Genomic DNA, 57,671 nt, shown 5'->3' on the forward strand with positions numbered 1-57,671 from the left:
GATGGCATCTTCAACCCGATGAGTTGCCGGTGGCTTGCCACTAAAGAATGAACCAACTCGGTCACGGATGCGCCCCACTACGCCTTCAATGCCCCGCAGTAATTCTCCGGCCCCGACAAAGTCTTGCCACCGCGCTAAAATCTCACCGCGCAATAGCGATCCGTCTTTCAACGCTTCGGTGGTCTTTCCTAAGGTAAATTCAAAGCGTTCGGTGGCAATCTTGGCTAGGGATTGAAGTTGAAGATCTTGGTCTTCCGCCTGCTCGCCAAGGGAACGCACATCGTCTTGCAAACGCTTAATGGCGCCTTCAAGAGTCTGTTCGGCAATGCGTTGACGCTCGGCCGCGTTGGCAGCTAAAGAATTCAGCCATGCTGAAATCGGTTCGAGTCGCTCCCCCGGAATCATTTGTTGTTCATCAAGCGGAACCTCGTTGATGACGTGCAGTAATTTAGGATCCAAGTTTTTTGCTGCGAGCAGTCTTTGCAGATCCGGAACAATGTCTGTCTCAGCTCCGGCGGGGACGCGGTTAAGTATCACGCAGACAGTAATTTCCCGCCCGCCCGCTTCGGTGAGCACTTCCCAAGGGATCGCGTCGGCGTACCTATTGGCAGTAGTGACAAAAATCCAGAGGTCTGCAGCGTTCAGTAGCTGTCCGGCCAGAGCCCGGTTGTCATCTGATACAGAGTCAATGTCGGGTGCGTCAAGAATGGCGAGTCCCCGGGGCACATTGTTGTGCGGTACCACCAGTAAAGCGTCATGACGTTCCATACCGTGCCCCTCACTGTAACCGGCACCTTTGAGACGGGTCAGTTCAGGAAGGATCCGTTCATTGGCAAACCACGGCTCGTCTGCGGGGTTTACCGCGAGTACCGGAGTGCGTGTGGTGGGCCGTACCGCTCCGGAGCGGCTAATACGATCACCGAGAAGTGAATTGACTAACGTTGATTTTCCGGCACCGGTAGAACCGCCGACCACTGCAAGAAGAGGTGCATTTAAATTTTTGATGCGTGGTTCGAGATAGTCATTAATCTGGTGCAAGGCTTTAATGCGCAGTGATTCACCATTCGCATCATGAGCGAGAATGAACTGCAGATTATTCAGTGAGCCTTCAAGCCTGGCTACTCGCTCCAGCAGTTCAATGGCGTGCGTATCCGGCTCGGCGTTGTCCGGGTTTGTCGATTCCGGCGGTAATGACGTGGACTCCATGAGTCCTATCATGCCTTATGACAAGTTGAACGCCACAAGCAACAAAGGTGTCAGGAAAAGTTAAAAAGAAAAACCACGACACTGTCGTGGATTTTGTGACCCCAACGGGATTCGAACCCGTGTTGCCGCCGTGAGAGGGCGGAGTACTAGGCCGCTATACGATGGGGCCGTACGCTAAAGATTTCTCTTCAACTCACCAGATAACTCCGGTGAAGCGCTGGGATACCAGGACTCGAACCTAGAATGACGGAACCAGAAACCGTTGTGTTGCCAATTACACCATATCCCAAGGTGACTTGGACATTCAGCGAATAAACCTCATTGAGATTTTCGCGTGATGCCGTAGCACGAGAATTAACTATACCCAGCTAATTAGGCGCTGACAAATTGAGAGCTAGGGATTAGTCTCACTCTAGCGAATTGATGCTTTGACCAATTAGCGCAGTGAGCTGTTCGAGGTTCGATACGGTGAGAGCCGATTGCGCTGCATGCTTGGACTCGCGGTCCACGAAGATTGCGATAAGTCCGGCATTCTCTGCGCCCTGTACATCATTTATTGGATTGTCACCCACATACAAGGTTCTACCCGGCGCAGTTTGCAGCTGACTACACCCGGCCAAGAAAGGTGCAGGATCAGGTTTAGGTGCCCCTGCCGTGTCCGAGCCAATAACTACCGCAAATCCGGACAGTCCGGAACGTACCAGCTTCATTCGCTGATAGGCCTCAACGTTATTGCTCACTGCACCATAAGGTATCCCCCAGCTGCTGAGCGCAGCAAGATGCGGCAAGACGTCATCAAATGGTTTCCAAGAATCCTTGACCAGAGTTTCATAGCCTTCAGCCCAGCGAAGGTAGGACTGCTCAGAAAGTGGTTTGTGCTCTACCAGCTCAAAGGCGCGATTCAAACGCAACTGACGTTGACCGAGGAACGTGACTTCGCCTGCCATATAGCGTTCATAAGCGCCCGCACCATCATCTGCAAAGTCTTCGGCAATGAGTCGTAACCGCTCGCTAGTAACTCCTTCTAGCAGGTCATCAACCATGGCATGAAATGCATCGATTGCTGCGGACCGCAGATCAACGAGTGTGTCATCTATGTCAAAAAGAACACCTTCGATTCCGCCACCCAATCGGGTGCTGAAATCGAAGGTGTTACCTAATTCGCGCAAGGTGTGATCTACGGTTTAGCGTGATTCGCCGAAAGCACGCAGGCGCTTCAAGCTGGACTCGCGTCCCAGAATTTCCATTGATTCAAACAATGGAGGCGAAACTCGCTTCCCTGAAACTGCAACACGTGCTGGGCCGAAGGCCTGGCGCGGCTTAAGTTCAAGCTCCTCAATTAGTTTTACTCGCAGTGCATTCTGAATGTTCTCAGCATTCCATTCCTGGACACCGTCAAGTGCAGCAATGCTCGCGTCTACAACCTCAACCAGGTTGGCAGGCATTCCCTTCAGAGCCTTCTCTTCAATCTCAATTTCTTCATCAGACTTGAAAAGGAACTCCATCATTTCGGCTGCTTCTCCAAGCAAGCCGATACGCTCCTGAACCAGAGGTGCAGCCGCGTCTAGTATTTCGTTCTCTCGTGCACTCAATTCGCTACCCACAAGCTGCGCAACCTGCAGATAAGGAACTAGACGGTCACGGAAGTCCTGTGGCTCAAGCAGACGTACGTGAGTACCGTTGATCGCTTCTGCCTTCTTGATATCGAAGCGTGCTGGGTTTGAGAGCACGTCTTTAACATCAAATGCTTCGATGAGTTGATCACGGGTGAAGATATCTTCATCCGCGCTCAGCGACCACCCTAGTAACGACAGGTAGTTCAGCAGGCCCTCGGGGATGAATCCGCGGTCACGGTGCAGGAACAGGCTCGACTCAGGGTCACGCTTGGACAGCTTCTTGTTGCCTTGACCCATCACGTACGGCAGGTGACCAAACAGTGGCATGTACTGTGCGACCTTGATATCAATCAACGCACGGTAGAGCACAATCTGGCGTGGAGTGGAGGAGAGTAGATCTTCACCACGAAGTACGTGGGTGATACCCATCAGGGCGTCATCTACCGGGTTCACCAGAGTGTACAGGGGCTGACCGTTGGCACGGACAACCACAAAGTCAGGAATGGTACCTGGTTTGAAGGTAATGTCTCCACGGACTAGGTCGGTAAAGGTGATGTCATCTTCTGGCATACGAATACGCAGCACCGGTTCGCGACCCTCGGCCTTGAACGCGACAATCTGCTCTTCGCTTAGTTCACGGTCAAAATTGTCATAACCCAGTTTTGGATCACGGCCGGCAGCCTTGTGGCGCGCTTCGACTTCCTCAGGGGTGGAGTACGACTCATAGACGTGTCCTGCAGCGCGTAGCTTGGCAATAACGTCCTGGTAAATGTCACCACGCTGGGACTGGCGGTATGGCTCGTGTGGGCCACCGACGTTTACGCCTTCGTCCCAGTCGATGCCCAGCCACGCCAAGGCGTCCAGCAGCTGGTTGTAGCTCTCTTCGGAGTCGCGCTTCGCATCCGTATCTTCGATACGGAAAATCATCTTGCCCCCGGTGTGCCGTGCGTAGGCCCAGTTGAACAGGGCGGTACGGATTAGGCCAACGTGTGGGGTGCCCGTAGGCGATGGGCAGAAACGAACCCGAACCGGGGTTTCTTCGGTCACGGTAGGAATCAGCGATAGATCAGTCATGGTGATTTCATTCTAGTCCTGTTGACCTGTCGGAAGCACAATAGCGCGCTGGTCTTCGCATCACAATGGATGCGAAGACCAGCGCGCTATTGTAAAAACGATCTAGGCTGAGGTCTTCGAGTTATCGGCGGAAGACGCTGCGCAGGGTTCCGATTCCTTCAACTTCAATTTCAACGTTGTCACCTTCAGCTACCAAACCAACACCTGCTGGGGTACCGGTAAGAATGACGTCTCCTGGCAACAAAGTGAATGCCTCGGAAGCGCGAGCAACCAGGTCATTGACTGACCAGATCATTTCGTTGGTTGATCCATCCTGGCGAACTTCGCCGTTCACGCGGGTAACGATTCCCACGTCATCTGGATCTGCTAGCTGCGTTTCAATCCATGGACCTAGAGGACATGCCCCGTCAAAACCTTTGGCTCGCGCCCACTGTGGATCTTTACGCTGTGCATCACGAGCGGTGAGGTCATTGGCCACGGTGTATCCAAAGATCACATCCGCAGCTTTTTCTGCGGGGACATCCTTGCAGATACGTCCAATGACCACGGCAAGTTCGCCTTCAAAGGAAACTTCTTCAGAGAATGCTGGAAGAGTCACAGGATCGCCGTGGCCGACCACTGAAGTGTTTGGCTTCAAGAACATCAACGGCTCGTTAGGAACTTCGTTACCAAGTTCTTTGGCGTGTTCGCGGTAGGTGCGGCCGAAACCGATCACCTTTGACCGCGGAATGATTGGGGCGACTAGTCGTACGTCGTCGAGCTGGTGGGTGACACCGGTGGTCTTAATCCCTTGGAAGAAAGGGTCTCCTGCTAGAACGTGGATGTCGTTTCCGTCTACGACTCCGTACATTGGGTCGCTATCAACTACAAATCTGGCAATGCGCATACTTATAAGCCTAGGGCATGTAAATGGCGCTGAATCCTGACTTCTGCTTACTTTTTGATTGAGTGTCGTGGAATTGATTACCTAAGCAGGTTTTATGCCACTCGTTTATCAGGCTCACGCGCTGGTGAAGTATTCCTATATGGTTGCAGTTGCCGTGGGCGCAGCTTTCGTGGCGCTAGGTCTCGCCGTCTTTGACTGGGAAGCGATGGGTTGCAAATCCAATTCGGCAATCGCAGTTTTCTCAGCGTTGGCAAAGACCTGTCCGGAGCTTGAAACTGTCAGGCGAGTTCCGAATTGACTCTTCAGCTGTGGGCTACCGATTAATGCACGAGTTGTCGCAGCAAAGTCGACGACTGTAGTCGTCCCAGCTGCAGTATGCACGGCTTTACCCACACTCTCTAAGACAACCAGGTCAGCGTTCTTCCACCCCGGTCGATAGCTTGTATTGCGAGCGTTGGTTAGTTGATGTTTTTTGATGAGCTTGCCATTCCTCGGATCCAGCACAGCTACTCCTTCTAAGTCAGCAACTAGGAGCCATCCCGCCATCAGCTTGGGGGCATAGACTGCACCACATTTGGCAATAGGCGACACGCTCCACAAGATCGTTCTTGTTGCAATGTCGACTTTGAAGACTTTGGCATTACCTTCGGTATCAGCCAGCCCATATCCGTTGCGTACCGATGTGGTGCCATAGATGAATTTCTCATCAGCCACGAGTCCAGTGATCGAATGCTTAGGAATAAATCCTTGATCTCCCCCATCCAAAACCCAGCTAATCTCATCAAGCTGCGGATTAATTGCCCCTAGAACGCCACCAGAACGACCGTATTCTGGGACAGTTCCGAAGAAGACCGTTTTTGAATTCTTAGCCCAGGCGAAAATTCTCGATTGTTCGTAGTCAGTCGCTAACCTAGCGATGCGTGAATATCCCTCGGGCTTATCTTTTGCCTTGCTTGTAAGCCGCACTATATCGGCCGAACCGTATGATCCTATGTACGTCTTTTGAGCATCAAATTCGATCATGCCCTCGATCTGGTTGACCGCGTTTTGCTCTACAGGCGAAGTCCAGTGTTTCCCAGTTTTGGGGTTAATCGAGGTGACACCGTGGCCCATATAGCCACCAACGTAAATATTTCCGTCTGAATGCGACATAAGAGATTGAACAACAAACTCACCGCGGGCCAATGCCACGGTGCTGACAAGTTGAACTGATCTACTGGACAAACGCACCACTTCAATCTGAAGTCCCGTTTTATTCGCAGAGACAACTACCACCTGAGCGTCCGTGGCATAAATGGATAGTGGCGATCCTCCGGAAAGCTTACTAATAGCTTGCTCGTCCCAAGTTGAACTGCTGGTCGCATAGAGCTGGTTGTCGCTCACGTTGTAGAACTGATTTGAATCGGAAATTACTGCAGACGCTTTCCGCCCAGACCACACCCGGTCTACCGTTCCCACCCACAAGTTATTTTGCGGGTTCAGCAATAGTTGGCCCGAAACGTCGTCCACAGAAACCACGATCCTGCCTTCTATGGCTTGCAAGGAACTGATAAATCCAGTGCTTTTAGGCTCCCGAAGCGGAATTTCTAGGACCTTTTGGGGGCTCTTGGCTGAGAATCTAAATACTCGTGGGTTCCGTGACCCTGTACCTAGCCATACGTTGTCATTTGCATCAACGGCCACACGTCGCACGTAGTCCGTATCGGCAGAAACACGTTCGAATACCCTGATTTTTTTGATATCCGGTGTGTATCTAAAAGCTGCTCCCAGCGGATAAGTTCCACCCCACACGGTGCCGAGGGAGTCAATCTGCAGATCATAGATAGTTGAAGCGCCAGCCACTTGGCCTAGCTGCGTTACTTTTGAAGGACGAGATGGCACCCAAACCAATAGGTAATTGCGTGTTCCAAGGTAGAGCTTTTTATTCTTTTTGTCCCAAGCCATCGTTTGGACGCCGCCGTTATGACTGTGGGGAATCTCCACAACATGGGCTGGCGAATTCTGGATCGGATTAATAATCTGGAGTTGGTGAGTTGGACCAACAATGCTGACGGCAAGCCAGGGAATCTCAGACTTCTTCAGACCTGGCAGAGGCACCACTCGGCGAATTTTTGTCGCAGGGAACGCACCCGCATAAAGTCGACGCGCGCCGGAGGTATTTCTAGTTCGTTGCAGTGATTTCGTTACCGATGGATCACGATTCACCAGAACAGACTTAGGTTCTGGACGAGGAGTTGGTGTGGTCGATGGTTCAGGTGCAGGCTCTGATGAAGAATCTGTAAACTGTCCATAAATGACTGCGCCTGCAGTTAGTCCCCCGAGTGTGAGAACCACGCGTCGGCTCACATTTTTCACCGTTCGCTTCTCATCTTCCGCCACTAATTTTCTCCCCATCCATCACACTCTTGAACAGCGTTAAGACTAGCCGTCCAAGATGAACGGACACTGGGGAATACTCACGGGTGAACCTACTCTCGAGAGCTAAAGGCAGCTTGCTCTGTCTCGCGCAAGCTGCCTTTAGCCGAAGAATGTTGACTTACGCCAAGCGCTCCAACCAACCGTGACGGTCCTCTACGGTTCCGCGTTGGATGCCTAGAAGTTCTTCACGGATAGACATAGTTACCTCCCCGGCAGGTGCGTTCTCGTCACCAATAAGTTCGTCGCCGTTCTTGAGCACACCGATTGGAGTGATCACTGCAGCCGTACCGCAGGCGAACACCTCGGTGATCTCGCCACTGGCAATCGAGTCGCGCCATTCGTCCAACGTAATCTTGCGCTCTTCAACCTTCATGCCGCGGTCTTTGGCCAACTGAATAACCGAAGAACGAGTGACACCTTCTAAGATGGTCCCAGTCAACGCTGGGGTCACCAATGAACCATCCTTTGTGACGAAGAATACGTTCATTCCACCAAGTTCTTCAACGGCATTGTCATTGAAAGAATCAAGGAAGAGTACCTGCTTGCAGCCGTTCTCTTCTGCTTCTAGCTGTGCCACAAGCGAGGCAGCGTAGTTGCCGCCGCACTTAGCCGAACCGGTTCCGCCGCGGCCTGCGCGGGCGTAATTCTTTGACACCCAAATACCTACTGGCTTTAGTTCTCCGCCGAAGTAGTTTCCTGCTGGTGAGGCAATCACGCGGTAGGAAACCTCGCGAGCTGCACGAACACCTAAGAAGGCTTCGGTAGCGATCATGAAAGGACGAAGGTAGAGCGCTTCGCCGTCGCCGCTTGGTACCCAGTCAATATCGGTGGCAACAATCTTACGCAGTGAATCAACAAATACGTCTTCATCTAGCTGTGGAAGCGCTAGACGTGCGGCTGACTTATTGAGGCGTGCCGCGTTAGCGTGTGGGCGGAAGGTCCATACGGATCCGTCTTCGTGACGGTAGGCCTTGAGTCCTTCAAAGATTTCCTGGCCATAGTGCAGGACTGAGGCAGCAGGATCCATGGCGATGGGGCCGTATGGCTCAACGCGGGCATCATGCCACTGGCCTTCGCCACCCTCGGCACCAGCGGTCCAGTCAACAACCACTGTATGGTCGGTGAAGAAGTCCCCGAACCCAGGGTCTGCTAGAACGGCAGCTCGTTCCTCTGCACTCTTACGATTTGATGACAGGTTTTCGGTGAATTCCATCTAACTCTGGACTTCCTTGCTCAGTTAACGAAAAACGGGTGCCCCACGCCATTGGCGGAACACCCGTCCGTGGATTTGCTACTCGATTAGCAACTAACCGAGCTACATCACTTTTAGCTTATGCCAGTAGCGCCACAATTGCATCGCCGATTTCGCTCGTGGTGCGGTGATCAGTCAATTCTTGGCGTGAAGTGATCTCTTTTTCGACCGCTTGCTCAACAGAGGCGGCCGCAGCTGACAATCCCAGGTGCTCAAGCATCAAGGCCACCGAAAGGATTGCCGCGGTAGGGTCAGCTTTCTGTTGACCGGCAATATCTGGTGCCGAGCCATGGACCGGCTCAAACATGGATGGGTATGTACGATCCATGTTGATGTTGCCGCTGGCTGCCAAACCGATCCCGCCAGTGATTGCGCCAGCTTGATCAGTAAGGATGTCTCCAAAGAGATTATCCGTCACAATGACATCAAAACGCGATGGATTGGTAGTCAGGAAGATAGTAGCCGCGTCTACGTGCAGGTAGTCGTGAGTGACCTCTGGGAATTCTGGGGCCACCATTTCTACAGTGCGGCGCCATAGGTGTCCAGCGTGGACCAGCACGTTGTGCTTGTGCACCAGGGTCACGTGCTTTCGTGGACGTGCTGCTGCACGGGCAAAAGCATCACGAACTACGCGCTCTACACCGTAGGCGGTATTCACGGATACTTCAGTAGCAATTTCATGTGGGGTGCCGGTACGTACCGAGCCGCCGTTGCCTACGTATGGACCCTCAGTGCCCTCACGAACAACGACAAAGTCAATTTCTCCCGGGTTGGCCAACGGGCTTTCAATACCTGCATACAGCTTGGCTGGACGAAGATTGACGAAGTGATCTAAGGAGAAGCGAAGCTTGAGCAGCAGTTCACGCTCAATGATTCCCGAAGGGATGCGTGTATCGCCAGGAGCGGCGCCCACCGCACCAAACAAGATGGCATCATGCTTCTTGAGGGCTTCGAGAGTTTCAGTGGGCAGGGTCTCCCCTGTTTTGAGCCAGTGTTCGGCACCCAAGGTGTACTCGGTGAGATCTACCTGTTGGTCTCCACCGTTAGTTACGAACTTCAGGACCTTCACGGCTTCGGCAACCACTTCTGGGCCGATACCATCGCCTGGAATGACAGCAATATTAATGACGTTTCCCATGCACTCATCATAACCAAGTGAATCCACCATTTGAGAACCTATCTCAAATTATGAGATTGATTTCTTTATTGCGTCAAAGAATCTCCAACCGTGGCATGAGGACGCGGATCAAGACGCTAGATAGACTTGAGGTAGAACAGAGCTTTTAAGTACGCGTGAGGGAAACTTGATTTTCACTAATCCACACCGGCGGTTAGACCGGTGGATTCGGTCCAACCCGGGCCGGATCGATATGTTTGTCGGCGCGGTTTATACACTCGTATGCGTTATCTTTTCAGTGGGCATCGGTTTCGGAGTGGGCATAGGCTTTGGGATCAGCATCGCAGCCATAGCCCTACTGCAGTCGGCACCTCTCATGGTTCGCCGTCGCTGCCCATGGGCAGCAACCATCACCATTGCTGGTGCGCACATTCTGCAGCTCTTCTTCCACGGTGTATTCCTCCCTTCTCAGTTCTCAGTCCCCATCATGATTTACACCATGGCTGTTTATGGGAAACGCTGGCAATCCTTCGCCACGTTGGGTCTCGGATTTCTCGGAGCCATCCTGGCAACTTTCAATATTTTTGGTCCCGGGGTTTCGAGTAATAATCACCTGTCTTTCGATATGGTCATTTCATTTGTTGGTTTGGCGTTGGTGGTCACCGTCGCGTGGACCTTTGGCGACCTAGCTCGGAGCAGACGACAAACTTTGAACGCCCTGCAGGCTCATGCACAGCGTCTGGAAAATGAGCGATTAATTGAACGTGAATTGGCTGCCTCTGACGAACGCAATCACATTGCCCGCGAAATGCATGACATCGTGGCACATTCCCTGTCGGTGATTATTACGCAGGCGGACGGTGCACGGTACGCAGCGGCCCAGGATCCAAAGATTGCTATCGAAACGTTGAAAACGGTCTCAGATGCCGGCCGGTCTTCGTTGCGTGAAATGCGACGCTTGTTAGGCGTACTGCGCACCGATGAGGAAGTGGAACACCGACCACTTCCTAGCTTGAATAATGTTCCTGAACTCGTTGAGATGTCAGTCAAGTCTGGCCTGCAAGTCTCATTTGAGGTTCAAGGATCTCCCCGCCGAGCTCTGCCGGCTGGCGCAGAACTCACTGCCTACCGGTGCGTTCAAGAAGCAATCACCAATGTACTGAAGCATGCTGGGCCACAGGCCAAGGCAACAGTTACTTTGGACTGGACCAGCCGTGGCGTAGAAATCAATGTCACGGATGACGGAACTTGCACCGGCAAACTTGCCATCGACGGCGCTGGCCAAGGATTACGCGGATTACATGAACGAGTTGCCCTCTACGATGGAACCAGCACAGCTGGTCCACTTTCCGGCGGAGGCTTCTGTGTCTCCGCCTTCATCCCCTACTCCGAGGACTAAAAACGAATGACCACCACTGAGCCAATCAAAGTTGCCTTGGTAGATGACCAACTTCTGGTACGAAGCGGCTTCCGTATGCTCATCAATTCTCAAGATGATATGACTGTAGTTGCTGAGGCGTCTAACGGACGCGAAGCCTTAGCTTCACCTGCCTTGGCTACAGCAGATGTCATCTTGATGGATGTTCGCATGCCGGAAATGGACGGTATTGAAGCCACTGAGCGTTTACTTGTTTCTCGTGCCGAGGCAATCGATTCGCCACGCGTCATCGTACTGACCACTTTTGATATGGACGAGTATGCGTTCAGTGCCATCCAGGCCGGGGCTAGTGGCTTTCTGCTAAAAGATGCCCCACCGGAAGAGCTGCTTGAATCGGTACGTACGGTCAACCGCGGAGATGCTGTTATTGCACCTTCCACTACCCGACGTCTACTGGATCATATGGCTCCACTGCTGAAGCGCTCCCGACCAAATGATGACCCACTAACGGCCGCCGTAGATTCTTTGACTCCCCGTGAACGGGAAGTATTCGGTCATATTGCACTAGGCCGTTCTAACCCGGAGATTGCCATGGATTTGTTCCTCTCCGAGGCCACGGTGAAAACACATGTCGGACATATCTTATCTAAGCTAGGCGCTCGTGACCGTGTTCAAGCCGTAGTCGTTGCCTACCAGACCGGGGTTGTCAGCCCGTAATAACTTCTCTTAAACAACAAGGTCCAAGTTTGGTTTTGATTCCAAACTTGGACCTTGTTGATTTTAGGACTTATTTTTCTTCTTCATACCGTGGGAACACCGGCGCTGGAGCCGGCAGTTGAGTTCCTGGTACCAAAGCGGTTGCAAAGTTTTCGAAATTGCGTGCGGTTCCCTGACCGACAGCCAATAGATCAAGCATGCTGGTCATGGTTTGTGGCAACACCGGCTGTAGCAGCAACGCAACCTTGCGCACGATTTCGATGGTGACATAAAGAACCGTTTCCATACGCGCTGGATCAGTTTTCTTCAGCTTCCAAGGTTCTTGCTCCGCAAAGTATGCATTGGTATCACCTAAGACGTGCCAGACGGCTTCTAAAGCTCGGCTGAAGTCTTGACGTGCGTACGCCTCACGGTTGAGTTCAAGGAGTTCCGAAGCTGCCGCCAAGATCTGCTCGTCGGCTGGCAAAAGTTCTCCCGGAGTCGGCACAGCTCCCCCGCAGTTCTTAGCAACCATCGACAGCGAACGCTGAGCGAGGTTTCCAAAGTTGTTTGCGAGGTCACCATTGATGCGCGCAACGATAGTGTCGTGGTTGTAGTTTCCGTCGGCACCGAAGGTCACTTCACGCAAGAAGAAGTAGCGGACCTGGTCGAGACCGTACCGTGCAACAAAGTCATCCGGAGAGACGGTGTTACCCAAGGACTTGGACATCTTCACACCGTTATTGTGCAGGAATCCATGGATCATCACACGCTTGGGGACCGCCAACTTTGCCGACATCAAGAATGCGGGCCAGTAGATGGCGTGGAAACGTGAAATATCTTTGCCAATGACGTGCACATCTGCAGGCCAGTACTTCTGGAACGAAGCCGAATCAACATCTGGGAAACCGGCACCGGTCAGGTAATTGGTCAGCGCGTCAACCCACACGTACATCACGTGCTTCTCATTGCCTGGAACAGGGATTCCCCAGTCGAAGGTAGTACGTGAAATAGAGAGGTCGGTCAGACCGCCTTCTACAAAACGAACAACTTCGTTAAAGCGTGAACGTGGGGCACCAAAATCAGGATTGTCCTCATAGTGGGCCAAGAGCTTGTCTTGGTATTTAGACAGTCGGAAGAAGTAGGACTCCTCTTCGGTCCAGGTAACCTCGGTGTCGGTTTCCGTGGCGTAACGGATTCCGTCCTCTCGGACGTCGGTCTGCTCTTCGGTGTAAAACGCTTCGTCACGAACGGAATACCAGCCGGCGTACTTATCAAGATAAATATCGTCATTAGCTTCCATCCGCCGCCACAGCTCCTGCGCTGCAGCATGATGGTCAGCGTCACTGGTGCGGATGAAGCGGTCGTAGCTGGTACCCAACTCGTCATTCATGCTTTGGAAGGCGTCCGAGTTACGCTGCGCGAGCTGTGCGGGGGTAATCCCCTCTTTTTCAGCGGTCTGCATCATCTTCTGACCATGCTCGTCTGTGCCGGTCAAGAAGAAAACGTCAAACCCGTCCAAGCGCTTAAACCGTGCCATCGCGTCGGTAGCGACTACCTCATAGGCATGCCCAATATGCGGGATGCCGTTTGGGTAGGAGATTGCTGTGGTGATGTAAAAGGGTTTCTGCGGAGAAGTCACGATACAAATTTACCTTAGTCAGTGTTGGAAGCTTGATTCGTTAAAGCGATCATCTCGTCACATGATTTGATCCAAGTAATCCCAGAAGGCCCCGCGGAGTGTCCGGCGGATCGTTTGCTGATCAGTTTTCCACTCCCCCAAAACCTGAGCACAGTCTTTCAGCAAGGTGCGGTCAATCTCTGGTGGCAACTGTGGCTTATCTGCAACGAGTTCAACTACTTCGGCTTGCGTTGTACTGGCCAACCAAGACTGAGCCACTTTGGCACCAATCTCTTCGGCTGCGGTAAGTTCCTTTTGCTCATAGGCTGCCTGTCCGTGGAATCCGGAACGCTCGCTATCTGAGGAATACACCATTTCTGGTTGCTTCGCGGGCTCCTCGCTTCGAATAGGCTGAGCCTTTTGCGCCAGTAAGGCCGGGGTAGGAATACCCGGTTTCGGAGTTACGGCGGGTTTAGCCGTCGGAGCAGCGGCAACTAAGGCGGTCTTTACGCAATTGTCCTTGTCCCAATCGATAATCCGAGTAAACGAACTATCTATTATTGAGTCAGGCATGACTTCAATTGCGTCTGCGGTCAGCGCTAAATGCTCCGCCACCGAGGCGACGCCTAAGCGACTCTGATCCTTTTGCAGCCCAAGCAAGACTACTTTCATTCCTAAATCTTGGGCTTCTTCTACGGCTTCAGCTAGGTCGTCATCGCCAGAAACTAAATACGCAACGGATGCAGATCCATGGCGGGCAACACCAACCAGGTCTAGGGCTAAGCGAAGGTCAACGCCTTTTTGTTCACCATTATATGAAATACGTCCCAACCGAACTTTAACGCCCGGGATTAGCCCGATACGCTTATGCTGCTCGGTAAAAAGACCATCTTTCGACGCGTCATACCAATAAACACGTAAGTTATTAAGTCCAGTATTTTTCTTGACGGTTTGAACTATTCCACGAACTAGCGACTCATAGTGTGTCGTAAAAGCCGAGCGTAAGGTTGTACCTGCGACCCTGTGCCCGCCTAAAGATAATAAGAACCCGGCATCAACAAATATGGCTGTTTGATTCATCATACTTTTGATACTAGTCAGTACAGCTCAAAGTTTCCTGCTCTAAGGGTGCAGAGCCAATGATTGCCCAGCCCTTAAAGTTTGAAAGGCCAGAACGAATTGTCCTGGCCTTTCAAAAATGACTACTTAGATGCTCGTTGCGCGCATCATGTCATCAGCGTCAGAGAGTCGAGAATCAAACTCTTCGATACGCTTTCCTACGCCAAGAAGCTCAGCGATGGCAGCTACCGTACGCTCAGATGCTTTTCCGTCACCGTATGGGTTGACGGCGGTTGCCATCTCGTCATAAGCGGCGGAGTCATTGAGCAGTTCCGAAACCGAATCAAAGATCCGTTGTTCGTCGGTACCGATGAGACGCACAGTGCCCGCGGTTACGGCCTCTGGACGTTCGGTATTCAAACGCATCACCAAGACAGGCTTGCCCAAGCTAGGTGCCTCTTCTTGCACTCCACCTGAATCGGTGAGTACCAAGGTCGAGGCATCGATGATGCGGGTGAACTCGCCGTAAGCCAGTGGCTCGGTGAGCGTGATGTTTGCGATTCCATCAATCTCCGGCAGCAACGCTTCGCGCACTGCTGGGTTTCGGTGCAACGGCAAGATGAACTGAACATCCGGTTCGGCTACAGACAGGCGTGCTAGCGCACGTCCAATGCCGCGCATAGGTTCACCCTGGTTTTCGCGACGGTGAGTCGTCACCAGAACAATACGCTTACCTGAGTTCACTAGTTCTTCTAGCTGTGGATCGCTAAACGGAACTTTCTTCTCAACGACGGTGAGCAACGCATCAATCACGGTGTTACCGGTGATGACGACGTCCATGCTGTTGAAGGTCTCACGCTCAAGGTTTCGCTTGCTCAACGATGTTGGAGCTAAGTGAACACTGGCAACCTGGCTAGTGAGCTTACGGTTGGCTTCTTCCGGGAATGGAGAGAAGATGTCGTAGCTACGCAGACCAGCCTCGGCGTGCACTACCGGAATTCCGCGGTAGAACGCTGCAATAGCGCCTGCCGTGGAGGTAGTGGTGTCGCCCTGGACAACAACAGCGTCCGGCTTTTCTTTTTCAAAGATCTCATCCAAACCAGCAATGGTCTTGGTTAACAAGCCATTCAAAGTCTGGCGAGGCTGAATCACATCTAAGTCATAGTCCGGCGTGATGCCGAACAATTCATTAACTTGATCCAGCATTTCACGGTGCTGTCCGGTAACAACAACTACACAATCGAAAATGTCAGACTCTTTTAAAGCCTTGACGATCGGAGCAACCTTGATGGCCTCGGGACGAGTGCCATAGATCGGCATGATCTTTTTCATTTGAATCTACCCTGTCAGATGGAGAGCGATTAGCGCCAAAGACCGCGAGTGTCAATGACTTCCTTGCCAGCAAGAGTGGTTGCTGGAACCGACTTGAATTGGTCATGGTCAACCAACAAGGTAACAACGTTTGCTGCTTCCAATGCTTCATCCATCGGAGTCAATACCAAGTTCGAGATGCCTTCGAGCTTCTTAGGCAACGCCTGAACATGTGGTTCGACTGCCAAGAATTCAATGGTTGGGTTAGCCACTGCAAGCTTGCGAGCAATTTCGATTGATGGCGATTCGCGCATGTCATCGATATTTGCCTTGAATGCAAGACCCATTACTGCGACCTTGCCGTTGAAGCTGTCAAGCTTAGTAGCTGCCTCAACCTTTTCAATAACCCAGTTTGGCTTGGCATCATTGGTATTACGTGCCATACGAATCAAGTTTGATTCTTCAGGGGCCGCCGAAACGATGAACCAAGGGTCAACTGCGATGCAGTGTCCGCCAACGCCTGGGCCCGGCTGCAAGATGTTCACGCGTGGGTGACGGTTAGCTAGGGAGATCAATTCCCACACGTCTATATCCAAACGATCTGAGATGACCGAAAGTTCGTTAGCGAACGCAATGTTGACGTCTCGGTAGGAGTTCTCCACAAGCTTCGCCATTTCAGCGGTTTTTGCATCCGTGGTCAAGATTGCTGCCTGGCAGAAAGTCTCGTAAAGAGCCTTAGCCTTTTCAGCTGCCTCCGGAGTAATGCCGCCAACGATGCGGTCATTGGTGACTAGCTCTTCCATCACGTAACCCGGAAGCACGCGCTCTGGGCAGTGTGCAACCAGAAGGCTGTCACTGGTGAGGTCTGGACGCTTAGCCAGCAGGTATTCTGCTAGGTGCTGGGTAGCACCTGGAGGGGAAGTCGACTCTAGAATGACGAGCTCGCCACCCTTGAGCTTCGGTGCGATACCATCTGCTGCTGCCTCAATATAAGACAGGTCTGCGGTGTAGTCAGCGTTGAAGGGGGTAGGAACCGCTACGATATATGCTTCGGCTTCTGGAGTTTCAAAGCTTGCACTGAGCGTTCCTGCTTCTACGGCGGCTGCGACGAAATCACCCAGGGCTGGTTCTACGAAAGGAACCTCACCTTTGTTGACTGCTTCGACAGTGCGTGGGGTGACGTCTACACCTTTAACGATTATTCCCTTGGACGCAAGGATTGCGGCGGTAGGCAAACCGATGTATCCCAAACCGATGACTGCAACTTCTTTAATGCTATTCACTAAAGTGGCTTTCCTTCTGGTACGAGTGAAATTCTGAATTCTAGAGCTTGCTATTGATCATATACCGCTACTTTTCCCCAAGGCGACCAGTAAACCTTATCGCAGGTCGCCTCGGTTGGTAAGGAGGTGGATCACAACGGTTTATTTATTACCGACCGGTAAACGCTATCTAACTTCTTGGCATTTTGCGACCACGTGCGCGTATTAAGTACGAGTTCCCGACCTGAATCACCCATGTCTGCTACTTTTTCAGGGCTCCTCATCAAGTGATCTATAGTCGTCGCCCATTGATCAACATCACTTGAATCTACTAAATAACCTGTAACGCCATCCTCGATCAGCTCGTTGAGGGCAGGTAAGTCCGAGGCAAGGACGGGAACTCGTGAGGCAAGTGCTTCTACCGGTTTCAATGGTGTTACTGCACGCGTAACTGCGCTGTCTTTACGAGGCACGACAAACAAGTTTAATGCAGCGTGATACACATGTGCTTTTTCACGCGGTACTCGACCCGTAAATTCGCAACAATTCGAAATCCCTAGTTCCGAGGCTAGGCGTATGAGGTTTTCTTTATCAGTACCATCACCAACAATAAGGACCTTAAGATTATGGTTAACCTTATGCAGCTTTGCTACTGCACGAAGCACTGTATCTAGCCCTTCATAGGGAACCAAACTACTTACTGTGCCAACGTAAAATGCATCGATATCCAAGCCAAGTTCATGCCGAGCAGCAGAACGCTCAACAGGTTCATTGAGAAATTCGTCGCCAATTCCGTTGGCCAAAATCTCAATTTTAGCGGGTTCCACACCAACCGAGATGAGGTTTTCTTTCATCTGATCGCCAAGGGTAATCACGTAGTCAGCATTCTTGGCTACGTACGCTTCTCGCTCGCGGAAGAGTTTATAACGCTCGGAATTCTCCGCCGATTCGGGTCTTGTGGAGAGCCAGGTATCAGCTAGTTGACCGCGAACCTCATATACCCATGGAATCCCGGTAGCCTCAGAGACTGCTTTGACCGCGAGAGCATTTGAGAAATCAGTCGTGGTGTGAAGGATTTGTGGTCGGTCACGAATAACCTTCGCCAGTAACTCCTCAGCTTGCTGTTGAATTCTCCCCGACAGATCATGCTTTGCTCGTGCTGGAATTAATCTTTCGTACGACACCGGCCCGACTTGATCCGTCGAACTCGCTTGGAAGACGCCGATACTTAACGGATAGTTCACTCTCGTGCAGGCATTAGTTTTCCATCCTTCGTCGGACAGGGCCGACAATGTGGACTGAGTTCTCTGCGCGTATCCGCTGCCGGTGTGAGGAAGTGAGTTGGTAGCCAAGAATACTACGGAGTCCTTTTCGGCACTTCTGTCATTTGAAAATTGTGTTTGAGGCAGACTCGGTTCAACACCCGAATAAACTTGATATTCAGAGACATAATGTCGTTTTTGCCTATTCGGCGGGATTTTTTCAAGCAAGGAAATTGCCTCGCTCATATTACCTAAGCCCCATTGCAACCGCGCTTTAGCACGAGTTGTCTCTGGAGAGCTCTTGGATTGCTCCAATAAATCGTTGGCAGTTGACCATTCGCCACTAGCAATGCAAAGATTCGCGAGGAACACTGCTCCTCGTTTTGTACTCGACTTCTCCAACCACGTCCTGCACGTCGCCTTTAGTCGAACGCTATCGTCGCGAATCATCGCCGAAAATGCAGAAGCTATGCTCCTTTCATTCCCCAGTGAGAGAATTCTGTCTAATACTTCGACCGGGAAACGTTTTTTGAACTTCCTTGCTACTTGGAGTGCGAAGTAGCTCGGATCATCTGCGAGATTTGACACGACTAAGAAACCGGTATTCGTAATGTTCGATAGCAACTGGTTGCGCAAATGTAGTCCTAGCTCTTGTCTACGCGGGTTACGACGTCACTTAGCAACCGGGCGTATGTTTGGGCAGCATCACGCAGGGATGCGTTTTGCTTGACCCAAAGTGAACCATGATTTTTGGTCTCTAGTTTATTTGGGTTAGACGCTATGCTCGTAAAATATTCAACAAGTTCTGCGACCGTCTGACCAACAACTTCTCCGGATTGAGCAGTAGTAATTATGCCAGCTGCTTCACCACGCACCATGCCGGTAATGTGACGGTCTAGATACAGTAACTCGTAGAGTTTCGACGGTACCGTGTGATCAAAACTAGGCCAATCCGGTCGAAGTGAAACTACGCAGGTATCGGCCCACGCGTAATTTTCGAGGACGAGATTTCCATATACTGGTTCCCTGAAATCAACATCTACATCGAGCTCATCAGCAAGTTCTGCCAAACGCCGTTTTTCGGTACCGTTACCCACTATTCTCACGGATACCTTATTGCCGAGAATGTTGGCTGCCCGAATAAGAGTTTCTAGACCTTGGCTTCTGCCAATGTTTCCGAGATAGAGCACCCGCAACGCGTTGGTTCTTGGCACGTTGTCGATAATGACTTCAGGCCGTTCAGTTTCCACGCCATTAGCTATCGTCGCAACATTTTTAACGCCATTGAGCCGCATCTTGACCGCAAGTCCTCGCGTCACCGTTACCAACAAATCGCTGCGTCTCACGAAATACGCAAGCGCGTGAGAAACCATAGGTTCTAGCCAGCGCCACTTTAAGACCTGAGATTCCCTCAAAAGATCAGGCCATGCGTCACGTAGATCCACTACGAAAGGAACTCCACGGATTTTGCTGACAATGAATCCGACAACGAGTGTTGGCAAGGCCGGGACAGTCGCAATCACTACGTCTGGGCGTGTCGTTTTTAATGCGGCGGGCACACTCAACACTGCATCCACACCATGCTTAAGCACTTTTCCAACCATGGTTTTAGACTTACGTAGTGACTTATAACGTCGAAGGTGAATTCCAGGGTTGTCCATAGAGGATGGACCTCCCTGAACCGATTTGCCCTGCGGTTGGGGAGTAACAACGGTGATCTCATTACCAAGCTTTGCCAGTTCATCTGCGATAACTGACCAACGTCGTTGTGGAGGAGAAATTTCAGGCGAGAACGAATGAGTCAGCAACATGATTTTCATCTACTGCGTACTCCTTGGTCTTCGTATGAAAAATTCGTGCACAAATAATTTAGAAGAAAAGATGCTTGTCATTGCGTCCAAACCATTGAATCTTACCAGTCGCCGTGAGTTCAGCATCGCTTAGTCCCCAGGTATGGGCTTTTCCGTCCCCGCTACGCATTTGCATGAAGTTAAACCGGTCGCTTGAGTAGACGGTTCCGCCTCCGTCAATAACGTCACGCAGGAACTGGGTATCTTCTCCCCTGCTGCGCGACGCAAAGGGCGTGCTCTTAAAAACAGATGCATGTCCAAGCATCGTTGGCCCCATGACCAAGTTGGTAAATCGGTGCTCGCGTTCAGCAAACCGCAAGAGGGTCGCATCCGAATCAGCAAGGTACATGAAGTGAGCTTGTTTACCTACCACAGAGGCACCGCTGTAGCGCAAGGCCGAGACTTGATCAAAGAGATAGTTCGCGCCGTAAAGATCATCATCATCCATTTTAGTGATGAAGTCGCCACTCGCCTCCGCGACAGCTGCGTTCAAGCAGTCGCCCAATGACAGCTCTGATGATAATTCAAGAATCTTATAGTCTGTAAGATTCGCTTCCAAGGCTTTTGACTTAAACTCTTCATGATCAAGGCTGAATCCATGTGTGACCAGAATAAGCTCGGTATCAACGTTGAGCTGAGACGCGACGGTGGAAATAATATGGTCTATCTGATGAGGGCGGATCGTTGAAACCACTGCTGAAACCTTTGGGCGCGTGGTCATTGATTCAGCGGAAGCTACAACCATCGGCAATCCAACAAATGCTTCGACTTCGCGGGCGCGGTGTGCGTAGGTATGTTCGGTCCAGATCCTCCGTTGCCCAAGGTGAACTATACGGTCACGTAGTTCTGGGCTCTGAACAATACTGCGAATTGCGTTGGCAGCGTCTTCACGGGTTGAGACTTCTAAGACCTCAGATGGGTCAAAGAAGTTTCTGATGGCGGCGCTTGGTGCCGATACGACTGCGCTGCCGGCCGCGGTGATCTCAAAAATGCGCCGGGCACACATGCTCGGTGAGTCCACTACTGAGTTTACGTTGAGGAAAACGTTGTAGTACTTATATGCCGATAGCATCCGGTCATAGTCCAAAGAGCCAACCACATACTGGTCGTATGGAGCCGGGAACTGATACTTCTCGTCTCCCCCGTGTTGGCGGGAGAAAATATCAACACCGTGAGGGAGTTTGTGGGAAACGTCCGCGGCACCGCCAAGCACGATTTCCATTTGCTCACGACGTTCCGGAAATTTGTGGGCAAAATACATTCCGGCAAAAGCTACGTCGCGGCGCTCTTGAGTCAGTGAACGGACCGGGTTATGAAAGGCAGGTTGGGCACCGAAACTTAGGGATGCCACTCGATCATGGCCTAGCTCGCGTCGGTAATCGTCAATTTTTCGCTCATCAGAAGTCAACACGAAATCAAAAAGACGTGCGCTGTCCAAAAAATCTTCAAAGTGTGGAGGGTCTTCCTTATTCCAGAAGACCGCAGGAATTTCTTTAGCTTTGAAGGCAGTGACCATCTCGACTAAAGCGGGTCTTGGCGCGCTCGTTCCAGTGAGATGATACTGCCAGGCTTTGTTGTTCCCCGCCCATGCGGATTCAACGAAGAGCATATCGAAATCTATCTCTTCAAGATGTTCCTGCCAGTTGGCCGGGGTAATGAAGGTGCAGTCCCATTCTGGCCCCCAAGCCCTTGCGCTAAAGTCGTCTAATATAACGGCAACTTTGAGGGAATTTACCGACCGCTGGGCTGGTTCGAAAACGACGGGTGGTAGCTGAAGACCAAGGGCGTTCTCTACGTCGGTTTGGAAACTATGGTTAAAGCCGCCCACACGAGATTCGTAATTACTGCGACGGTACCATTCTTGGAATTGTCGAGGACCACCCTGTCGAAGATGCCACAGTGCTTTTCGAAACTCGCCTAATGCAATTTTCACTTCTCAACTCACTCTAAAATACTCGCAGGCAGGAATTATCAATATTACAACGCGGTGCGTTCCAGACCCTATTCGGGGATAGAACGCACCGCGTGAATTTCAACTAGGTTTTCCGAACTAGTTCTTTTCGATGACCGCTGTCAGCTGAGCCATGATCTTCTCTACATCGTAATTTTCCACCGTAAACTGGCGTGCTTCCTCGACTGAGGTATCCAATCGATCTCGGTTCGAAACAATGTCTGCAATTCGATTGGCAGCAAGTTCTGTATCGGTAAATAGCCATTCCTTAGGGTAAAGCCATTCGGATCCAGGCCATGCCAAACCAACTGGCAACGCTCTTGAAGCAGCACCATCTGCCAAGGTGAAGTGGAATGACTCAAAATCGCTGGTTGATACTGCTACACCAATTTGCTGATACCACTGAGCCATGTCATCGCCCTGAGGATCGAATATTACTGCACCTTGCAGGAGTGGGGAATTCTCGATTCGTGCATACTGAGCATCGTAGAATGCCATCTCGTCTTCGCGTGCAGCCATCCAAGGATAATCCTCGGGCCGCTTGCCCTTCACTCGCAAAGTGAATCGTTCATCTTTTGTCCGCAGCGCTTCCAAGAGGTCCAACACGAGGTCAAAGCGCTTCATTTGTGGAACCATACCCACGAACCCCAGGACAAATCGGGCGTCAGGATCCTTTGGAAGGTCGAGTTTGCTTGTATCTACCGAGTTCGGGATGACACACGTTTTCTCTTCAGGAATTCCAAATTTTTGGATTGCCATTCCGCGAATTAATTCACTAACGAAGATGATAAGATCCACGTTCTTGAACTTGACCTTGTTCGGATAGTCGGTAAACAACTCCTGAGAGTGGAAACGACTAACCAACCGTTGGTTTGCATTGACGTGCTTCGAGTACCAAGCCAAATTACCCAAGGACCACTCACAGAACACCGTGTCGGCGTCTTCAAGCAGTTGAGAACTCAACTCACTGTCGTGTTGTGCATGACCTGCCCACTGATCAACACTCAGCTTGTGGCCATGGCCCTCCACGGACTTCATGATTTGGCCAGCAAACTTGAGGTCATGACCTGCAATCAAAATATTACGTTCACCCGTGGTGACGTTCGCCCCTGTGGATGTGGCATGGCTATTTTGCTCTTGCAAGACATTGAATGGACGGCGCAGACGCAGGTGGAATTGACGGGATGGATCATTGGCCTGTTCCATCTTTAGTAACGGTGAATCCAGAGACGGCTCATCCTTCAGCCATAAAGAGAGTCCACGAACGTTGAGATCCTGTTCAGATGCTTCAACACTGGACGCTCCCCCGTACTCGTATGCGATCAGTAAGTCTTCGAGCAAGTGTGAGTCTCCAAGAACCTTCTCCACCCGGGAAACAGAGACCTCGGCTTGCCGTGGATTTCCAGGTGCCACACTTTGAATTCCGTAAGACTTCAAAGTATCAATAGCAGCGGAATTTTCCTCCGTCCGTGAAACATATACCTCACACGGACGAACGCTAGATGCCAAGATCTGTTCGACAATGTCCTCGTCAAGTGTCTCAAGTTCTAGACCAAGAGTTGGCAGAGTCGGGATTTCAACGGCAATTCCAGCCATACGAAGGGCCAACGCTAGACGGTGATGTGCCAGATGCTTCTGGAACGTGATGCGCATGGGTGCCCAAGCATCCATTACACGATCTGCTTCGCTCTGCATCCATAGAGAAGTAATCAATTCAGATTCTTCTCGGCTACGAACAACAGGTACGGTGCCGTCAAACATCCAGGTCACGCCGAAGCTCTTGCCGCTAATCAGCGGGGTACCACATGCCGCAATTTCGAAAACTCTACGCGAGAACATAGTCGGCGAACCGTTGACCGAGTTGACGTTGACGTGAACAGGGTGAGACTTATAAGCCTCAACCATCTGGTCATAAGTCAGACCGCCTTGAACAAACGGCTGAAGAGCTGACGGGAAATTATACGGGGAATCTGGGTTGTCGGCTTGACGATCGTAGATAGTCAGTCCCTGCTTACGTGCGCCCTCAAGGATCACTCGCAGTTCTTGAGACCGTTCCGCATAGCGTTCACCGTAGTAGGACCCACCGTAAGCTACCGAATGCGAGTATGGGCGGGTTGAACCCGATGGGTTGTGAATTTCCGCCTGTGCCCAGAATGGAAGGCTACCCAAGGCGCGCATGTAGCCGCCGCGGTTCTCCCAATAGTCTTCAAGACAATTTGCGTCCGTGGTCAAAACTACGTCAAAGAGCTGCGCTGTCCGGCGGAACCGGTTAAAGTGAACAGGGTCTTCCTTGTTCCAGAAAATGGTTGGAATACCATTCTCGCGGCAGTACTTTGTCAGAGCGTCAAGATCTGAACACTGATCATCATCGTAGTAACCGACCTTGCGAGTCCACGTTTCGGAATTGCCCGCCCACGCCGACTCAACAAATAGCACATCGATAGGCTGAGACTGGAGAATCTGGCGCCAGTTATCGGGGGTTGGCGCAACGAGGTTTACTTCGCGTTTGAGCGTGGAGGTCGTGAATTCGTCGGCAATGATTGCCATACGAATGTCTTTGAGCTTTTTACCTGTGCTGGATCGTTTCTGAACCGTTCGTACGTGCTCGGTAAATGTCTGAGCGACAATTGGCCAGGTCCTGGTTTCTACTGTCCATTGGCGAGCCCTGCGACCGATGTTCTGGCCCAACTTAGGATCGCGCGCCAGCTTAGTGATTTGCTCAGTTAATGAATCCACGTTGTCCGCGGCGAAGAGCAGACCTCGTTCCGAATCGGTGCCGAGCAAGGTAGCAATTGGAGAGACATCCGAGCCGATAACAGGCCGGCCCGCGGCCATGGCTTCAATTGGTTTCAGAGGCGAAACCAACTCGGTCACGATATTGGATTTGCGAGGGCAGACTACTGCGTCGAAAATCGCAAGGTAGTCGTTGATCTTTTCATTTGGTTCGCGTCCGGTAAATCTAATGCGTTCGTCTAGGCCCAATTCTGCGACTTGCTGTTTCAACGCAGGCAAAGCCTTGCCGTCACCAACGATCAAAGCACCAATGTGATTGAACTCTTCTGGTAAACCGGCGATGGAATCAACAAGAAGGTCCAGTCCTTCGTAGTTGACGAGGCTGCCGGCGTACCCGAGTAGGAACTCTCCAGCTCGTTTTTTAGTAACGACTGAGGAGCGTTCAGCCGGCAACGGAACATACTGGAAAATATTTGCGGCGTTAGGCAGGATTGAGATATTCGCTTTGGTCGCTCCGCGTGATATCAGTTCTTCACGGACTTCTTCGGTGATTGCGAAAACTTGATCAGCTTCGTTTGCCACGAGTGCTTCAAGATTGCGTGCGAGTTCAAATCGCTCTGAGTTTAGCCAAGTATCGTTGTCAGCTGCCGCGGTGATTTCCCAGAGCCCACGGACCTCGTAAATAAACGGAATCCCGAGTCGTCGCGCAGCGATGAGTGCTGGTAGTGCAGTGATGTGGTTCGAAGCTGAAACGATAACTGCGGGACGATTCATCATCGCTTCGCGCACGTAGATGTCAGCCGCAAGTTGGACAAATTTGTCTAGCGGATCGTCACGGAGTGACACCCCAGGATTAAAGTGGGTCTTAACTCCCTGGAAGTCACGGATCAGTCGCTTCTGCGATGGAGCTTTCTTCGTTACCTTAGAATCCCATGGGTAACCCGGACGGGCAGCTATAAACAGATCCATTCCGGTGTCAATAACAGCCTTGGTGATGCCCGTCGTGCGAGTTGAGTATCCATTGCTGTTGAACTCACCGGTACTGTGTGCACAGTACATCACTTTGTCCGATTGCGAGATATATGCCGGCGTGGATGTCCTTGGTGGGACAGAGGGCAATACTTTTAGCAGTCTTGCCTGGCCCATGACCTGGAGCTGAAGCGGACCAAAATTCTTCGGTGCATCGGGCACGGCAAGAAGCAAGCGTAAAGCATCTGCTGGTTCAGTAATTTTCCCAAGATCACGGTACTTTTCGACTTCCAGCTTCGCGATTTGCTGGATACTAGGTTCATGGAGTTCACTTGAACTAGCCGACGTAACGGCTGAGTCAGTAGGTGCCAGTTCTTTTTGCGGGTTAATAGCAGCTACTGGGGTTACCACCGCAGACTTTTTGCTGAATGGGGTTTTTATCCCTCGCGCCGCTCGAACTACCGGATGATCACGTAAATTCTCATACGCGAGCTTAAACTTCTCGGCACGTGCATTTTCGTTTGCTAGTTGGGTCTTCAAAGTTGCAGCCATGCGACTGAACTTTTGCCTTTCAACTTCTGTCCTCTTGATTGTAGTTTGATGTCGAGCAATCAACCCGTTTACTTTAACTAACTGCTTCCGAAGCGTCTCGTTCTCTGCTTTAAATGTCCGGTATTGGGACTCAAACTTCACCAAATCGGCGAGCATCGCTTGTTCGATGTCCTCGCCGTGTATTTCATATCGCTTGCGAATGGCAAATAACTGGGCCCTAGAAGCCGTTGGCGAATCAGAACTCTGTCTTGAGGATTTCAACTAAGATACTCCGTCTACGAAACTGTCACGAATAGTTATAAGTCTACTCAATCGACTGTAGGTTACGCATGCAGCATACATTTGTCGGAGCTGCCTTGATCCTTACTAGGGCGTTACTTGCTTGACAAAATATTGAGGAACCTCCAACGACCTCCCACTTCTCGATGCAGGACTTGTAGAAATCATTGGCTCTATTATCAAGCGTTATAAATCCAAGAACCCGAGAACCAAACACTTGCCGTGAAAGTTCGCCATACATACTTTGCAAACTCACGATGCACCGTCGAATAGGTTTGTTCTTCGCCAGAGGCCACGAGATCGACGTTAAGAATAAATTTAGAGTCCAAATGGCTTGCGACGAACGGCCAATTGTCAAGTTCAATCAGCTGTTGACATAGGCTCGTGATGAAGGGTTTCGATAGTTCTTCGCCTTCCCCCTCGACTCCATCGAGATCTGGTGCAACTTTACTTGCACTTGGGAGTTCAACTGGCTGGATGCGCTGATCGTATGAATCACCTGACAGCTCAGCATTGGCTCCCCCACTTTCGAATCTCCAGGACGAACCATGAAAACTAAGATTCAATGACTCCGGCCAAATCTTTCGTAAAGCGACAAAAAGTGCCTTCTCCGAGACCTTCTCCGCCATTGACAGCCGGTCGCAGATTGCAGTGACTCGCATATCACTAATCGGATACACGATCTTTGCATCTTGTGCATAGTGATTAATATGCGATTGCATATACCGACCCGAACGAAACTCACGTGCAAACAGGTAAAGTTTCTCTAATTCGCTACTCGCTGACACATTTTTACGCCATGACGTAAGGAATTCTCCATGCTGCTCACTTAACGCGCTCCGCAGAATCCCTGACGATTGCTTCTCTAACATTAAAGTTGTGTATTCAGGTGTGTTCCTTAAGAGCTTCGCCATACCACCTTTCCAAAGTGGCCATTGGCCGAGCGCAATTGCTTCCCCAAAAAATTCTGGAGCGGCACCTAAATACTGCGATAAATGGGCTTCCGATGGTGGAATTCCCAAGCATCGCTTAATAACATTGGCTGTTCTAACTGCAGCGGTGTCACCAATTTCGAAAGATGGTCGTCCAATGTCGTGTCTGATACCAGTTATTGAAGCCAGTTTGGCAGAAAGGTGCGTTTCTAAGTCCGAGTTCGTGCCGTAAGTGACCGCCCTAACCTCGGCCTCTGTGTTTTTTAGCGCACCCAACAGCATCCTCGAATCTTTCCCCCCACTCAGCCGTAACTGAAGCCTACGATCCTCCAGTTGCGTAACAGCATCGGCGGTTGAGTCGGTCAAAGCATCAGCCAAAGCTTCGCCGCCTTCAACAGTCGTATGCTCAACAGAAAAATCTGGCACTAACCCGTGTGGAAAATCAGTTAGGGCTATCTCCCCATCGATTATCTTCAGCGCCCGATCTACGGGCAGTGTAAGAACATCTGCAAAAGGAGTGTTCCCCTCTAACGAGTATCCATAATTCAAATATTCTAGAAAATATGGATAACTTAGTGATAATCGAGTATCCGAAATTTCAGAGAGAGCAAGCGCGATTAGCAACGGACGGTTCGATACGAAGTTAAAACCATATTTAGTAGCATAATGAATAGGCTCCAGAGCCGGAGTCGTATTCCATGCAAAAATCCTGTTCATATAGCGGTCGCCAAACGCCGCACAATAAGTACCCCATATTGGCTTCTGGTACGCCAGCTGACCGCCAATCAGTCGGACGGCAGAGTTGACACCTTGAGCACTATGAAAATCGGAAGCGACAGTCCAGTAGTCTCCAGTAGATACTTGGCTTGGAACCTCACGGCCTCTCGACATTGCGAACGTTCCATATTTACTCGCCAAAGCATGAAGAGTATTATTCATCGACGAGTGACCAATAGAGTAATTCTCAAAATTGGAAAACGTAGTGGATAATAGATTTCCGATAAATTCATTCAGATTGGTAGTGTCCTTCAAACGTTCTGCCGACGGACTAATGATTAAAAACTCGCTCATGCCATTTCCTTTCCTTGTATCAGTGAAGCCCACAGTTCCGTTCCTACCGTTACGTCGTACTTAGAAGCTTGTGACTTTGCTCTTAGCATGAGACTTTCACGAGCTTCTGGATCACGGAGCAATAGGATCGCTTCAGTCATCTCATCCAAGGAATCGTAAACAAAATCGTCCGAAAAGATCTGTGAAGCGCCCGCTCGTTCCCATACCACAGGGACTGCTCCGCCCGCCATTCCTTCAATCGGGGCTAAATGAAAACTCTCCCGTGTACTACTCGATAGAACAACACCTATCTTCCTAAACCACGACCCCATGTCTGGACCGAAATCTTCGAAAACTACAGCTTTTGACAACGCTGCGTTAGAGGCAATTTCTGTGAAGAATTCTTCATAAGCGAATCGTTGCAGTCCTTTGTTCCATTCATATGGATATTCCCAAGGCATACGGCCTCGGATGTGAAGGGTGTAACGATCATCTTCTTGTAGCAGCTTTTTCAGTAGCTTTAACGCTCGATCCGGACGTTTAATAAAAGGAACGATTCCCACGAGACCTATGCGGAACTCGGAACCCCTGCTCTTTGGCCTGTCCAGATCAAGGGAGTCGATTAGATTAGGGATCACAGCGATTTTTTCCCGCGGCCAATCCGTTGACTCTAAAGTCTGCGTCGCGTATAAATCAGATACACATAATACTCGCTCAACGTTATCGATATTTATATTTCTCAGCCAAGCACCACGGAGCTCAAAAGCGTGTAATCGTATAAAAAGCTTTTGGGAATCCTGAATATTTTGTGAATACCAAACAGCATTCGGTCCCGCCCATTCGCAAATGACAAAATCAGCAGAAGCTAGTAGCTCTATACTTTTCTTTTCATCATGCTTGTGGAGGCTTTCCCACTTATCAATCGATAATTCAACGCCAGGTAACGCTTCAAAAAACTGGATTAGCTCGCCAGCAAATTTTAGATCGTGCCCGGCGATGAGTATCTTTGCTGGTTGTTCTTGGTCTTCATAAGAATTGATAATCGGTAAATCACGTTCAAAATAGTTTCTAAATCGAGTTGCTGCTGCTCGCATCGAATACTGCTTTACACAGTTTCGAACCTTTGAGCGATAACAACGAATCTCGCCACGATTTGCTGATACCACTTCTACTAAACTGGAAATATCGTCACGAACGAAGAACGGGTAATCCGTGCCAAAGATTTCTTCATGTGCTCGTGTGCGATTAATTATTGGAGGAACTCCCGAAGCGGCATATTCCAGCGCCTTAGTAGATATTTCCATACTAGAATCTAGCGCAGAGGTCCGCCACCCAAGACCAAGATCAGCTTTGCGAATTCGTTTCATCGTCTCAAGACGGCTAAGCCCACCAAGCCATTTAACCTCAGAACCAAATATACTTTTTTCCATCTTTTCGTGCCAACTTGGATCACGACGACTCTGCTGGAATTTATTGCCGATCATTGTAATCTCTATGTGTAAGTTCTGCTGCTTAAACGCATTTGGGAGCGATAACATTTCATAGGTTTTCCAATCTTCGGCAAACTTTCCTGCATACACCATCTCAACCGGTGAATTCGGTTCGAGATTCGCCTCAACTACGCGGTCATCATACTCATCAAAGTAAATATCAGGAACCATCGGTAACATTAAACGCGTTTTCCCCGCTGCTTGCGGACATAACGCTTCGAGATATGCACGCGATTCTTCTGTCTGAGAGAATAATCGATACGCCCGATCTGATATTAATCTCAGATCAGATAGTGCCTGGTCCGTAACTTTGTCGATCGGGAAAGGTAAGTCCGTAACATAGAGCCAAGATTTATGATGTAGTTTATCGGACATCGCTAGGAACTTGCACACAGTCATGCCACGCGCAATAATCGCGTTGAAGCGAACAGTTGAATCCAGTCCAAGTATCCGCTGTGCCGCTTTACGAGGGCTTAATGAAACTTCTTGATTTTCCGACGTTAGCTCTGATGGCGCATGAAGCACAAAATTTTCGTTTTCTCGAAGTGCAGCAAGTGAATCATTTTTCAGCACCTTCGTTTTAAGTAAGACATGCACTTCAGCGTCGGCCAACAATAAAGCTTCGGAAATTGACGTGAGCCAAATGGCTGAACCGTCAATGATGTTCAAATTTACGTCACCGTAAACCAGTATCTTCCGTTTGCTCATTTTACTTCACCTGTTCTTTTAGAAACATCTGCAAATTCCGCGGCAAGGTTAAGTCTGCGTCAACGGCCCAGTCCTCTTCGAAGTCCGAGGTGGTTATGCATGAATCAACTCTGTTTTGTAAGCTAGTTGAGAATGTATTAGCCGAATGCACGCTTCCTACTAAGAAAGAAAATCCTTGTTTCTCTCTAGTAAAGGTGATGAGGTCAGATAACGCTTGGTAAATACGTGTTCCTGACGATGACAGAGAAGATGCCCAAAGACCGCTTTCCAAGACCGAAGCTTCAATAATCAAGATAGGTATGCTGCACGTTTCATCGTCAGTAAGGATGTTGTTTATTACATGAGTCCCCAGAGAAGGGTGAAGACTAACTGGCTTTTTACCCAGATTTTCGAAAATAAATGCTTTAATTTCTGGGCTACCAATAACAAATGGCGTTAGAACAGGCTTACCGGCCAATCGATTGTAGATCTTTCGCGTCCGCTCCGGATCTTCTTGAACACTCGCAGCACCACGCCCAAAAAGGCTTCGTACGTTGCTCGTCAACGTATTGGCGCTGGTCTCACTTCTGAGTGGCGCCGAAACAGACACAGGCCCAATTTTAGATTGGATTCCCGAAACGTCTCGGGCAAGTTTTTCTAGGGCTAAACGGTTAAGAGTATCACTCGAATCAATTAGTGATTTTACATTCCTGTTTGATTCCTCCAGAGAATCTGAAAAACTTTTAGATAAATACCCTAATTCATAAGTTATTTTATTTTCGATAATGTACTGACGTTGTTGAGTTTTATTTAATTCATTTACAAAAGATTCCTCCAAATATTTCCTATTTAGAGATACCGCACTTTCGACCCCTTCGCTTATGCTGGACCGATGCGAAACGATTGAAGATTTCAATTCTTGAATTTCAGAATAAACATGCGACGTTAAGCCACCTAGCCTCTCTAAGTCCTTTTTCATCACCCCATCGATTCTTCTGGATAAATATGATTTATCCAGATTAATTTGTACCAATAGTATAATTGCGGATAAAGAAATTAAAACGCAAATTATAGCGGTTGAAAAATTAGAAGTTACAGTGGCGATAACCAAGAATGCTACCACCCCAAGAAAAGCGAGTGTACATGCGAATAGTCGCGTTTTTCTATCTAAATACCGAAACATTAATTACCCCTTTCATATATTCGTTATCGAAGTACGTGGTTCGATAAATTGTAAGCTAAAGTAAAATGGATTGTTATGTTTCAAACACCTTGGTTGGATGACCAAGACTTGAAAAATTCTCCAGCGTAGGTTTTGCTGGGAGATTGCACGAAATTCAACTCGTACAGGGCCGAATTCCACGAGCGCGGATTTTTTGCCGCGAATACAGCTCGTAGAATTCTCCTAAATAGATCCACTGGCGGCGCGATGTGCCCTGGTCCCCAATCGTCCAATAATAAGAATAGATTGTTTGGAGATGTATCCAGACCGCGGACCCAAGGCGCCAAATGCCTATCGCGATGATGACCATCTCGAATATTCTGTAAATATGCAATTTTATTGGGGAAACCATCACGATATAACTTGGTAAGATCGCTGGTGATATTTACGTTATCAAGATCTAATGAGTCCCATGCCATTTCTGTATAATTGTCAACTGCGAACTTTGTATAGTTACCGATTTTTGTTTGCGGATTTGCAACGAGCGCTAAGGACTCGGGGAATAAATAAGAGTAATAGAGGGCTGCAAAGCCACCACCTGATGCGCCAAAGAATATAAGTTTTTCGGCAGTTCTCACACTGCTCAAAATATGACGGATCACTCCGGGAAGCTGTATCTGCAATCGTTGATGTTGATTCCCCGCAAACCATGCTAATTCAAGACCAAGGGCGAGAGAGGGATCGGATACGGCAATTATGTTGGCATCCAGTCCTTCCATCATGCTCATCCCAGAAAACACAGGATATGATTTCCAAGTCTTGGACTGCGCGGCATGAAAAATCACAATTGTGTTTTTGGACCCGCGATCTTCGAAATAAACGTCTAGGTACCCGGTTCCATACTTTATTGTTGAAATGCCTGGGAGCGCTTCTTGAGAGAAAAATGACTGAAGACTGGAATAATCGTTTTGTTTGAATGAAAACCGTGCTAAGTTGCGCGCTAGTTTTTTCTTCTGAATCCCATTTACATTCTGGTTCATAACGATAGATTCCTAATATTAATGGTGCTCAGGTCTCGGCTAAATGTTCGCAAAATATTATTAATAGTGCGTGCGTAAGCCCCTCTGGATTCTTTCTGGAAGTCCGCCAAGATCAGTATGCGGTCCTCGCCAAATCGGTTCTCGCCCTCCGTTAGCTCTTTTCCGGTCGTACCGAGCCAAAAGTTCTCGGCATTCAGGCGTGCAATTGGGTTAGTGATCTGATGCAGGCAAAGAAGCCTTCTCGGCGATTTAAGAGTTTCTAGGCTGATAATATTGGTTCTAATCTTGCCGTTAGTTCTATACATACTGAATTTCTTCCAGTCTGGCTTCTCAAGCGCAACACGGGAAAAGCCAAATACAGCACCTAAGAACGGTTTAACTAGTGACGGTGGTGCATCATATAGGTCAGTGTGCGCGTCCCATGTCATTACACTTGCTCTCCCCTTGAATTTACGGCCGAATTCGAGTGCGGCGAAACCTCCTCCATTGCCACCTGCGAAAATGATCTCTTTATCGAGCATCCGTTGCAATGATTTGAAAACATCCGTCAAACTGTCTTTGAAAGAGTCACCGGGTTTGCCCGTATACCAGCCTAATTGAAGTTCTGTTAATTCCTTTAAAGTCGAATCCGCTACCGCCACGACTGGTAAATCCTCGTCCAAGAAACTACCGAATGCTCTTCCAGGCCAAGCAATCTCATCTTTTATTTTCTTGGCCCCGCCAAAAAGTACAATCAATGAACTATACGCTGAATCAAAAACTGCCTTGTTGATTTTAATTTCAACGCTGTTCCCATTCAGTAAATTAATGGAATGAATCCCAATTAGACCTCTCGCTGCATTCTCAAATTCGTCAAGGCTATCCCACACATGAACTATGTTCATTTAACGCTTCCTCGGGTTGAACTACTGTATCGCTACTGATGTAATTTTCTTGTAAAATCTTACCCCGGAGGATGCCAAAGGCTTGGTAACCAAACGGTTAAGTTTGATTACCAAGCCCTTGGCAATTTTCGCGTTTAGTTACTCTATGATTTCTCTCTAACGTTCCGCTAGATCAATTTCCCGCGCAATGCTTGCACCAATGGCTGTTCCAACAACGTCAAGCACACCGCTAGGAAGTGCCGAATCGATATTGATGACGGCTACTGCTTCCGCACGGTTCTCATCACGCGCTACCTGCATGCCTGCAATGTTGATGCCTTGCTCCCCTAGCACGTTGCCCAGTGAACCGACAACGCCTGGACGGTCAGCGTAGCGAACAATGATCATGTGATCCGTAATGGGGATTTCAATCTCGTGCCCGTTGATACCAACGAGCTTTTCAATCTGCTTTGGACCAGTCAAGGTACCTGCAACGGCAAGTTGGGTTCCTTCATTGGTGGCGCCCTTGATGGTCAGCTGGTTGCGGTACTCAGGTGAATCGGCAGTAGTAACCAGACGAGTAGCCACACCACGCTGCTCGGCAAGCACTGGAGCGTTGACATAGGAGACCTGATCCGAAACAACGTCCATAAAGACGCCCTTCAAAGCGGAGAGCTCAAGTGCCTTGACATCAAGGGATGCAATCTCGCCAGCAACAACTACGTCAATGCTGGTCAACGAGCCGGAGGTCAGGGCATTGAAGATACGTCCAAGCTTCTCCATGAGTGGGATACCTGGGCGAACGTTCTCGTCAATGACACCGCCAGCAACGTTGACAGCGTCTGGCACTAGTTCGCCAGCCAGTGCGAGGCGTACCGACTTAGCTACAGATACGCCAGCCTTTTCCTGGGCTTCATCCGTGGAAGCGCCCAGGTGTGGGGTGACCGTGACATTCTCAAATTCGAAGAATGGAAGGTCGGTGCTTGGCTCGGTGACGAAGACGTCAATGCCGGCGCCGGCAATTTCTTCATTCTTCAATGCTTCATACAGCGCGTCCTGATCTACCAGACCACCACGGGCCACGTTGATCACGTAGGCGCTCTTCTTCATCTTGCCAAAGGCTTCCTTGCCCAACATGCCCAGAGTCTCTGGAGTCTTTGGCATGTGGATGGTGACGAAGTCCGCCTGCGCCAACAGTTCATCAAGGGTCACCAAGGTGACGCCCAGCTGGGAGGCACGTGCCGGGGTGACATATGGGTCATAGGCAATGACGTCCATACCGAAGCCCTGCAGGCGTGCTGCAACCAAGGCACCGATGCGGCCCAAACCGATGATGCCGGCCTTCTTCTCGAACAGCTCAATTCCGGTGAACGAGCTGCGCTTCCACGCTCCGCTCTTCAACGAGGCATTAGCGGCAGGAATACGGCGGGCCAGAGATACGATGTGCCCCACGGTCAGTTCCGCTGCCGAGATGATGTTTGAGGTTGGAGCATTGACTACCATGACACCGGCCTGCGTGGCGGACTTGATGTCAACGTTATCTAGGCCAACGCCGGCACGGGCGATAACCTTCAGGTTCTTGGCGGCGGCGATTGCCTCGGCATCTACCTGGGTTGCAGAGCGCACCAGAATGGCGTCTACATCTGCAATTGCTTCGAGCAGCTGGGAGCGGTCTGCTCCGTCTGTCTGACGAATTTCAAAGTCGGGACCGAGCGCAGCGACAGTTGCTGGGGATAGTTGTTCGGCCAGAAGTACGATTGGCTTGTTGTCAGACACGGGTGTGGCACCTTTGCGATTTCTTGGGCTGATGCTTGCATATTGGTGATCGTTGATGATCACCAACATCTTCTAGCCTAGCGCCGTGGAGGCGCAGATACCGTTGAATTTACGCATATTACGTAGCTTCTTGACGACTTTGTGAAAACTTTCACTAAGCATATAGACTAGTGAGATTCCTTCAAGGCCCTCGACTAGATGAGCTCTTTTTATTTGGTAGATGATGGCATCTCGCCTCGACTCTAGACCGAATACAAGGCTTTTTTCGGGGTTGATATGTACCGCACCGGGCTGGAGCAAGCACGGCTTAAAGTTTTGGTTCCCGGACCTCGATCCAGCAAATAAGTTGTGATTCGACCGCCCAAGGCCCTGCCGTGGCAGTTAGTTTGTTAGATCCAGCCACGTTAATGTTCCAAAGGCCTTCAGATACACGCTTTCCTTCCAATGAGCCATGCCGCAACCGCCGCAAGGATTAATACTCTGGGCATCGCACCTCCATTCCAGTGTGCAATTTAGTGGTCCCAGAGACCATGAATGATCCACCAAAACGTCACATTTAAAAACGACTCGCCATTTTGGTTGGCAGTTTTGAAGAATCAGTTGTACGCTAATGCCAAATACATGCAAGGACCTTGGGGGGTCCGCAATGTACTTGGGGAAAATCATTCGCTCTTGGGGTTCGAATGAATTTTGTGCTTTCTGAAGCACAACTTAAGTAGTTGTTCCTCGCCAGGGTCCACAAAAATTGGGGTTTTTGTGTTTGGCAAATATGTTGGGGACAAATCTGGGCACCGTAAGAACGGTAATTGCTCGGATACCAAGTCTTGGCGCTCTAGAGCTGCGAAGCACAACAATTCTTTTCGGGCATTTTTCGGCATTTCAGCTAGCGCCGCGTTAGTCGTATCTCTGGCCTTCGCCGGATCATTTGCACCAGCTTCAGCCACATCTATTGGTGACGTTCCATCGGGAACTAATCTGGCTACCGCATCTGCGAGCCCCGCCCCAATAGAAACTTCGCCTACGCCTGTTCCACCTTCGCCATCTCAATCGCCGTCCGAGCTCAAATCGAAGTTGGTAACCCCAACCGTACTAGCAACCCCTACGGTTGAGGCGTCTGAAGTTTCTGCCGAGACTCCTAGCGCTGCCCCAAGCTCGCCAGCTGCCGCACCAAGCCAAGAACCGAAGGCTTCAGTAGAGGCTACTGTTCCGGAACCTTCACCGACGAAGATCAAACCTAATCCACTCGTCGAGTCTCCGACAGCAGAACCTTCGGAATCATCGACTCCTTCAATTTCACCAACGCCGATTGACAGCAAGAGCCGCCTGCTGATGGCTGCGGGCGCAATTTGTGCTGATTATCAGGAAAATTCGGTCCTAATCGGTGGGTTCGAAATCGATGGCAACCTTTGTGCGAACTCAACTACCAATGATGATTGGACTACCGTTTCTGGGCAACCAGCAAAAAGTGATAATTACGGCAGCCTCGATCTGACTCAGTTCACCGAGGGAGCTTCCGAATCCAACTGGCCTTGGAATATCGGACAGATTGAGGGCTCCGGCCCCGGAAACGACAAATCTGACGTTGGCAATGTGTACGCCTACTCCACCGCAGTCGGTGGCGATGTGTTGGCTTATCTTGGATTCGAACGAAATAAGAATAATGGATCCGTTCAGTACGTTGTGGAGCTTAATAATAGAGCCAACACCACTGGGCCCATTCCTAACCGCACGACCGGCGATCTGCGAATACAAGTACTTCAGGACGGAAACAGTGCACTCACATTTGTTTCTGCTCATACATGGCTATCGACGGGAAATTTATCAGGATCCTGGGTACCGCTCAATAGTCTTGAAGGTTTTGTCGGTAGAACTAACGTCACCAAGAAAATAAGCAGCTTCCAAGGCCTAGTGGATGCCATGGACGTAAAAATGTTTGGCGAACTTGCAATCAACCTCACTGACCTTTTCGAGGGTTCGAGTAGGCAATGTAGCGGTAACTACGGATTCGTAAACATTCGTTCGGCAGCTTCCCCCGGTGAAGAACCTTCATTGAAGGACTGGGTTGCGCCGATTTCCCTAGATATCCCTAGTACTTGCGCAAGCGTTGTTGTCGAAAAAAAGTGGGTCATCGACGGCGAGCCATTCGACAACGGTGACCAACCAGAAGATTTCCAGGCCACATTGAATCTAACTGGACGGTCGGCGGCCCAATTCGGCGAGACCTATTCAACCAGAGACGATGGTTCTTCCTACGAGGTACCTAATGTCGTAGCCATTGGCGAAACCGTCACCGGTCTTCCTGCTGGTTGTACGAACGTTTCATCTGGTGACCTTGGAGAAAAGACATTAGCACCAGGTATCAACCGATACACCGTCACGAATACCGTCACTTGCACGACTTTGACTCTGAAAAAGAACGTCGTTGGCGAGGCCGAGGCATCAGCATGGACTTTGACTGCTAGTGGTCCAACTAATCTTTCAGGTATTACCGGTAGTTCTGCAGTCAGCAACTCGGCTGTCACTCCTGGTCCTTACACCATCGGTGAAAAGGATGGCCCGACTGGCTACGAACTCACCGACGTGAGTTGTGTTGGTGCCACCGTCAGCGATACCAACAGCATCACGATCACTGCAGGTAGCAAGGTTACCTGTACCTTGACCAACACTCAGCAGGTAGACCTGACTGTCACTAAAACTTGGATCGTCAATGGCACCGAGTACGTTCACGGCGACCAGCCAATCGGCGATGCCGCTCTCACCATCGATGACAAAACTGCCACCTTCGGGGCAACCAGCACCGGTCACCTGATCGGCGACAAAGTGAACATCGCCGAAACAATGACCGGTACCATACCGGCACTGTGTGAGGTCACCAGCTCAACTATCGCCGGCGTTGACGGTTTAGCAGCGATTCACACCATGACCGGGACACCAAAGCCCAACGTGGTTGACATCGTGAACACCGTTGACTGCGTCCAGCAGCTGACTTTGATCAAGGATGTTGATAATAAGGCCTTCGCCGGAACGTCGACCGAAGCTGATTGGACGCTGAGCGCGACTGGCGACGGCGAAGTTATCACCGGCAAAACCGGAGATACCAGTATTACCGAGGCTGCGGTCAGTGTAGGAACCTACGCACTTTCCGAAGACGAATCTACCCCCGGTTACCAAGCGGGTACCTGGGCTTGTGAAGGTACAGGAGCAGCCGACGGTGCCAACATCAAGTTGGAGCTAGGTCAGGAAGCCACCTGCACCATCGTGAATACCGCTCTTCCTGGTTCAGCTACTTGGACCAAGACCAACGTAGCCGGTGATCTGCTTGCCGGCGCGGAATGGACCGTTACCGGTCCATTGGGCGACAATTCCGAAACCATCGTTGTCACGGACTGCATCGCGACCGGTTGTACCGGCCCCGATATGGATCCGGCGAAGGGCAAGTTCGCACTCGAACAGCTCAAATGGGGAAGCTACACGCTCGAAGAAACCACGGCTCCCCCGGGCTACATCAAGGACACCAAGGTGTATCCGTTCGATGTCGCCGGCAAAACACTTAACGTTGAGCTCGCTGCGATTACAAATAAGCAGCAAGCTGGTCCCACACTTCCACTGACCGGTGGAATTGGGCGAGATCAGATTTATCTCCTCGGAGGCGGCGTCCTAATTTTGGGGCTGGCCATACTCGGCGGAAAATCTCTGCGAATCCGTCGAAACCGAAACCTCGGCTAGACCCACAATTTTTACCAACCACGCTGAACTTGGGTAGGCGTACAACCACTCGCATATAAGGAGTAAACGTGTTCACGCAACGCAGACTCGGCAAATTGATTGCCGGAGCAAGTGCCATGGCACTTGTTGGGATGGGGCTCATTGGGGTGAGCGCCGCATCCGCCGATGAGGTCACAAGTCCGGTGGTCACCGACATCGTCAAGGGTACTAAGGGAAGTATCACGGTTCATAAATCTTCCGCAGCTACGGGCTTACCCGGTGACGGCACCCTGCTTGATCCCGATCCGGGCGCGGGCAAAGGTCTGGTCGGCGTTGAGTTTACGCTGCAGCCAGTGCTTCACGGCGGAAACGCGATTGATCTAAGCACGGCAGAAGGGTGGGAACTAGCTGAAGCTCTACCGACGGACGCCGCCGGCGGAACGCTTCCCACCGGTTACACTCTGGGTACAGAGTCAACACAGCTCACCGGAACCTCGGGTACTGCAACCTTCGGCGATCTGAATCTGGGACTTTACCTGGTCACGGAAACCGATTCCGGTGACAACCTGATCAAAAACGCTGTGGCACCGTTCTTCGTGAGCATTCCATATCCAAACGCTGATGGGTCATGGAACTACGCAGTTCAGGTTTATCCAAAGAACGTTTTGGACACAATTGAACTGACCAAGACCGTAGACGACACTGCGTTGCTCCTAGGTGACGAAGTCACTTGGACCCTAACAACTGCCGTGCCTGATGCGGCTCTGCCGTACAAGTCGTTCACCTTGACCGACAACATGACTGCCAACCTGAAGTTCATTTCTTGGGAGTCGGTCTCGATTGGAACCGCAGCTTTGGTTCCAACCACTGACTACACTATCTCGGCAGACAACGCCACGATCACCTTTACCGCAGCCGGGCTAGCCAAGCTTGATGCTGCCGGTGCGACCAACGTGATCGCCGTGCTGAAGACCGAGGTTATTGAGATCCCGGCTAATGGCAAGGTCGAGAACACCGCGACCGTGACCATCAACGGCACTCCCGATGAGGATTCGACCAACACCAACTTGGGCACCCTACAGCTGGTCAAGAAGAGTGAAAGCACCGATGGTGGGTTGCTTGATGGCGCAGAGTTTGAGCTCTACGGCACGGCACCTAATGCCGATGGCACTGCTTCCGGCCCGGTTATTGCTACGGGTACCACCGTTGATGGAAAAGTTACCTGGGAACTACACCTAGGTATTACCACTGATACGACAGAAGACTACTGGGTCAAGGAAATTAAGGCTCCAGTAGGGTACGTGCTTCCAGCCGACCCGTGGTCAGATAAGCTCACGGTGACCGCCGGCCAGATCGAGATCAATACGATCACCAACCACAAACCTGAGGGACCGGACCTCCCCCTAACCGGTGCTTCGGGAACGGTGCTGTTCACCATGGCTGGTATTGGCCTGATGGCCGCTGCCGGTGGTGCAGTACTCGTGAAGCGTCGTCGTTCACGGATGCAGAGCTAGCCCGCATTCCGTTTGACGCCGCAACGGTAATGAGAATGGTGGGAGAACTAAGCATTGCTTGGCTCTCCCACCATTTTCTTTTAGCAAGTTCAACTACCCTGAGACATCATAGGTAAACATCATGAGTTCTACCCTCAGTTCCACGCTTGAGCCTCCCGCATCACGGCCTCAGCGCTGGCGTGTGCCTGTCTCAACTCTGCTCATTTCCATCGTCTTCCTGGCTGGTACCGGCATGCTTCTCTATCCACATGTGGCCAGCTGGTTCGCCCAGTACAACCAATCCAAGATCATCAATGAGATCTCCTCGGAAGTTACCCACGAGGGTGGAACACAAATTGCCGATGAACTTCAGCGAGCCCATGACTATAATCGCGAGTTGGTCGGCGGCGGACTGTTGGCTCCGGGAAGCAACGTCCCAACCAGTGACGGCGCAGTCAAAGTCGATACCGAATACAACTCATTGCTGAATGTCAACAGTGAAGGGCTCATTGGCCGGCTGCGTGTGCCTTCGGTTGATATTGATCTGCCCATCTATCATGGCACCGACGCTGAGACGCTAGAAAAAGGGGTGGGTCATCTACAGGGCACTGCACTTCCCGTAGGTGGACAGTCGAGGCACACCGTGCTGACCGCGCACCGTGGGCTACCCGAAGCAAACCTCTTCAATGATCTGCCTAAGGTAGAAATCGGCGATACCTTTAGTATCGAGGTTTTTAACCAGGTAATGACGTACCGAGTCACCGAAACTCAAACGGTTGAACCGGATGAGACTAAGGCATTGACTCCCCAGTTTGATAAAGACCTCGCCACTTTGGTCACCTGTACTCCCCTAGGGATCAATACGCACCGAATGTTGGTCACCGGCGAACGAGTACACCCCACTCCCCAAGCAGATATTGATGCGCTCGGCTCAGTACCCGAGATCCCGGGTTTCCCGTGGTGGAGCGTTTGGCTCGGCGCAACACTGCTAGTGCTCAGCCTGTGGGTCTACGTTGCGGGCCGCCCGCGAAAGACTCGGGCCTGAGCGAGAGAGTTACAGATTCCTCAGCGGTGCTGATGAATCCAAGCAAATGGTATTTCGATGAGTAGCGCACTGCCTAGCTCGTCACTACGCAGGCGACAGGCTTTGCTCGTTGCGCCAGACAGTATAAGTATTGACTCGATTACTGTTTTTTGAGAGCTCAAGTGGTTGATCAGACGATGCATGTGGGAACAACCTGCTAAAACTAGCAATGCTCGATCTGTCCGACGAAGATTACTAGGCATTCTCTTGACCGTCATACTAATCACGACCTCCCAAGCAGTTTTCATGCTCGAATCTAGCATTGGAGCGAAGAGTCAATTTGGGTATATTTCAAATCTGATGGTGCACCAAAATTCCCTCGTCCAAGAAAACGCGGACCTTATCTTGTTAAACGAGGTGAATGAATCCGTTATCGAAAGATACAGGGAAGACAACAAATCCAATGTGGACCATAAGCCACTTGGTCCGATTCCAATTCCCACCGGTCATCTGGGGAGTGGAAACCCGAATAAAGCCTTTACTTGAGCCGTGCTCCTGAAATAATTCCTTATCGCGAAACACCGTGACCTGAAGAACTCCAGCCTTCTGCACTTGCTGAAACGGACTGCGTAGGCATCAGGCCAGATCCATAACGACCTCAAAAGCATGGTGACTCGAACAAAGTTTGCTTTCTTCTCTACCATCAGTAGCGGAGCGATAGCACTAATCTCATGGGCTCTCTGACTCATAGTCGAATTAATACGATGCTCGTACTTTCCGCTTGAATCTCATACTATAATCAGATTTTGGGACCACGGAGTCCCGTACTCGGACCGAAAATTCATTGGGGAAAAATTGAATAAACTCGCTCAGCGCGCGCTTGCTCTCATCGCGACCGGCGCACTCGCCTTCTCAGGTATCAGCGCGGCTACTGCCGCTTCGCAGCCGTCTGCTATTCCGACCATTAGTGTCTCCGCCGCTAAGAAAACGCCGGCCGTCTCAATCAAGAAGATCGGGACCAAAACGGTCAAGGGTTCGGCGAAAGCAACCATTAAGCCTAGCTACTCCAAGGCGAAGAACGTAAAAATCAAGTCCGCGCTCTTGAGCGTGACTAAGGGCAAGAAGTCAGTGGCCAAGAACAAGAAGTCGGTCAAGCTTGCAGCTGGCACGTACAAGGTCACCACCTCGGTCAAATACCAGCTCAAGGGTAAAACCTCGACGGTGAAGAAGACTCAGACCTTGCTGGTCAAGAAAGCCGTCACGAAGAAGTCGGTGAAGATGAACGGCAAGGTCAAGAATTGTCCTGCTGGCTACCCGGTGAAGGGAAACCGTACCGGTAGCAAGAATGAGTGGAAGTACCACGTGAAGGATCAGCGCTTCTACAACATCACCAAGCCAGAAGAATGCTTCAAGACCGCTTCGGATGCTCGCAAGGCCGGCTACCGCGCGTCAAAGATCTAACACTTCTTATGAAGCCCGTATCACTCGGCGCATGACACAAAAATAAACTCGGCTACTTCCCCAAAAGGAAGTAGCCGAGTTCATTTTATTTGTTGGTGATTACGTGTGTAACGCGGAGCTTAGCGCGCTACCGAACCATCTACGTAGTCATCCGAGGAAGAATCAGAGATCCAGGAGAACAGCGAGCGTAGCTCGCGACCGGTGGTCTCAATTGGGTGCTCTTCACCCTTCTTGCGCAGAGCCTTGAACTCTGGAGCTCCAGCCTTCTGGTCTTCCATGAAGCGAGTAGCAAAAGCACCGGACTGGATATCAGCCAGTACAGCCTTCATGTTTTCCTTCACCTCTGGGGTGATCACGCGTGGGCCGGAGACGTAGTCGCCGTACTCAGCGGTGTCGGAGATGGACCAACGCTGCTTGGCGATGCCACCTTCCCACATCAGGTCAACAATCAGCTTCAGCTCGTGGAGTACCTCGAAGTAAGCAATTTCTGGCTTGTAGCCAGCTTCGGTCAGAACTTCGAAGCCGTACTGTACGAGCTGCGAGGTACCGCCACAAAGAACTGCCTGCTCACCGAACAGGTCGGTTTCGGTCTCTTCGGTGAAGGTGGTCTCGATGACGCCGGCGCGGGTGCCACCGATGCCTGCTGCGTAAGACAGTGCCAGATCCTTGGCGCCACCGGTGAAGTTCTGCTCCACGGCGATCAGGTCAGGAATACCACGGCCTGCTTCGAATTCGCGGCGCACGGTGTGACCCGGAGCCTTCGGAGCAACCAGTGCCACGTCAACGTTTGCTGGTGGCTTGATGAAGCCGAAGCGGATGTTGAAGCCGTGACCGAAGAACAGGGCGTTGCCCTCTTCGAGGTGCTCGGAGATCGACTCTGCGTAAACCTGAGCCTGGACCTGGTCCGGGGTCAGGATCATGATGACATCTGCCCACTTGGCGGCTTCTGCCACGGTGGCGACCTTCAGGCCTTCGGCTTCTGCCTTGGCGCGGGATTTCGAGCCCTCGGCCAGGCCAACGATGACCTCTACGCCGGAGTCGCGCAGGCTCAGTGCGTGTGCGTGACCCTGGGAGCCATAGCCAATGACTGCGACTTTCTTGCCCTGGATGATTGAAAGATCGGCGTCGTCTTCGTAGTACATATCAGCCACTGTGATTTCTCCTTAGGTTTTCTTCGACAAAGAAGTGTGTTGTTAAAAGTGTATTTGGTAGTGCTTAGGCGGAAAGGGTTTTCAGTGCCCTGTCGCTCATCGATTTAGCTCCGCGTCCCACGGCCAAGGTACCGGCCTGGACAATCTCGCGGATGCCAAATGGTTCAAGGACCGCCAGCAGTGCATCGATCTTTCCGGCGTTACCGGTAGCTTCGATGACCAGTGAATCCTGCGCCACGTCGATGACGGAGGCACGGAAGAGCTCGGCGGCCTGAGTCACCTGCAGGCGCGTTGCTGCGTCTGCACGGACCTTGACCATGATGTGATCGCGTTGCACCGAGGTTTCCGGTAGCAACTCCACGATCTTGATGACGTTGATCAGCTTGTTCAGCTGCTTGGTGACCTGCTCCAGGGAATCCCCTTCGGCGTCAACCACCACGGTCATGCGGCTAATTCCCTCAATTTCGGTGGGACCCACCGCGAGCGAATGAATGTTGAATGCGCGGCGGGCGAAGAGGCTGGCTACTCGGGTGAGTACGCCGGGAACGTCTTCGACAAGTACCGACAGCGTATGCTTTGCCATGTTCTAGTCTTCCTCTTCCCAGACTGGGGTCATACCCTTAGCGATTTGAATCTGATCATTGCTCACTCCTGATGGGACCATTGGCCACACCATGGAATCAGCGGAGACCACGAAGTCAATCACTACCGGACGATCATTGATTTCCAAGGCCTTTTGGATGGTCGCGTCGATGTCCTCGTCGCGTTCACACCGCAGGCCCACACAACCGTAGGCATCTGCCAGCTTCACGAAGTCAGGCACTCGTGCGGTTCCGTGACCGGTGTTCAAATCGGTGTTGGAGTAGCGCGAGTTGTAGAACAGCGTCTGCCACTGGCGAACCATGCCCAGCGAGGAGTTGTTGATGATGGCAACCTTGATAGGGATCTGGTTGATGACGCAAGTGGCCAACTCTTGGTTGGTCATCTGGAAGCAACCGTCTCCATCAATCGCCCACACCACACGGTCTGGCTGGGCTACCTTGGCGCCCATTGCTGCAGGTACCGAGTAGCCCATGGTGCCAAGGCCTGCGGAGTTCAGCCATGAGCGCGGACGCTCATACTTCACGAACTGCGCCGCCCACATCTGGTGCTGGCCCACGCCGGCGACATAGACCGCCTCTGGACCGGTCAGTGCGCCGATCCGTTCAATCACGTTCTGTGGAGCCGAAAGCCCATCATGAGTTTCGGTGTAACCAATCGGGTAGGTATCACGCAGACGGTTGAGCAGTGCCCACCAGCCGGTGAGATCCTGTGGCTTGTCGGTTTCAAAACGCGTAGCGCAGGCTTCTTGTAGCTGCGGGATGATTTCATCCAGCGAACCAACTATGGGCACATCCGCAGTGCGGTTCTTTGAAATTTCGGCCGGGTCAATATCGGCGTGAATCACCTTCGCGTTAGGGGCGAAGGATGGAAGTACTCCGGTGACGCGGTCATCAAAACGTGCGCCCAGAGTAATCAGCAGGTCTGATTGCTGTAAGGCAGTTACCGCGGACACCGCGCCGTGCATGCCAGGCATGCCGACGTGCTGCTCGTGACTATCCGGGAACGCACCGCGTGCGGTCAGAGTAGTGACCACCGGGGCGTTGATGAACTCGGCAAAAGCCTTCAGCTCCTCATGCGCGTTGGCCTTGATCACGCCACCACCCACGTAGAGCACCGGACGGTTTGCGCTAGCGATCAGCTTGGCGGCTTCACGCAGCTGCTTGTTATGCCCCTTGGTCACCACACGGTAACCGGGGATGTCCACCTTCGGTGGCCAAGAGAACGTCATGTCCCCCTGCTGGGCATCCTTGGTGATATCTACCAGCACCGGACCGGGACGTCCGGTCTGTGCGAGGTAGAAGGCACTTGCCATAACTCGTGGAATTTCTTCTGGATTTGTCACCAAAAAAGCGTGCTTGGTAATTGGCATCGTGATGCCAACAATGTCCGCTTCTTGGAACGCGTCCGAGCCAATAAATGCGCTGTGTACCTGGCCGGTAATTGCCACCATTGGAACCGAGTCCATGTTGGCATCTGCTAGCGCGGTGACGAGGTTGGTTGCACCCGGACCGGAGGTGGCAATACAAACGCCCACTTCACCGGAAACCATGGCGTAACCCTGTGCGGCGTGGCCTGCACCCTGTTCATGGCGAACCAAAACGTGATTAATTTTGGTCGAATCCATTAGTGGATCATAGGTAGGAAGGATGGCCCCACCTGGTAATCCGAAGACGTCCTTGACGCCTAGTTCTTCCAACGAGCGGACGATGGCTTGTGACCCCGTCATCTTTGTGGGAGCGACGATATTATTCGGACCCTGTACCGGGTTCGAAGCTTCCACGACGGAAGAGACAGCGGTGGCGGCATCCTTTGATCGATTGATTGATTTCGCAACCGAGGCCGGATTGGCTGGTGTTGAGTTGCTCATCGGGACCCTTTCCTTTTCTATCTCTTCGTTAGCGCATAAAAAACGCCCCGCGGCCGTCACTGTTGACGAAAGGGGGCTGGCGCGTTACCGACGTTCTGTCCTAGTGGACAACGTTTCAGGCTTCGCGCCTGATAACTAGTAGAACCTCGATGGTTGTTTGCATATCTCTAGTTTTCTCCACCCGGAGGGAAAGAGCAACTGGAGACCCCTGTCATCTCATTATATGAGATGAATGTCCATTGGTTGGACGCGTTGGCGTCCAACCAATGACTTTTACAAGTTCTTCTTAGCCACAGTAGGCGCCGGTTGACGCCGAGTTGACTAGTTTGACGTACTTGCCGAGCACGCCGGTGGAGAATTTAGCCGGTAGTGGTTCCCAGCCAACCTTGCGAGCTTCCAGCTCGGCAGGATCAACCAGTAGGTCAAAGCTACGCGCGTCAATATCCACGCGGATCTTATCCCCATCCTTGACGAAGGCGATTGGCCCACCGTCAACGGCTTCCGGAGCGACGTGTCCAATACATAAACCGGTGGTTCCTCCGGAGAAGCGACCATCGGTCAGTAGCAACACATCCTTGCCAAGTCCCGCGCCCTTGATGGCACCGGTAATGGCAAGCATTTCGCGCATCCCTGGTCCACCCTTTGGCCCTTCGTAGCGGATGACCACGACGTCCCCTGCATGAATTTCGCCAGCATCCAATGCCGCCAGTGCACCCTGCTCGCGTTCAAACACGCGGGCGGTACCCTCAAAAACGTCAGCATCAAAGCCCGCGGACTTCACCACAGCGCCTTCCGGCGCCAGCGAACCATGCAGCACGGTCACACCGCCGGTCTTGTGGATCGGATTGTCCACGGCGCGAAGGATCTTGCCGTCTGGATCTGGTGGAGCAATATGCGCCAAGTTTTCTGCCATCGTCTTGCCGGTGACGGTCATGCAGTCCCCGTGCAACAGTCCAGCATCTAGCAGTGCCTTCATGACCACCGGAACACCGCCGATACGGTCCAAGTCATTCATCACGTAGCGGCCAAATGGCTTCAGGTCCGCTAGGTGCGGAACCTTGTCACCAATGCGGTTGAAGTCTGACAGGCTCAGTTCAACTTCGGCTTCGCGGGCAATGGCCAGCAGGTGGAGCACCGCATTGGTGGAACCACCAAAGGCCATCATCACGGCAATGGCGTTTTCAAAAGCTTTTTTAGTCATGATGTCGCGGGCACGGATACCCTTACGCAGCATCTCCACGACGGCCTCGCCGGACTTGTGCGCGAACATGTCGCGGCGGCGGTCCGGGGATGGTGGGGCAGCCGAGCCAGGCAGGGACATGCCCAGCGCCTCGCCAATGGATGCCATGGTGTTGGCTGTGTACATGCCACCGCAGGCCCCTTCGCCCGGGCAGATGGCACGTTCAATACGGCCTAAGTCTTCTTCGCTCATCTTGCCGGCGGCGCAAGCACCCACCGCTTCGAAGGCGTCAATCAGGGTGACATCTTTTTCGGTGCCATCTTCTAGCTTGACCCAGCCGGGCATGATGGAACCGGCGTAAAGGAATACCGAGGAAAGATTGAGTCGGGCTGCGGCCATCAGCATGCCCGGTAGCGACTTGTCACAGCCAGCTAGCAGGACCGAACCGTCGAGGCGCTCGGCCATCACGACGGTTTCTACCGAGTCGGCAATGACTTCGCGGGAAACCAGCGAGAAGTGCATTCCCTCATGGCCCATGGAAATACCATCGGAGACCGAGATGGTTCCGAACTGCATGGGGAACCCTCCCCCAGCATGAACACCTTCTTTGGCGCCTTGCGCCAAGCGGTTCAGCGAAAGGTTACAAGGGGTAATTTCATTCCACGAACTGGCAATGCCAATTTGCGGTTTAGCGAAGTCATCGTCTCCCATGCCGACCGCACGCAACATGCCGCGTGCTGGGGCAGCGTGGATACCATCGGTGACCACACGTGAACGTGGTTTGATATCTGGGGCTGTATCCTGGCTCATATTTGAGATTCTAGTAGTCAATATGACCAATTGGACAACCCATGACGCGACAATGACATATTTCGCTATGCGAGGAGACTGATCAATTTGTCCATCAAAGTCGGTAGAGTGGAAGTTATGGACCCACGCCCAGACGAAAATCCTACCGACCACGTCAAGCGCCTCCTCCACGAGGCCTTTGACTCACAGATCCCAAACTTCGCCAGCTATAACTTGGTGGCAGGTACCGGCATCGCCGGATCGGGAGGCTTGAAGGTCATTGGATATCGACGTCAGCCAGCGGAACTAGTCCTCGCACCGGTTTCTTCAACCAATCTTTCAGCCTCAGAAGCGGCCATCACCATTAACAACACCAACGTGAATCAGCTGGCGCTGCTCAACGATGGTGGTTATGAAGTTGCTACGTCCACCGGACGCGTATTCCGTTTCGCTATCCCGGGCACCCCAAGCATTGACGTACATGTTGATGATGCGGTCAGCGTTGGCGCGGTCATTGATCAAGAAATTGATGCGCGAGATTTCGCGGATTTCATGGATCACTTCATGAATACCATCGAGGGTACCGAAAGCTTCGTTTAAACGACTTTCTTTTTGACTGCAAACAGCGATGTGGCGCAACGACCTATAGTCGTTGCGCCACATCGGTCTTCAGACGGAGTTCACCGCACCGTCAAAGCTTCGCTTGGACCAAACCGAGCTAAAGTGACACGGAGTTTAGTAATCCCTTGGCCCGGTAGGTCCCATCAATCACCGTGTCGAGGTTGCTGATCCATGACAGGTCTAGTCGGGTGTGCACCGTATGTACAAAGATCAGATCTGCACCGAAGTCACGCGGGTTCGGATATCCCGACACATGGAACTCCCCCAGAATTATGGGTCCAGCAAAGTGATGATCATGGAATCCAACGTCGGCCCCTGATCTCAGCAACAAATCCATGACTGCTAGCGCTGGCGAGCCAAATAGGTCCGCGGTGTCGGTGTGATTGGACAAGCCGATGACCAACACTTTTGAGGCGGAGAGCTCTTTGCCCAAATCCGCGAGCACACGCGCGCAACGTTCCACTACCAGCGACGGACGCCGTTTATTGGAGGCCATCGCCGCTTCAAGCACAGGAAACTCGACATCATAGGTCTCTGATTGGCTGAGCAAATGATGCGGGTCAAAGGGTAGCTCGTAACCACCTGTGCCCGAGCCTGCAGTGAAGCCCAAAGCGTCATCAGGATTAAGATTGGCCGAATCCAGTACCTCTGCGATGGAAATGTCGTGCGCCGAGCAGGCTTGCGCAAATTCGTTAGCCAGCGCGGTATTCACCGCACGGTAGGCCGTTTCGAAGAGCTTGGTCATCTCGGCGGCTTCAAGGCCATTAGTACGTTGTACTTTTACTACTCCACGTCCAAAAAATTTCACTGCGGCTTCCCGGCACAAGTTGGTGTAACCACCGACTAGTCGTGGCGCATGAATATTAATCGGATGAGGTAAGACCGTGTCAGCTCGTTCTGGACTGAAGGCCACCTGAATATCGATGCCTGGCTCCAAGGAACGTTTGCGCAAAGGCTCCACAATCAGTTCGCGCGTACCACCGGCATATGTTGTCGTGGTTAACACGATGAGCTGGCCTGGTGACGCCGCGTTCACCACGAGGTTGCAGGCATGGCGCAGAGGTAAATAGTCTGGGGCATCATTTTCAATTAATTCTGTAGGTACGCAGATAATGACCACTGCTGCTTTTGAAAGCTGTGCCTGGTTGGCGGACAGCTTCAGCAGGTGTGTGTCCATTGCGTGAGCGATCCGCTTGTTTTCGAGCAAAGTCAAGCTCGTAGACCCACTGGCGACCTCTGCAAGTCGGGACTCAGAGACATCAAAACCGAGCATCCGATCTTTGTAGATGCAATGCTTTTGAAGGGTCCGTAATCCAACCGGTCCCAGACCGACCACGGCGAGGTCATACTCAAATTTATTGTCTCCGTGCGGATGCTCGAGAACTAGTTTATGCGCCAAGGCTCCGGTACCGGCTATGCCTGGCAGTCCGGGTATTCCCAAAATATTCCGTACAGTCATGATGATTCCCCCAAGAAGTCTCCAAGATACCGTCCAGAATACTACGGTGACGCTACTTTGATTAGGACAGGCCAAGCGTCGGCACAGATTCTTCTCTGCACTCCCCCAAAAAGTGCACAGTGCATTCATGCTGAGCCAAAAATAATTGCTGGCCTGTCCTGACAATTAGTTTCACCCTGTGGGCCGCTGGTTAGCTAGTGCGCAGGGTTGAGACTACAGAAAACCCCAACAGGAAGTCAGAAGTGTGGGGTTAACCCCACATCAAGTGCAGGCAGCTGGAGACCATTTGGAATATTATCTTGCGAACTGGCGTCATTTGATGATGGACAAAGCTTTCCCAAAGTACAGGTCCCTTCCGGCACGAGTGCAGAAAAATTATATTCTGAGCGCTGTAGAACATCGCCAAATACTGTCGTTACGGCTGCAGTTGTTCTTTACGTGGTCGTCACTCCTAGCGTGTCCGTGGCTTCTTGCGATGCGCTCCCACTAGTCACGAGAATGTTTACGAAGTCTATTCTTTGCTGGAATTTCTTCTTAGGTATTAATGGAATCCATGAATAGTTTCCGAAACAATACGGGATTCTTTCTTCGTATTCGCCGCTACGTCGTATTGTTAGACTAGTTAGTCATAAAATGACCGACTAGGTATCGCTGGGGAGCGTCACCTACACTCGCAAAGGTTCATCACTTTTGGACCTGATCTATGTACTTTGGGGAGTACCAGAATTGTTGTATTTGAATCCGTATTCCGTGACGTGGCGCTATCGGCATTGGTCGGAACGTCCCTATGCGTAACCGACAAATACTTCTTGAAAAGCTAGAAAAATTCACCCAAGGACACCGCGACAGAGTTGCCATCGTTTCTGGTGGACCCGGCTTGGGAAAATCCTGGGTCCTCGAACAGATCGGTTTGCGACTCGAGGGACAAACCCACAGGTTTATACGTTCAAGCAAACACGATTCGGCCTGGCCTTTGTCAGGATTATTGTCATTTATTTCGGCTATCCCGCTGAAGCTATCACCAGAGATCTCCGGACTCATCCCTGACTCCACAGATTCCGAGGTGGACCGTTATCGGATCGCGAAGGCTCTGCTTCAAGAGCTCACCGAGAAAATTGAACCGGACACCGTATTCCTCGTAGACGATTTAGATCTCATGGATCCAGATAGTCAACGGATACTTGGATTTCTTGCAAGTCGTTTGCAGGGTAACCGCGTAAGTTTTATCGCCACCATCAATTCGTCAGCGTCGCCCGAGGCTTTCGATGTCTTCCAACGCTTTCATTTAGAGCTCATGGATTCGCTCTCCCTGAAGCAGATAGCTACAGCAGAAAGTACCGCTGGGCTCCAAGAGTGCGTCGCAGAAATCTTGGTTTATTTTGCTCCCGGAAACCCTGGGACGTTATTAGAGCATGTTCGGTCTTTGTCGGAGGCACAAAAGTCGAATCAGGAGCCGTTAACACTTCCCTACCATCCGCGAAACGAGTCTTCATCCACGCTGCGCGCCTTGGAGGAGTGCTTTACTCCAACTCAGATGACTGCGCTGAGATACATCACGATTAGCCCGGTACTTCCGTACGACGTGGCCTTGAAACTTCCTGAAGTCACCGAGCACGATCTCCGTGAGTTGGTGAACGCCGGTATCGTGACATTTCGTCAAGAGTTTCTAAACCTTCCAAATACCCCGATACGTAGCCATTTATTCTGGAGTATCGGTTCTTTGCAACGCCGCCAGATGCATCAGCTGATTTCCGAAGCCGCTAACTCAATCGAGCTTAAGCTCTATCACCAAAGCCGAGTTGACGATTCGCAGATCCCTTCGTGCCAACTTATTCGTGGCTCCATCAGCTTGGTTGTCGCCGGTCTAATTCATACAGCTATTGAAATCGTCGAATGGGCCTTATCTCGACTCGGTACTGAGCACCCAGTGCCAGAACTACTGCTGTTCGTGCAGCAACTTATACGCAGTGGACAGCTGGGCATCGCTTGGCGCTATCTCAAGTATGCGGGTAGTTTCACTTTGACACCCGACGAGAAGCTCCGGTTGCTAAACCATGAGGTAGAACTTCGCGTTCTTGAAGGTTCCATCATCCCCACGTCCAGTATCCAAAGTGCGGTTGAAGAGCATCATGTAAATAACCTCGCACTCAGCGCAAATCTGATGAGCGTGAGCGCCCTTGCCCTGTGCCTCGATGGAAAGCTTGATGAAGCACACACAGATTTGCAACATGCCCGAAGATTGTTTTCCGAAGCTAAAACCGCACCAAGTCTACGTTTCCAACACGCCCAAGTAGTCCATGACTCGTATACCGGAAATCAAGCCTCGGTGATGTCCAGTTACCAGTCGGTGATCCAGAGAAAAACAGCCGATGTTAATGGCATCACATCCCTGACTGTCGCCTCGGCGCTCTCGACGCTTGGCTACCATGAACAAGCGCGCACTGTACTCTTACCGCTGCTGGATGGGGCGAATACCGAGGTCGTTTACCAATCCTTAGGGCTACTCTACGAAGCCCAGTTTGCTATCACTGCCCATGATGTCCCGCGCGCTTTAAGAGCGGTAGAACGCTGGAATGCCTCTTCCAGTGTCGACTTGATGCGTCCGCTCCCAAGTATCATCAACGCCTGGTATTGGATCATGAAGGACCGTGCCGATAAGGCTGGCCCAGTTCTAGATGCCTTGCGCCCCTTCGTGATAGATCAGCTGCCCTCAATTTATTCCACTCTCGTCACCGAGCTTCAAGGGTTACAAGCGCTGATGAGCGCCCGGTTTGATGAAGCCATCACGTACTTTCAGCAGACGCAACTGGCATATGGCGAGATTGTCAGTATCCATTACGTCGAAACCTGTGTGAATCTCATCGAGGCTCTTTCCTGTGCACATCGTGTCCAAGAAGCCGCCAATGAGTTCAGGGCTATTCAATCTTTGATGGCTAGAATTTCGAGCCGGCATGCAAAGATGTTGATGCTTCGTGCTCAAGCAATCGCATTGCCCGGCGATATTTCTTTCGTTCGTTTCCAAGCACTACTCGACATGTGGCAACCCTCCGACGGCCAACTTGAGCTCGCTAGAATCCACCACTGCTTTGGAACCCGGTTGCAAACCGCTGGCCGGCAAGAGCAGAGCGTTGAACAACTTTCCGTTGCGCGCACCATCTATCGAAATATTGGTGCCTTAGGCTGGGCGCAAAGGGTCGAATCTCAACTCTCAAACTTTACCGCTAGCACCCCGGAAGACACTTATTTCAAGATGCTCTCCACCGACGAGGCTCAGGTTGTCGCTATGGTTCGAAAAGGCATGACTAATAAGGAAATCGCCGAAGAATTGTTCATCACGGTTAGTGCCGTGGAGGCTAGGCTGACACGACTATTCCGCAAAACCGGTACACGTAATCGACAACAGCTCTCGGCGCATTTTGCCTCACCCTCGAACTAGCTCGCAACCTCGTTGGCAGTTGAAACTTTGCAAGCAAGAACTTGCGCGAAGTGCGCACTTGATCAACGTCAAGGAGAATATTTCGGCTCGTGGATACGCTCAGGAGCAATAGTTGTAAACCATTCCAACTATTGCTCCTTCTCTGTATTGAGCGAAAGGTTTCACCATGTCTGAGACAACTGCAAATACCCACACACTGCTCCGTGCCGAAGGCTTCTCCTGCCCCTCGTGCGTATCCAAAATCGAGAAGTAGGTTGGCCGGCTCGATCGCGTTGAAAAAGTTCAGGTGCACTTGACCTCGGGACGCGTTGAAGTAGACCAAGACCCAGCCCAAACCTCAGTTGAACAACTCGTTGCCGCAGTGGGCAATGCAGGATATAAGTCCCAGGTCTCGGCCTTCTAATCCCCTATCGATAATTCACAAAGGCCGGCGGGCTCGTGAAAGCGCTTGGCAAGTTCAGGTGCGGAAACTAGTTTATTCCGGTGGTTTCTGGCCTGCTAATTCTTCTCTCCTTCCGTGTTCAGTACCTGTATGCCGGGCAGTGGTACGCCACGCTCACATCCACGCGGGTGGTTTGCGGCCACCGAGTACTCCCACCAGGCAGGACATGCATTTACCTTGTCCAACGCACTGATGCTCGCCGGCGCCATCGTGGAGCTAGTCCCCCAGATGGATCGTTTAGCCGAGGTGGTACAACGTCATGCAAGTATCGGGTTGCGCATGCTTCAAGATGTCAGCCGCCGCTTGGGCGAAACAGAATCTCGTTTGGCTACGATCTTTTCCGCAGATGGCAGTTCCCGCCTGGCAGATTATTTACCTTCACTTCCAGCGGTGACGACTACCCAGCACGTGTTGGGAGTAGTACTTCCGTTAGCAAAGAAAGACATAGCCTCGCAGTTGGACACCATTCGAGAGTCGATTAGTCGTCAGTTACGTTCGCTGAGTGAGGCCCGGGTCATCGTTCAAGGACGAGAAAACCGAATCACGTTGCTTGATATTGATGCGTTAAGCGAACTGAGCAGCGCGCTATAAAACTTCTGCGTACCAACCAGTAGTGGTCGGTACGCAGAAAACAGCCTCAGATTTCAGCTATTCACAGGCGCAAGAGTTCTTAAGCTGGCAACTGGTGTGGATAGTTCGCATCACGGTGCTGAAATTCCAAGATGGCCGGATTCTTGATGATGCCGTCCTGAATTTCAATGGCGCGCTTAAGGGTCTTGTTCTCGCTCCAGGCCTGCGGCCCGGCGAGCACCACGTCGAGGAACGGCAACAATCCGTCGCTGATTTCCCAGCTGGCCGAGTTCCACAGGTATGAGGGCGAGTGGTCCACCGCGTAATAGTTGATGTTCTTTCCCACGCTGAACATTGGATCAGCAAAGGTGGTCGGCTTAGCCCATTCGAAGCCCATCCCTTCATCACAAGAGACATCAACGATCAGGCTTCCTGGGGCAAAGGCACCCAGTTCTTCGGTACTTAGATACATCAGTGGTGCATTGGGATCTTGCAGGGTGCAGTTGATGACCATGTCGTGTTCGGCCAGGAACGGAGCCAATGGCACCTTGCCGGTATCGGTGGTCACTTCGCCCAGGTTGGGACCGTCATCGTGTTCGAACTGCACCATGTCCACCGCGTGAATGGGTGATGCCACGGCCGCCACGGCGCGCGAGGTGAGTACCTTGATTTCATTTACACCGTGCGCGCGCAAGGCGGTTACCGCACCGCGGGCGGTCGCGCCGAAACCAATGACCACCGCGGATAGCCGGCGTCCGTAGTCTCCGGTCACCCCACATAGTTGCATGGAATGAAGCACCGAAGCATATCCGGCTAGCTCGTTGTTCTTGTGGAATACGTGAAGTCCAAAGCTTCCGTCGGCACCCCAGTGATTCATCGCTTCGAAGGCGATGAGCGTCAGTTTCTTATCTACCGCCAGCTGGGTGAGTTCTTGATCCTGTACGCAGTGTGGCCAGCCCAAAAGGATCTGACCTTCACGCATTTCTTCGAGGTCGCCATGTTGCGGCTTAGGTAGCAACACGATATCTGCGGTTTTCATGATTTCGCTTCGTGAGGCAATTTTGCCTACCAACGGTGCGAGTTGTTCGTCATCGATGCCGCATGGGAGCCCGTAACCGGTTTCAACCATCATTCGTTTGCGAAAGCGCTCCTCGATGCGCTCAAAGTGCATCGGGTGGATCGGTAAACGCCGTTCATCGGTCTTCTGTGAAGTTGCAATGACACCCAGTGACAGGTCATTTGTCGAATTCATGCGTTGTTTTCTCTTTCTTTGTGGAGCAGGCCACAATAGACCACCCCATACAGCTCACGGTACAGTGCCGTACCAAACGCCAGACTTATAGCGACGTACTTGAGCTGTTGGGGTGGAGAGAAAAACGCGAACTTACACTGTGGGCTGTGGTGAGAACTGCGCGAGTTGTTCTACTACCCATGGGCTAAATGCCCAAGGGGTTTGTGCCACCGAGGCTTCGAGGTTCTGCACCTCCACCCACTGATAATCCATGACTTCATCCGGATTAGCCGTCAGTTCATTATCCAGCGTTGCAACGAAGACTGGACAACGTTCGTTTTCCACGATTCCCGAGGCATCCACGGCACGGTAGGCAAAGTCCGGTAGGACTACGCTCGGATCGATGATCCGTGCGCCTAGTTCATGTGCTGCGTGGCGGCGTACCGCTTCTTCTATTGGTTCGCCGGGCATGGGGTGGCCGCAGAAGGAGTTGGTCCAGACTCCTGGCCAGGTGAGCTTCGACAGTGCCCGTCGGGTGACCAGCAATTGTCCTTGAGTATTAAAGAGATAGCAGGAAAACGCCTGATGTAACGCGGTGTTTTCGGTATGCACCAATTCCTTGGGACATGCGCCAATTGGTTCGCCGTCCTCGGAAAGCAAGATGACGTCCATGAAGTGAGCACTTCCTTAGCTTGATTGTTCGCCTAGGCGAACATGGTGGTGTAAATAATTAGCATAGTAAGCAAGAAGCCACAGAGGTAATTGACCCACAGGAATCTCTTCCATGCGCGGTTGACTTCTTGAGAATTTGCATCGCTTACCCGGATGTATGGAAGCGCATTGAGTAGGTACGGGATGACCAGTAACGCGGCGGCCGCCGAGGGCCATTGGAGTCCAAGAACCAGTAATCCACCGCCCAAAAGGTAGGCAATTAAAACCAGATGCAAGGTCAATCTTGCGCCGAGTACGGTGGCAATTGATCCGAGTTGTCCTTCACGGTCAGGGATGATGTCTTGGATGGCTCCCAGTGCGTGGCTTGCCATTCCCCAGAGCAAGAATGCACCGAAGACGCACCACTGGGCACTTCCCACCGTGCTTCCCGCGAGCACCCAGCCATAAATTGCTGGCGAGAGAAAATGTATTGAGC

The 57,671-nt window shown here is 51.4% G+C and carries 39 protein-coding genes, 2 tRNA genes and 1 pseudogene (2 of these 42 cut by a window edge); 10 read left to right on the top strand and 32 right to left on the bottom strand.

Annotated elements, in window-relative coordinates:
* The 9 genes from CQ011_RS03515 to CQ011_RS03555 form a co-directional block, all read right to left on the bottom strand.
* On the bottom strand, window positions 1-1,206 hold the 5' portion of the coding sequence (locus tag CQ011_RS03515) for a dynamin family protein (protein WP_105674648.1). The gene continues 555 nt to the left of window position 1, outside the view; 1,206 of the gene's 1,761 nt are visible here — the first part of the coding sequence; it begins with the start codon at window positions 1,204-1,206; its stop codon lies beyond the left edge, outside the window.
* A 96-nt stretch (window positions 1,207-1,302) separates the two neighbouring features.
* A tRNA-Glu gene (locus tag CQ011_RS03520) sits at window positions 1,303-1,375 on the bottom strand.
* Between the two features lie 48 nt (window positions 1,376-1,423).
* Window positions 1,424-1,495: transfer RNA gene (locus CQ011_RS03525), tRNA-Gln, on the bottom strand.
* Between the two features lie 118 nt (window positions 1,496-1,613).
* Window positions 1,614-2,375 (bottom strand): HAD family hydrolase, encoded by a 762-nt coding sequence (locus CQ011_RS03530; protein ID WP_105674650.1) that lies wholly within the window; start codon window positions 2,373-2,375, stop codon window positions 1,614-1,616.
* A gap of 15 nt (window positions 2,376-2,390) precedes the next feature.
* On the bottom strand, window positions 2,391-3,896 hold the full coding sequence (gene gltX, locus CQ011_RS03535; protein ID WP_105674652.1) for a glutamate--tRNA ligase: 1,506 nt from the start codon (window positions 3,894-3,896) through the stop codon (window positions 2,391-2,393).
* 121 nt (window positions 3,897-4,017) lie between these two features.
* Window positions 4,018-4,782, bottom strand: coding sequence for a fumarylacetoacetate hydrolase family protein (locus CQ011_RS03540; RefSeq protein ID WP_105674654.1), 765 nt, complete (start codon window positions 4,780-4,782; stop codon window positions 4,018-4,020).
* Between the two features lie 135 nt (window positions 4,783-4,917).
* Window positions 4,918-7,161, bottom strand: a complete 2,244-nt coding sequence (locus tag CQ011_RS03545; RefSeq protein ID WP_146112551.1) for a ligand-binding sensor domain-containing protein — start codon at window positions 7,159-7,161, stop codon at window positions 4,918-4,920.
* A 157-nt stretch (window positions 7,162-7,318) separates the two neighbouring features.
* Window positions 7,319-8,413 carry a branched-chain amino acid aminotransferase gene (locus CQ011_RS03550; RefSeq protein WP_105674658.1) on the bottom strand — a complete coding sequence of 365 codons (1,095 nt, stop codon included), beginning with the start codon at window positions 8,411-8,413 and terminating at the stop codon, window positions 7,319-7,321.
* A 118-nt stretch (window positions 8,414-8,531) separates the two neighbouring features.
* The gene (locus CQ011_RS03555) at window positions 8,532-9,590 is read right to left on the bottom strand and encodes a 3-isopropylmalate dehydrogenase (protein ID WP_105675039.1); all 1,059 of its coding nucleotides are present in this window, start codon (window positions 9,588-9,590) and stop codon (window positions 8,532-8,534) included.
* A 166-nt stretch (window positions 9,591-9,756) separates the two neighbouring features.
* On the opposite strand from CQ011_RS03555, the gene CQ011_RS03560 reads away from it, so the two are divergent.
* Both CQ011_RS03560 and CQ011_RS03565 read left to right on the top strand, forming a co-directional pair.
* Window positions 9,757-10,968, top strand: coding sequence for a sensor histidine kinase (locus CQ011_RS03560; RefSeq protein ID WP_286161072.1), 1,212 nt, complete (start codon window positions 9,757-9,759; stop codon window positions 10,966-10,968).
* 6 nt (window positions 10,969-10,974) lie between these two features.
* Window positions 10,975-11,664: a response regulator gene (locus tag CQ011_RS03565; protein ID WP_105674663.1), complete on the top strand. Its 690-nt coding sequence runs from the start codon at window positions 10,975-10,977 to the stop codon at window positions 11,662-11,664.
* Between the two features lie 70 nt (window positions 11,665-11,734).
* Here CQ011_RS03565 and metG read toward each other — a convergent pair whose 3' ends face one another.
* The 15 genes from metG to CQ011_RS03640 all read right to left on the bottom strand — a co-directional run bounded on the left by metG (window position 11,735) and on the right by CQ011_RS03640 (window position 36,808).
* Window positions 11,735-13,285: a methionine--tRNA ligase gene (gene metG / locus CQ011_RS03570; RefSeq protein WP_105674665.1), complete on the bottom strand. Its 1,551-nt coding sequence runs from the start codon at window positions 13,283-13,285 to the stop codon at window positions 11,735-11,737.
* Window positions 13,286-13,342: 57 nt separating this feature from the next.
* Window positions 13,343-14,347 (bottom strand): NYN domain-containing protein, encoded by a 1,005-nt coding sequence (locus CQ011_RS03575; RefSeq protein WP_105674667.1) that lies wholly within the window; start codon window positions 14,345-14,347, stop codon window positions 13,343-13,345.
* Window positions 14,348-14,470: 123 nt separating this feature from the next.
* Entirely contained in the window at window positions 14,471-15,655 is a 1,185-nt protein-coding gene (wecB, locus tag CQ011_RS03580) for a non-hydrolyzing UDP-N-acetylglucosamine 2-epimerase (RefSeq protein WP_105674669.1), read from the bottom strand.
* 29 nt (window positions 15,656-15,684) lie between these two features.
* Window positions 15,685-16,917: a UDP-N-acetyl-D-mannosamine dehydrogenase gene (gene wecC / locus CQ011_RS03585; protein ID WP_105674671.1), complete on the bottom strand. Its 1,233-nt coding sequence runs from the start codon at window positions 16,915-16,917 to the stop codon at window positions 15,685-15,687.
* A gap of 131 nt (window positions 16,918-17,048) precedes the next feature.
* Entirely contained in the window at window positions 17,049-18,794 is a 1,746-nt protein-coding gene (locus CQ011_RS03590) for a glycosyltransferase family 4 protein (RefSeq protein ID WP_105674673.1), read from the bottom strand.
* 8 nt (window positions 18,795-18,802) lie between these two features.
* On the bottom strand, window positions 18,803-19,978 hold the full coding sequence (locus CQ011_RS03595) for a glycosyltransferase family 4 protein (RefSeq protein ID WP_105674675.1): 1,176 nt from the start codon (window positions 19,976-19,978) through the stop codon (window positions 18,803-18,805).
* A gap of 49 nt (window positions 19,979-20,027) precedes the next feature.
* Window positions 20,028-21,617, bottom strand: coding sequence for a glycosyltransferase family protein (locus tag CQ011_RS03600; RefSeq protein ID WP_286161073.1), 1,590 nt, complete (start codon window positions 21,615-21,617; stop codon window positions 20,028-20,030).
* A 441-nt stretch (window positions 21,618-22,058) separates the two neighbouring features.
* Window positions 22,059-26,213, bottom strand: coding sequence for a glycosyltransferase (locus tag CQ011_RS03605; RefSeq protein WP_181147973.1), 4,155 nt, complete (start codon window positions 26,211-26,213; stop codon window positions 22,059-22,061).
* Between the two features lie 458 nt (window positions 26,214-26,671).
* Complete coding sequence (locus CQ011_RS03610) at window positions 26,672-28,495, bottom strand: hypothetical protein (protein WP_105674679.1); 1,824 nt, start codon at window positions 28,493-28,495, stop codon at window positions 26,672-26,674.
* On the bottom strand, window positions 28,492-30,672 hold the full coding sequence (locus tag CQ011_RS03615; protein ID WP_105674681.1) for a glycosyltransferase: 2,181 nt from the start codon (window positions 30,670-30,672) through the stop codon (window positions 28,492-28,494). Before CQ011_RS03615 ends, CQ011_RS03610 begins: the two co-directional genes overlap by 4 nt.
* 1 nt (window position 30,673) lies before the next feature.
* Window positions 30,674-31,834 carry a hypothetical protein gene (locus CQ011_RS03620; protein ID WP_146112552.1) on the bottom strand — a complete coding sequence of 387 codons (1,161 nt, stop codon included), beginning with the start codon at window positions 31,832-31,834 and terminating at the stop codon, window positions 30,674-30,676.
* Between the two features lie 80 nt (window positions 31,835-31,914).
* On the bottom strand, window positions 31,915-32,853 hold the full coding sequence (locus CQ011_RS03625) for a hypothetical protein (protein WP_105674685.1): 939 nt from the start codon (window positions 32,851-32,853) through the stop codon (window positions 31,915-31,917).
* Window positions 32,850-33,737, bottom strand: coding sequence for a hypothetical protein (locus CQ011_RS03630; protein WP_105674687.1), 888 nt, complete (start codon window positions 33,735-33,737; stop codon window positions 32,850-32,852). The genes CQ011_RS03625 and CQ011_RS03630 overlap by 4 nt, the downstream gene beginning before the upstream one ends.
* 156 nt (window positions 33,738-33,893) lie before the next feature.
* A complete protein-coding gene (gene serA / locus CQ011_RS03635; RefSeq protein ID WP_105675043.1) occupies window positions 33,894-35,492 on the bottom strand; it encodes a phosphoglycerate dehydrogenase in 1,599 nt (532 codons plus the stop codon).
* A 1,043-nt stretch (window positions 35,493-36,535) separates the two neighbouring features.
* Window positions 36,536-36,808 carry a hypothetical protein gene (locus tag CQ011_RS03640; RefSeq protein WP_105674689.1) on the bottom strand — a complete coding sequence of 91 codons (273 nt, stop codon included), beginning with the start codon at window positions 36,806-36,808 and terminating at the stop codon, window positions 36,536-36,538.
* A 13-nt stretch (window positions 36,809-36,821) separates the two neighbouring features.
* Between CQ011_RS03640 and CQ011_RS03645 the strand changes: the two genes are divergently transcribed.
* The 4 genes from CQ011_RS03645 (at window position 36,822) to CQ011_RS03665 (ending at window position 43,175) form a co-directional block, all read left to right on the top strand.
* Window positions 36,822-39,218, top strand: coding sequence for a SpaA isopeptide-forming pilin-related protein (locus tag CQ011_RS03645; protein ID WP_105674691.1), 2,397 nt, complete (start codon window positions 36,822-36,824; stop codon window positions 39,216-39,218).
* A 68-nt stretch (window positions 39,219-39,286) separates the two neighbouring features.
* Entirely contained in the window at window positions 39,287-40,711 is a 1,425-nt protein-coding gene (locus CQ011_RS03650; protein WP_105674693.1) for a SpaH/EbpB family LPXTG-anchored major pilin, read from the top strand.
* Window positions 40,712-40,832: 121 nt separating this feature from the next.
* Window positions 40,833-41,735 (top strand): class C sortase, encoded by a 903-nt coding sequence (locus CQ011_RS03655; protein WP_105674695.1) that lies wholly within the window; start codon window positions 40,833-40,835, stop codon window positions 41,733-41,735.
* A gap of 834 nt (window positions 41,736-42,569) precedes the next feature.
* Window positions 42,570-43,175: a sunset domain-containing protein gene (locus tag CQ011_RS03665; RefSeq protein ID WP_286161074.1), complete on the top strand. Its 606-nt coding sequence runs from the start codon at window positions 42,570-42,572 to the stop codon at window positions 43,173-43,175.
* A 119-nt stretch (window positions 43,176-43,294) separates the two neighbouring features.
* Here CQ011_RS03665 and ilvC read toward each other — a convergent pair whose 3' ends face one another.
* From ilvC to ilvD, 4 genes are all read right to left on the bottom strand, one after another.
* Window positions 43,295-44,317 (bottom strand): ketol-acid reductoisomerase, encoded by a 1,023-nt coding sequence (gene ilvC / locus CQ011_RS03670; protein ID WP_105675045.1) that lies wholly within the window; start codon window positions 44,315-44,317, stop codon window positions 43,295-43,297.
* A 73-nt stretch (window positions 44,318-44,390) separates the two neighbouring features.
* Window positions 44,391-44,909 carry an acetolactate synthase small subunit gene (gene ilvN / locus CQ011_RS03675; RefSeq protein WP_096288635.1) on the bottom strand — a complete coding sequence of 173 codons (519 nt, stop codon included), beginning with the start codon at window positions 44,907-44,909 and terminating at the stop codon, window positions 44,391-44,393.
* A gap of 3 nt (window positions 44,910-44,912) precedes the next feature.
* Complete coding sequence (locus CQ011_RS03680; protein ID WP_105674701.1) at window positions 44,913-46,796, bottom strand: acetolactate synthase large subunit; 1,884 nt, start codon at window positions 46,794-46,796, stop codon at window positions 44,913-44,915.
* Window positions 46,797-47,082: 286 nt separating this feature from the next.
* Window positions 47,083-48,786 (bottom strand): dihydroxy-acid dehydratase, encoded by a 1,704-nt coding sequence (gene ilvD / locus CQ011_RS03685; protein WP_105674703.1) that lies wholly within the window; start codon window positions 48,784-48,786, stop codon window positions 47,083-47,085.
* Window positions 48,787-48,903: 117 nt separating this feature from the next.
* Here ilvD and CQ011_RS03690 point away from each other — a divergent pair, with 117 nt between their 5' ends.
* Complete coding sequence (locus CQ011_RS03690) at window positions 48,904-49,365, top strand: hypothetical protein (RefSeq protein ID WP_105674705.1); 462 nt, start codon at window positions 48,904-48,906, stop codon at window positions 49,363-49,365.
* A 118-nt stretch (window positions 49,366-49,483) separates the two neighbouring features.
* On the opposite strand, the gene CQ011_RS03695 is transcribed toward CQ011_RS03690, so the two are convergent.
* Window positions 49,484-50,845 (bottom strand): nucleotide sugar dehydrogenase, encoded by a 1,362-nt coding sequence (locus CQ011_RS03695; protein WP_181147975.1) that lies wholly within the window; start codon window positions 50,843-50,845, stop codon window positions 49,484-49,486.
* A gap of 787 nt (window positions 50,846-51,632) precedes the next feature.
* Here CQ011_RS03695 and CQ011_RS03700 point away from each other — a divergent pair.
* The 3 genes and pseudogenes from CQ011_RS03700 (at window position 51,633) to CQ011_RS03710 (ending at window position 55,314) form a co-directional block, all read left to right on the top strand.
* Window positions 51,633-54,281, top strand: a complete 2,649-nt coding sequence (locus tag CQ011_RS03700; protein WP_105674709.1) for a helix-turn-helix transcriptional regulator — start codon at window positions 51,633-51,635, stop codon at window positions 54,279-54,281.
* A 166-nt stretch (window positions 54,282-54,447) separates the two neighbouring features.
* Window positions 54,448-54,684 (top strand): annotated as a pseudogene (locus CQ011_RS03705) (heavy-metal-associated domain-containing protein).
* 129 nt (window positions 54,685-54,813) lie between these two features.
* A complete protein-coding gene (locus CQ011_RS03710; RefSeq protein WP_105674711.1) occupies window positions 54,814-55,314 on the top strand; it encodes a Crp/Fnr family transcriptional regulator in 501 nt (166 codons plus the stop codon).
* A gap of 79 nt (window positions 55,315-55,393) precedes the next feature.
* Here the strand turns inward: CQ011_RS03710 and CQ011_RS03715 are convergent, their stop codons facing one another.
* The 3 genes from CQ011_RS03715 to CQ011_RS03725 all read right to left on the bottom strand — a co-directional run.
* Window positions 55,394-56,545: a N(5)-(carboxyethyl)ornithine synthase gene (locus CQ011_RS03715; protein ID WP_105674713.1), complete on the bottom strand. Its 1,152-nt coding sequence runs from the start codon at window positions 56,543-56,545 to the stop codon at window positions 55,394-55,396.
* 132 nt (window positions 56,546-56,677) lie between these two features.
* Entirely contained in the window at window positions 56,678-57,196 is a 519-nt protein-coding gene (gene idi, locus CQ011_RS03720; RefSeq protein ID WP_105674715.1) for an isopentenyl-diphosphate Delta-isomerase, read from the bottom strand.
* Between the two features lie 32 nt (window positions 57,197-57,228).
* Window positions 57,229-57,671: the 3' portion of a prenyltransferase gene (locus CQ011_RS03725; protein WP_105674717.1), read on the bottom strand. Its footprint extends 418 nt past the window's final position; the window shows 443 of its 861 coding nt (coding positions 419-861); its start codon lies off the right edge, out of view — the gene reads right to left on this strand; its stop codon occupies window positions 57,229-57,231.

The sequence above is a fragment of the Arthrobacter sp. MYb213 genome (assembly GCF_002979915.1).
Taxonomy (GTDB): Bacteria; Actinomycetota; Actinomycetes; order Actinomycetales; family Micrococcaceae; genus Glutamicibacter.

Bases quoted from the DNA above. Each gene is read 5' to 3' on its own strand.
- CQ011_RS03695 (WP_181147975.1), bottom strand. From the start codon at position 50,845: ATGACTGTACGGAATATTTTGGGAATACCCGGACTGCCAGGCATAGCC.
- CQ011_RS03710 (WP_105674711.1), top strand. From the start codon at position 54,814: ATGCCGGGCAGTGGTACGCCACGCTCACATCCACGCGGGTGGTTTGCG.
- CQ011_RS03565 (WP_105674663.1), top strand. From the start codon at position 10,975: ATGACCACCACTGAGCCAATCAAAGTTGCCTTGGTAGATGACCAACTT.
- ilvN (WP_096288635.1), bottom strand. From the start codon at position 44,909: ATGGCAAAGCATACGCTGTCGGTACTTGTCGAAGACGTTCCCGGCGTA.
- ilvD (WP_105674703.1), bottom strand. From the start codon at position 48,786: ATGAGCCAGGATACAGCCCCAGATATCAAACCACGTTCACGTGTGGTC.
- CQ011_RS03605 (WP_181147973.1), bottom strand. From the start codon at position 26,213: ATGGCTGCAACTTTGAAGACCCAACTAGCAAACGAAAATGCACGTGCC.
- CQ011_RS03645 (WP_105674691.1), top strand. From the start codon at position 36,822: ATGGCTGCGGGCGCAATTTGTGCTGATTATCAGGAAAATTCGGTCCTA.
- CQ011_RS03690 (WP_105674705.1), top strand. From the start codon at position 48,904: ATGGACCCACGCCCAGACGAAAATCCTACCGACCACGTCAAGCGCCTC.
- CQ011_RS03550 (WP_105674658.1), bottom strand. From the start codon at position 8,413: ATGGAATTCACCGAAAACCTGTCATCAAATCGTAAGAGTGCAGAGGAA.
- ilvC (WP_105675045.1), bottom strand. From the start codon at position 44,317: ATGTACTACGAAGACGACGCCGATCTTTCAATCATCCAGGGCAAGAAA.
- CQ011_RS03700 (WP_105674709.1), top strand. From the start codon at position 51,633: ATGCGTAACCGACAAATACTTCTTGAAAAGCTAGAAAAATTCACCCAA.
- wecB (WP_105674669.1), bottom strand. From the start codon at position 15,655: ATGAAAAAGATCATGCCGATCTATGGCACTCGTCCCGAGGCCATCAAG.
- CQ011_RS03595 (WP_105674675.1), bottom strand. From the start codon at position 19,978: ATGAAAATCATGTTGCTGACTCATTCGTTCTCGCCTGAAATTTCTCCT.
- CQ011_RS03610 (WP_105674679.1), bottom strand. From the start codon at position 28,495: ATGAGCGAGTTTTTAATCATTAGTCCGTCGGCAGAACGTTTGAAGGAC.
- CQ011_RS03715 (WP_105674713.1), bottom strand. From the start codon at position 56,545: ATGAATTCGACAAATGACCTGTCACTGGGTGTCATTGCAACTTCACAG.
- CQ011_RS03555 (WP_105675039.1), bottom strand. From the start codon at position 9,590: ATGGGAAACGTCATTAATATTGCTGTCATTCCAGGCGATGGTATCGGC.
- CQ011_RS03625 (WP_105674685.1), bottom strand. From the start codon at position 32,853: ATGAACCAGAATGTAAATGGGATTCAGAAGAAAAAACTAGCGCGCAAC.
- CQ011_RS03655 (WP_105674695.1), top strand. From the start codon at position 40,833: ATGAGTTCTACCCTCAGTTCCACGCTTGAGCCTCCCGCATCACGGCCT.
- CQ011_RS03600 (WP_286161073.1), bottom strand. From the start codon at position 21,617: ATGCTCTTCGTTGAATCCGCATGGGCGGGGAACAACAAAGCCTGGCAG.
- CQ011_RS03615 (WP_105674681.1), bottom strand. From the start codon at position 30,672: ATGAGCAAACGGAAGATACTGGTTTACGGTGACGTAAATTTGAACATC.
- CQ011_RS03575 (WP_105674667.1), bottom strand. From the start codon at position 14,347: ATGATGAATCAAACAGCCATATTTGTTGATGCCGGGTTCTTATTATCT.
- gltX (WP_105674652.1), bottom strand. From the start codon at position 3,896: ATGACTGATCTATCGCTGATTCCTACCGTGACCGAAGAAACCCCGGTT.
- CQ011_RS03680 (WP_105674701.1), bottom strand. From the start codon at position 46,796: ATGAGCAACTCAACACCAGCCAATCCGGCCTCGGTTGCGAAATCAATC.
- CQ011_RS03630 (WP_105674687.1), bottom strand. From the start codon at position 33,737: ATGAACATAGTTCATGTGTGGGATAGCCTTGACGAATTTGAGAATGCA.
- CQ011_RS03620 (WP_146112552.1), bottom strand. From the start codon at position 31,834: ATGTTTCGGTATTTAGATAGAAAAACGCGACTATTCGCATGTACACTC.
- idi (WP_105674715.1), bottom strand. From the start codon at position 57,196: ATGGACGTCATCTTGCTTTCCGAGGACGGCGAACCAATTGGCGCATGT.
- CQ011_RS03540 (WP_105674654.1), bottom strand. From the start codon at position 4,782: ATGCGCATTGCCAGATTTGTAGTTGATAGCGACCCAATGTACGGAGTC.